This is a genomic window from Flavobacterium anhuiense, assembly GCF_900101855.1.
Taxonomy (GTDB): domain Bacteria; phylum Bacteroidota; class Bacteroidia; order Flavobacteriales; family Flavobacteriaceae; genus Flavobacterium; species Flavobacterium anhuiense.
The window spans coordinates 230685-288355 of record NZ_FMVC01000006.1 but is presented as its reverse complement, the minus strand read 5'-3'; the positions used below and the strand labels follow the sequence as shown (position 1 = coordinate 288355).

At 34.1% G+C, this 57671-nt stretch carries 42 protein-coding genes and 1 tRNA gene (2 of these 43 cut by a window edge); 27 read left to right on the top strand and 16 right to left on the bottom strand.

Translation table 11 applies throughout. The annotated features are described in order from the left end of the window. A protein-coding gene (locus BLP44_RS17265) for a SusC/RagA family TonB-linked outer membrane protein (RefSeq protein WP_091134745.1) crosses the window boundary here: on the bottom strand, positions 1–2039 show its 5' portion. It extends 988 nt beyond the left edge of the window; only the first 2039 of its 3027 coding nucleotides appear in the window; it begins with the start codon at positions 2037–2039; its stop codon lies off the left edge, out of view. A 308-nt stretch (positions 2040–2347) separates the two neighbouring features. Further along, positions 2348–6481 carry a hybrid sensor histidine kinase/response regulator transcription factor gene (locus BLP44_RS17260; protein WP_091134896.1) on the bottom strand — a complete coding sequence of 1378 codons (4134 nt, stop codon included), beginning with the start codon at positions 6479–6481 and terminating at the stop codon, positions 2348–2350. 512 nt (positions 6482–6993) lie between these two features. On the opposite strand from BLP44_RS17260, the gene BLP44_RS17255 reads away from it, so the two are divergent. The 4 genes from BLP44_RS17255 (at position 6994) to BLP44_RS17230 (ending at position 17232) form a co-directional block, all read left to right on the top strand. Further along, positions 6994–10170 (top strand): hypothetical protein, encoded by a 3177-nt coding sequence (locus tag BLP44_RS17255; RefSeq protein WP_091134739.1) that lies wholly within the window; start codon positions 6994–6996, stop codon positions 10168–10170. A gap of 85 nt (positions 10171–10255) precedes the next feature. Beyond that, a complete protein-coding gene (locus BLP44_RS17250; RefSeq protein WP_091134738.1) occupies positions 10256–15160 on the top strand; it encodes a DUF6443 domain-containing protein in 4905 nt (1634 codons plus the stop codon). 1 nt (position 15161) lies between these two features. Further along, complete coding sequence (locus tag BLP44_RS17245) at positions 15162–15764, top strand: hypothetical protein (protein ID WP_139159216.1); 603 nt, start codon at positions 15162–15164, stop codon at positions 15762–15764. A 637-nt stretch (positions 15765–16401) separates the two neighbouring features. Next, positions 16402–17232, top strand: coding sequence for an SIR2 family NAD-dependent protein deacylase (locus BLP44_RS17230; protein WP_091134733.1), 831 nt, complete (start codon positions 16402–16404; stop codon positions 17230–17232). A gap of 30 nt (positions 17233–17262) precedes the next feature. Here the strand turns inward: BLP44_RS17230 and BLP44_RS17225 are convergent, their stop codons facing one another. Continuing rightward, a complete protein-coding gene (locus BLP44_RS17225) occupies positions 17263–17868 on the bottom strand; it encodes a 5'-methylthioadenosine/S-adenosylhomocysteine nucleosidase family protein (protein ID WP_008464720.1) in 606 nt (201 codons plus the stop codon). Between the two features lie 168 nt (positions 17869–18036). On the opposite strand from BLP44_RS17225, the gene BLP44_RS17220 reads away from it, so the two are divergent. From BLP44_RS17220 to BLP44_RS17210, 3 genes are read left to right on the top strand one after another with little or no spacing between them, the layout of a single operon-like run. Then, a complete protein-coding gene (locus tag BLP44_RS17220) occupies positions 18037–18600 on the top strand; it encodes a DUF6642 family protein (protein WP_008464718.1) in 564 nt (187 codons plus the stop codon). Between the two features lies 1 nt (position 18601). Next, positions 18602–19543, top strand: a complete 942-nt coding sequence (locus BLP44_RS17215) for a helix-turn-helix domain-containing protein (protein WP_244511801.1) — start codon at positions 18602–18604, stop codon at positions 19541–19543. 49 nt (positions 19544–19592) lie between these two features. Next, positions 19593–19793: a hypothetical protein gene (locus BLP44_RS17210; protein ID WP_091134729.1), complete on the top strand. Its 201-nt coding sequence runs from the start codon at positions 19593–19595 to the stop codon at positions 19791–19793. Between the two features lie 131 nt (positions 19794–19924). Here the strand turns inward: BLP44_RS17210 and BLP44_RS17205 are convergent, their stop codons facing one another. The 4 genes from BLP44_RS17205 to BLP44_RS17190 form a co-directional block, all read right to left on the bottom strand. Beyond that, complete coding sequence (locus BLP44_RS17205) at positions 19925–21499, bottom strand: DUF4957 domain-containing protein (protein WP_091134728.1); 1575 nt, start codon at positions 21497–21499, stop codon at positions 19925–19927. Positions 21500–21529: 30 nt separating this feature from the next. After that, entirely contained in the window at positions 21530–23332 is a 1803-nt protein-coding gene (locus BLP44_RS17200) for a RagB/SusD family nutrient uptake outer membrane protein (RefSeq protein ID WP_091134727.1), read from the bottom strand. 18 nt (positions 23333–23350) lie between these two features. Further along, on the bottom strand, positions 23351–26593 hold the full coding sequence (locus BLP44_RS17195) for a SusC/RagA family TonB-linked outer membrane protein (RefSeq protein WP_091134725.1): 3243 nt from the start codon (positions 26591–26593) through the stop codon (positions 23351–23353). 625 nt (positions 26594–27218) lie between these two features. Further along, positions 27219–28385 (bottom strand): MFS transporter, encoded by a 1167-nt coding sequence (locus tag BLP44_RS17190; RefSeq protein WP_066033664.1) that lies wholly within the window; start codon positions 28383–28385, stop codon positions 27219–27221. A 103-nt stretch (positions 28386–28488) separates the two neighbouring features. Here BLP44_RS17190 and BLP44_RS17185 point away from each other — a divergent pair, with 103 nt between their 5' ends. The 7 genes from BLP44_RS17185 to BLP44_RS23005 all read left to right on the top strand — a co-directional run bounded on the left by BLP44_RS17185 (position 28489) and on the right by BLP44_RS23005 (position 36693). Continuing rightward, complete coding sequence (locus tag BLP44_RS17185; RefSeq protein WP_091134722.1) at positions 28489–29322, top strand: AraC family transcriptional regulator; 834 nt, start codon at positions 28489–28491, stop codon at positions 29320–29322. A 70-nt stretch (positions 29323–29392) separates the two neighbouring features. Continuing rightward, a complete protein-coding gene (locus BLP44_RS17180; RefSeq protein WP_236940325.1) occupies positions 29393–29749 on the top strand; it encodes a hypothetical protein in 357 nt (118 codons plus the stop codon). Between the two features lie 95 nt (positions 29750–29844). Then, positions 29845–30372 carry a DUF3347 domain-containing protein gene (locus BLP44_RS17175; RefSeq protein ID WP_091134721.1) on the top strand — a complete coding sequence of 176 codons (528 nt, stop codon included), beginning with the start codon at positions 29845–29847 and terminating at the stop codon, positions 30370–30372. 2 nt (positions 30373–30374) lie between these two features. Continuing rightward, entirely contained in the window at positions 30375–30935 is a 561-nt protein-coding gene (locus BLP44_RS17170; RefSeq protein WP_066033661.1) for an AraC family transcriptional regulator, read from the top strand. A gap of 446 nt (positions 30936–31381) precedes the next feature. Continuing rightward, entirely contained in the window at positions 31382–33928 is a 2547-nt protein-coding gene (locus BLP44_RS17165; protein ID WP_091134720.1) for a heavy metal translocating P-type ATPase, read from the top strand. Between the two features lie 187 nt (positions 33929–34115). Further along, on the top strand, positions 34116–36359 hold the full coding sequence (locus BLP44_RS17160) for a multicopper oxidase family protein (protein ID WP_244511800.1): 2244 nt from the start codon (positions 34116–34118) through the stop codon (positions 36357–36359). Positions 36360–36531: 172 nt separating this feature from the next. Next, positions 36532–36693: a hypothetical protein gene (locus tag BLP44_RS23005; protein WP_160782830.1), complete on the top strand. Its 162-nt coding sequence runs from the start codon at positions 36532–36534 to the stop codon at positions 36691–36693. A 105-nt stretch (positions 36694–36798) separates the two neighbouring features. Here BLP44_RS23005 and BLP44_RS17155 read toward each other — a convergent pair whose 3' ends face one another. Beyond that, positions 36799–37251 (bottom strand): DUF4442 domain-containing protein, encoded by a 453-nt coding sequence (locus BLP44_RS17155; protein WP_008464693.1) that lies wholly within the window; start codon positions 37249–37251, stop codon positions 36799–36801. A 229-nt stretch (positions 37252–37480) separates the two neighbouring features. On the opposite strand from BLP44_RS17155, the gene BLP44_RS17150 reads away from it, so the two are divergent. The 5 genes from BLP44_RS17150 to BLP44_RS17130 all read left to right on the top strand — a co-directional run bounded on the left by BLP44_RS17150 (position 37481) and on the right by BLP44_RS17130 (position 41885). Then, positions 37481–37960 (top strand): DUF4870 domain-containing protein, encoded by a 480-nt coding sequence (locus BLP44_RS17150; RefSeq protein ID WP_119792881.1) that lies wholly within the window; start codon positions 37481–37483, stop codon positions 37958–37960. A gap of 158 nt (positions 37961–38118) precedes the next feature. Next, positions 38119–38451: a PadR family transcriptional regulator gene (locus BLP44_RS17145; RefSeq protein WP_008464689.1), complete on the top strand. Its 333-nt coding sequence runs from the start codon at positions 38119–38121 to the stop codon at positions 38449–38451. Between the two features lie 3 nt (positions 38452–38454). Beyond that, positions 38455–40203, top strand: coding sequence for a PspC domain-containing protein (locus BLP44_RS17140; protein WP_008464685.1), 1749 nt, complete (start codon positions 38455–38457; stop codon positions 40201–40203). A 3-nt stretch (positions 40204–40206) separates the two neighbouring features. After that, positions 40207–40941, top strand: a complete 735-nt coding sequence (locus BLP44_RS17135) for a head GIN domain-containing protein (protein ID WP_091134719.1) — start codon at positions 40207–40209, stop codon at positions 40939–40941. 83 nt (positions 40942–41024) lie between these two features. Continuing rightward, positions 41025–41885: a GIN domain-containing protein gene (locus tag BLP44_RS17130; protein WP_244511799.1), complete on the top strand. Its 861-nt coding sequence runs from the start codon at positions 41025–41027 to the stop codon at positions 41883–41885. Between the two features lie 106 nt (positions 41886–41991). Here BLP44_RS17130 and trxB read toward each other — a convergent pair whose 3' ends face one another. Beyond that, positions 41992–42939 carry a thioredoxin-disulfide reductase gene (gene trxB, locus BLP44_RS17125; protein ID WP_091134717.1) on the bottom strand — a complete coding sequence of 316 codons (948 nt, stop codon included), beginning with the start codon at positions 42937–42939 and terminating at the stop codon, positions 41992–41994. A gap of 254 nt (positions 42940–43193) precedes the next feature. Here trxB and BLP44_RS17115 point away from each other — a divergent pair. Further along, a tRNA-Pro gene (locus tag BLP44_RS17115) sits at positions 43194–43268 on the top strand. Between the two features lie 369 nt (positions 43269–43637). Here the strand turns inward: BLP44_RS17115 and BLP44_RS17110 are convergent. Then, a complete protein-coding gene (locus BLP44_RS17110; RefSeq protein WP_091134894.1) occupies positions 43638–45809 on the bottom strand; it encodes a pectate lyase family protein in 2172 nt (723 codons plus the stop codon). Positions 45810–46038: 229 nt separating this feature from the next. Between BLP44_RS17110 and BLP44_RS17105 the strand changes: the two genes are divergently transcribed. The 7 genes from BLP44_RS17105 to BLP44_RS17075 all read left to right on the top strand — a co-directional run bounded on the left by BLP44_RS17105 (position 46039) and on the right by BLP44_RS17075 (position 51957). Then, complete coding sequence (locus BLP44_RS17105; RefSeq protein ID WP_091134713.1) at positions 46039–46443, top strand: septal ring lytic transglycosylase RlpA family protein; 405 nt, start codon at positions 46039–46041, stop codon at positions 46441–46443. A gap of 220 nt (positions 46444–46663) precedes the next feature. Continuing rightward, positions 46664–47431, top strand: coding sequence for a ParA family protein (locus tag BLP44_RS17100; RefSeq protein WP_008464569.1), 768 nt, complete (start codon positions 46664–46666; stop codon positions 47429–47431). Positions 47432–47436: 5 nt separating this feature from the next. Further along, positions 47437–48339, top strand: coding sequence for a ParB/RepB/Spo0J family partition protein (locus BLP44_RS17095; RefSeq protein WP_008464568.1), 903 nt, complete (start codon positions 47437–47439; stop codon positions 48337–48339). Further along, positions 48339–48899, top strand: a complete 561-nt coding sequence (locus BLP44_RS17090) for a DUF5683 domain-containing protein (protein ID WP_052017591.1) — start codon at positions 48339–48341, stop codon at positions 48897–48899. Before BLP44_RS17095 ends, BLP44_RS17090 begins: the two co-directional genes overlap by 1 nt. A 39-nt stretch (positions 48900–48938) precedes the next feature. Continuing rightward, a complete protein-coding gene (gene dapB / locus BLP44_RS17085) occupies positions 48939–49640 on the top strand; it encodes a 4-hydroxy-tetrahydrodipicolinate reductase (protein WP_008464565.1) in 702 nt (233 codons plus the stop codon). A gap of 56 nt (positions 49641–49696) precedes the next feature. Continuing rightward, positions 49697–51250 (top strand): signal peptidase I, encoded by a 1554-nt coding sequence (gene lepB, locus BLP44_RS17080; RefSeq protein ID WP_008464563.1) that lies wholly within the window; start codon positions 49697–49699, stop codon positions 51248–51250. A 92-nt stretch (positions 51251–51342) separates the two neighbouring features. Then, on the top strand, positions 51343–51957 hold the full coding sequence (locus tag BLP44_RS17075; RefSeq protein WP_066033653.1) for a WbqC family protein: 615 nt from the start codon (positions 51343–51345) through the stop codon (positions 51955–51957). Positions 51958–52035: 78 nt separating this feature from the next. Here the strand turns inward: BLP44_RS17075 and BLP44_RS17070 are convergent, their stop codons facing one another. The 6 genes from BLP44_RS17070 to BLP44_RS17045 form a co-directional block, all read right to left on the bottom strand. Next, positions 52036–53082, bottom strand: a complete 1047-nt coding sequence (locus BLP44_RS17070; protein WP_035691148.1) for an endonuclease/exonuclease/phosphatase family protein — start codon at positions 53080–53082, stop codon at positions 52036–52038. 17 nt (positions 53083–53099) lie between these two features. Further along, positions 53100–53963, bottom strand: a complete 864-nt coding sequence (locus BLP44_RS17065) for a rhomboid family intramembrane serine protease (protein WP_008464557.1) — start codon at positions 53961–53963, stop codon at positions 53100–53102. 42 nt (positions 53964–54005) lie between these two features. Further along, positions 54006–54818, bottom strand: a complete 813-nt coding sequence (locus BLP44_RS17060) for a rhomboid family intramembrane serine protease (RefSeq protein WP_083219832.1) — start codon at positions 54816–54818, stop codon at positions 54006–54008. Beyond that, the gene (mutL, locus tag BLP44_RS17055; RefSeq protein ID WP_091134711.1) at positions 54815–56767 is read right to left on the bottom strand and encodes a DNA mismatch repair endonuclease MutL; all 1953 of its coding nucleotides are present in this window, start codon (positions 56765–56767) and stop codon (positions 54815–54817) included. Before mutL ends, BLP44_RS17060 begins: the two co-directional genes overlap by 4 nt. 166 nt (positions 56768–56933) lie before the next feature. Next, entirely contained in the window at positions 56934–57506 is a 573-nt protein-coding gene (gene ribH / locus BLP44_RS17050; protein WP_008464553.1) for a 6,7-dimethyl-8-ribityllumazine synthase, read from the bottom strand. Between the two features lie 81 nt (positions 57507–57587). Continuing rightward, a protein-coding gene (locus BLP44_RS17045; RefSeq protein ID WP_008464552.1) for a tetratricopeptide repeat protein crosses the window boundary here: on the bottom strand, positions 57588–57671 show its 3' end. 699 nt of this gene lie beyond the right edge of the window; only the last 84 of its 783 coding nucleotides appear in the window; its start codon lies off the right edge, out of view — the gene reads right to left on this strand; the stop codon is at positions 57588–57590.

Genomic DNA, 57671 nt, shown 5'->3' with positions numbered 1-57671 from the left:
AAATCTGGATTTGATAATTGCGAACCTGGGACATAACCCGAAACTTTTACACCATTGATAATGTAATCTCTCTGTGTCGCTGTTGCCATACTTTGATATGGGTTCTGAGGCTGATTACCCACTTTACCATAACTTGCTCTCAATTTTAAATTGCTGATTACAGGAACGTGTTCTTTCATAAATTCTTCATTCGAAACATTCCATGCCGCATTGACGGCCGGAAAGAATCCCCATTTATTATTGGCTCCAAATACTGAAGATCCATCAGCTCTTCCTGAAACTGTAAAATAGTATTTGCTGTCAAAATCATACTCTAATTTTCCGGCAAAAGAAATCAACGATCTTTCATTTCCTCCAATTTCAGGCGTATTTAAGAACGCACTTTCTAAACCATAAATCCCAAGAATATCACTCGGAATTCTGCTCGCAGAGTTTCTAAAATCATTGTATTCTGATGAGGTAAGTTCATAAACTCCCGTTACGTTAAAATGATTTTTTTCGGCTACATTTAAATTATAATGTAAAATATTACTCAATTGATACTCTACATTATCCTGAAAACGAATATAACCGCTTCCTTGCCCTGAGTTTGCAATTCCTGAAAGTGATTTTGAAGTATTGAAAGACATCGCTTTGTAATTCCACGATCTGCGGCTGGCATTCAATTTATAGGTAAAACCTTTTGCCAGATTAATATCCAAAAACACGTTCATGATGTCGTTACGGTTCAATTCATTAGTATTCGTTTCGTAAACATCAATCAGCGGATTTGGTGTTTCTTGAATTCCTCCCGGTAGGTAACGGAAAGAACCATCTGGATTATAAACTTGTCCTAACGGAGATGTATTAATTGCATTATTTAAAATATTGCCCACATTCGGACGGTTAGATTCAGAAAACTGAAGCGAAACATTCATTCCAACTTTCAGCCAATCTGTAATTCTTTGATCCACATTGACACGCATGGCAACTTTTTCGTAATCCGAATTTGGAACAACTCCAGAAGTATTAATATAGTTGATACTCGAAAAAATACTTGTTTTCTCTGTCCCTGACGAAATACTAACACTGTGGTTGTTTGTTACGCCAGTTCTTAAAACCAATTTTTCCCAATCGATATATTTCCCAGATTGAACAGATTCCAGTTCAAGCGGTGTGAAAACCTGATCGTCTGGACGATAAACCCCACCATTGCTTGTTCTGTAGGCTTCTCTTTTTAACTGCGCAAATTCTTCTCCGCTGTAAACATCAAAATTTCTGTTGATGGTTTGAATTCCAGAAAAACCATTGTACGAGATTTTTGCTTTTCCTGTTTTTCCTCTTTTAGTCGTAATTAAGATTACACCATTTGAAGCTCTTGCTCCGTAAATAGATTGTGCAGCAGCATCTTTTAAGATTTCCAAAGAAGCAATATCGTTGGCATTAATATCGTTAATGTTTCCGATTACGATTCCATCTGCAATAACGATCGGTTCGTTACTTCCGTTAATCGATTTTTTTCCTCTAATTTGGATTGAAGAAGAACTTCCCGGTCCGCCATCATTTAAACTTACTTGTACACCGGCTGCTTTTCCACGAAGCATTTCTCCAACATCAGAAGTTGCCACTTTAGTCATATCTCCCGGTTTTACTGAAGCCACAGAACTGATTACGTCACTTTTCTTTTTGGTGCCATAACCTACAACAATGATTTCGTCTAAAGCTTGAGAACTTGGTTTTAAAACTACTTTTAGGTTTTTCTTGTTTTCGGTTTCCACCGAAACCTCATCCATTCCGATGAAAGAGAATACAAGTGTACTTTTTGGGGCAGTACTAATCGTAAAATTACCGTCGAAATCGGTTTGGGTTCCTTTTGTGCTTCCTTTTACATGGACGTTTACACCTGGAAGAGGCAGTCCAGCATTATCGACTACTTTTCCAGAAATCGGACTTTCCTGTGCATTAATTGTGGTCGAAAAAATACACATAAACAGTACTAAAACTAGTTTTAGATATTTTCCTTCACGGCAAAACATCTTGACACGTTTGTTTTGTTTCATAAAATAATTGTTTGGTTAGTTAGATAGAAATCAGTCATGATTTATGTTGCAAATGTGACTAATAAATGATGGTTTTAGGGGAGGAAAACATTCGCATTTGGGGGCGTGAATGTGTTTATTTGTGTTTTAAGGGCTTTAAAAAGCATTATTCGTAATATAAACCTTAAAAAATTGTGAGGTGGTTATTTTTTTTCGAATATTTAACCGCAAAGCTCGCAAGGAATAAAAGCGCAAAGTCCGCAAAGTTTAATATTCAACTTTGCGGACTTTGCTTAAACCTTCACTCCCGATAGCTATCGGGATTGCCGTTAAACTTTACTCTGAGCTCCTTTATATTCACTTGGCGATAAATTATAAAACTTCTTAAACTCTTTGCTAAAGTGTTTTCGATCATTAAAACCAACCATATAAGCAACTTCAGAAACTGAATAACTGGTATTGGCCAATAAACTCGCTGCTTTCTTTAAACGCATATTTTTAATGAGACCAGCCACTGACTGATTTGTGAGCGACTGTACTTTTTTATACAATACCGTTCGGCTCATTCCTATTTCGTTTACCAGATCATTTACATCAAAATCGGTATTGTCAAGATTGGCTTCGATAATCTGAATCAGTTTTTTGAGGAACTGTCCTTCAGGAGTATTTAGATTTTCCTGTTCTGTATCTCCAGTAAATCCATCGCCATATTTCTGACGCATAATTTCTTTTGCAGATAATAAATTGGCAATCGTAAGTTTTAATTCTTCTATACTGAAAGGTTTCGAAATATAAGCATCAGCACCAGTCGAAAGCCCTTCGATTCTATTTAAAGTCGAAGATTTTGCCGTCAATAAAATAACCGGAATATGATTGGTATTTTGACTTGTTTTTAAAATCGTACACAATTCAAAACCATCCATTTCTGGCATCATCACATCGCTTACAATTAAATCTGGAATTTCCTTTTCCATGTATTCCAGCGCCTGGATTCCATTTGTAAATTTCAGCACTTTATAATCGGCATATAAAATGTCATACACAAAAGAGAGTACTTCTTCATTGTCTTCAATTACCAGAACGGTCTTTTTAAAAGTGTTTTCCGCATCATCCAAATATTCTGGTTCATAAAGATCAATTTCAGTTTTAACATCCGAAATCGGATTTGCATTTTCTTCGATTTTAACTGAATTTTCAACAATCTGCGATTTTTTAAAATGCTCTTTTCCTTTCTTCAATTTTATTGTAAATATGGTATTGAAATTAGAATCGGCTTCTGTCTGCACCTTTATTTCGCCATGATGCAGCTCTACAATGCTTTTGCTTAAAGCCAAACCAATTCCGCTTCCTAAATTGGCGCTTCCGCGTTCGTCCAACTGGAAAAAATTCTTGAAGATTTTCTTCTTTCTGTTTTCTGGAATCCCAATTCCATTGTCTTTGACTTTAATTTCGATAAAATCTTCACCTTCCTTTTGTTCTACCGCAAGAGTGATACGGCCATTTTTACTGGTAAATTTAAAAGCATTCGAAAGCAGATTGTAGATTACTTTCTCCATTTGGTTTTTGTCGAAATAAATCAAAGCCGTATTGATATTCAGCACAAACTTATAATCGATTTTTTTCTCGACTGCAATTCCGCGGAATGACTCGTAAATATCAAAACAAAATGAAACAATATCCTGTTGTTCGCAATAGATTTTCATGCTTCCTTTTTCAGCTTTTCTAAAATCCATTAATTCATTGACTAATTTTAACAATCGATCAGAATTGCTTTTAATGGTTTTCAGTTTATGCTCAAGATTTGAACCTTTTTCGGCACCGCTCAGAAGTTCTTCAACTGGTCCGCTAATTAATGTCAATGGCGTTCTAATTTCGTGAGAAACATTGGTAAAGAAATCCAATTTCATTTTATACAATTCTTCCTGTCTTTCTTTTTCAACTTGTTCCAAATAATAAGCTTGTTTTAATAATTCTCGATTTCTTAAAAAACGGAACAATAAAACCGAAGCACCAGCCAATAGTGCGATATAAAACAAATAGGCCCACCAAGTTTTCCACCAAGGCGGTAACATGATAATTTTTAAAGTTTTAATTGTCGGATTCCACTCTCCTCCTCCATTAGACGTTTTAATTTTCAGCAGATAAGTTCCCGAATTCAAATTAGTCAAGTTAATATAATGCTGTGAGCCTATCACATGCCATTCGTCTTTATTAAATGAACTTTCCAATTTATAAGCATATTCATTTTTTTCTGGCGAAATAAAATTCATCGCACTAAACTCTAATCCGATGTATCCTTGATCGTGCTTTAAAGTGATTTCTGAAGTTTCGCTTATCCTTTTTTCCAAAAAAACCTCTTTATTTCCAGGTTTAATTTCTTCATTATTAACAATTAGCTTGGTTAAAACAATTGGTGATTTATCTTTTGTTTTAATTAATTTGGAAGGATTAAAAATGATTAAACCATTTGAACATCCAAAAACCAGTTCTTTTTCATTTAGTTTTATGCTGCAATTGTTTGAGAATTGCTTTACTTTCAAACCATCATTCGAAGAAAAAGAAGTGATTTCAAAATCTTTAATATTAGGAACAGGTTTTACATTTTTGGTTTTGATTTTATAAAGCAAATTATTGTCACTAATCCAGATATTTCCTTCGGCATCTTCAGAAATACTTTTGATGGTTTCATCTGTAAAACCCATCGAACGGTTGATTTCGAAGAAACGGCCTTTCTTTTCGTCAAAAATATTTACGCCTCCACTTTCTGCACCAATCCAAAATCGGTTTTTAGAATCGGTAAACATGACCGTAAGACTATTATTTGACAAACCGCTTTTAGGACCTGCTTTGAAAACTCGGGTAATTTGTTTTAACTTTTTATCGAAATAATTTAAACCATATTGTGTGGCAATCCAAAGTCCGTCCTTTCTATTTGCAATATCTGTAATGAAATTATCAGTGAGCGAATTGGCAGAACCATCGGCCATATAAATTTCGACCGTTCCATCAGGCATTACTTTTTTCAATCCGTTGCCATTTGTTCCCACCCAGAGATCTCCGTTATCCATCAATAAAGACGTAATCGGACGTTCTCTTTCTTTGGAATCCTTTCGCGAAAGCGATATAAACTGAAATGTTTTAGTGTTTTTATTGAATTTGAATAACCCGTTGAAAGTTCCACAAAACAAATTTTGTTCGTTTTGATTCGCTAAAACCGTTATCATGTTCACGCTTTTGTCAAAATCATGAGCTTCAATTTGATAAGAAGCATTTTTATTATTTCTAAAATCAAGATAATTTAAGCCTCCGCCATTGGTGCCAGCCCAAACAGATCCGTCATTTTCTTTTATAACAGCATTAACAAAGGCTGTATTCAGTCCGAAATTTGGTTTTATGACTTCTCTAATATTTGTGAAATTGGTATTCGTTTTCTGGAAAAAATTAACTCCTCCTCCATTCGTACCTATCCAAATATCATTATGACGATCTTTTAGAAAACATTTGACATCATCATCAGAAAGACTGTAATTCTGTAACGGATTATGCCCATATTTTGTAAATTCATTTCTGTCTTTTTTGTAAACGCATAAACCATTTTTTGTGGCAAACCAGATCGTATTGTCATCAATAGAAACGATGTCATTTACCCAATTGGAAGACAAACTTTTTCTGTTATTTGCATTTAGAAGAAAATTGGTCACAGAATTTTTGCTGACCTCAAAACGAAAAACACCATTTGCTTCGGTAGCAAACCATAAATCGCCATTTTTTTCTTTAATAATTTTCCAGATTTTTGATTTTAGTAAAGCTTCATTTTCTGCTAAAACTTTTGGAAGCGTTTTTTTCGAACCGTTTTTAGGATCAAAACATTCCAAACCTTTGGATGTTCCAACTAAAACTCCGTAAGTTCGATCATAAAACAAAGACAAAACCCTACTTTTTCTGAATGGCGAATTATGATCGTTTGAGATTTCTTCCAACAGATATTTCTGTCTGTTCAGGCGTTTGATTCCGCCAAAAGTTCCGATCCAAATTCGGTTTTGATCGTCTTGAATTATGGATGAAATATAGTTTCTTCCGCCTTTTATTTTCTGAACGTCAACGCGCAAAAAGCTTTTTTCATTTTTATTAAAAAGATTCAATCCGTTATTGGTTCCAATCCAAAGCTGTCTTTCGTTATCTTCCAGAATTACATTTATATGATTGTTGCTGATGCTGTTCAGAATATCTTTATTGTAAACATATCGCAGAAAATCATATCCGTCATAACTGATTAAACCATTCGCCGTTCCAATCCAGATAAAACCTTTTTTGGTCTGATGAATACTCGAAATCATACTCTGCGAAAAACTGTTATCGTAGTTAATATGATCAAAGTACAAATCGGAACTTTGAGCAAATGAACTGATAACAGTCGCAAAAAATAGAATAAGACTTAAAATGCAGTTTTTGATGTTTTTCATAAACAAAATAGAATAAACGCCCGAGTAATTTAATTTCAATAAACCTATGAAAAAAATCAATCGAATGCACTGCAAAATACCGCTATTGCGAAAAATAAAGGAGGGAGTTTTTTCTTTTTAAGGGGTGTAGATGTACTTTTATGAAGATGAATCGGTTGAGTTAAATTTGAAGTGCTTTTTCTTAGCAAACAAAATTCAACAAAGCATTAAATAAAACAAAAGTAATTTTTACTACAAATTATTAAAAACTTGCAACAATTGTAAAAAACACACATATCAACTCTTGCAAAATAAATTTTAATCATTATTTTAGCTGAAATTTAACAGGAAAAAAGTTGTTTATACATTATGCTAAATTTTATCTTCTCATCCCTCATTTTAAAATGAACATTTTGTTTTTTGCTCTCTTTTTTATCAATTGTCTACTTAATACCTATTGTCTTTTTCTGATTTAAATTAATTCGTTTTTCATTTATATCAACACAAAACAAACTATCTCAATTACCGAAACTATGACCAAAGTTCTACTTTTTTTTATTGCCTTATTATCAGTCGAAAGCTTTTCTCAAAGCCAATTTGCCAATCCACAAAATTTGACAGAGGAACGAATAAAATCTCCTCAAGTCCATCTTTTAAAACAATTTGCAGATTATCCTGTTGACTTATCAAGAGGATTAGTTGATATTACCATTCCTATTTATGATATTCCTTTTGCAGATAAAAACTTACCACTAAAACTAATGTTTCATGCTTCAGGTTTGAGAGCTGACATTGCAGAAAATGGAATGCTTGGTTTAAAATGGGCTTTAAATGCAAGTGGTTTTATAAGTCGTGAAGTTCGAGGTTATCCTGATGAGAGGAGACCTCATAAACAAGGTATTGATCAATTCTTTTCACCAGATTGGATGACTCTTTATGGTGGTGGAGCTGACAAAGGTTATTTTAATAATAATCCTATTTTTCAAAACAACGACCTGTATCATATAGGAATGCCTGGAATATATGGTAAATATGAGGATACGGAATATGATATTTTTACCTTTTCCTTACCCAATGGAGAAAGCGGAAAATTCATTTTAAAAGATATAAATGGAGTAAAGACGGCATCTTTCATGCCTTATAAACCTTACAAAATAAATAATATAACTATTGAAGGTGGCTTTAACAACCTTCTAACTTTTACCAATTTTGAAATAATTGACGATCAAGGTTATACGTATACTTTTGGTAAGAGCGACAGTGGTAAAAAGTTTTACGAATATACTCCTGGTTACGAACATGTTAATTCCTGGCATTTAACTTCTATAATTTCACCAAATAAAAAAGATATTATAAAATTTGATTATAGATATACGAATGTATACACAAAAAGTCCTCTTACTCCAGTTATAATCAATGACTACTTAGATGATTATGTAAATTATTATAATAGAGCAGGTTGCCCTGGTGCTTTTCGTGACTCTCCTCTCTTTTCTGCCACTAAAAGGGCACTTTTTGAATCAGGAGATTATTTTGTACGAAATTACAACGAACCTGCTTATCCCAATGACGAGAGTTATTATATTACTACAATTAGCTACAATGATATGATTATTGATTTTTCTTACAAAAAAAATAGCGGAGATGTTAACGAATTAATACTAAATAAAATTCAAATTTCTAAAGCCAATAAAGTTTTAAGACAAGCTGAATTTGATGTAAAACCACTTAATGGTGTAAGTTTTTTAAATTCAATCAAATTTAAAGGTAGCAGTGATGAAATAATAGAGAAATATGACTTAAATTATTATTCATTAGAAAAATTTCCTGGAGTAGATAAATTATGTAACAGCGCCGATTATTGGGGTTATTATAATTCACAAGTTGAAAATGTAATATTAAAAGATGTTGTCAGTATTTATTGGCGCTATCCAACTTGTATTGGTGGAATGCAAACAGTATATCAAAATGAAATTGGAAGTGGAAACAATAGATACAGCAATGAAGATGATATGAAAATTGGAATGATTCAATCTATTAAATATCCTAGCGGAGGTACAACTATTTTTGACTATGAAGGTAATAAATATCAAGATTTTTATGCAATTAGAAAATGTGGGGGCCTAAGAATCAAAACCATAATTGATAAAGACAAAAATGGTATAGAGCTTAAAAAAAGACAGTTTACTTATGGACAAAATGAGAATGGCATTGGTATAATTCCTACTTATCTCCAACCAGATCCTAATGTAAAAAATTATTTTGAAGAAAGTGCAACAATGTACTACATTAGAGATACTAACGTATATTGGGATGGAGAAACAGGAACGCCATTTTTCCCACTTGATCAAGGACAAGGATACTATAGGACTAGATATATAACTGGTTTTTTTCCTGGTTCTTTTTATACCTTTTTAAACAATCTTGTAAACTATGACATGGTCACAGAGTATATAGGAGAAAGTCATAAAAACAAAGGCAAAATTGAAAATTATTACGTCCATAATATTCCTTTACGTTATGACTACGATATGGATACTCGTTACTTAAGATATCAAAAATATAAACCTGTTATTGATCCTTCTACTTTTTGGCACGGTAATTATCTCACAAAAAAAATTGAATACAGAAATGATAACACCTCATACTTTAAAGTTAAACAAACAGACTATTCATACGACTATACAATAGTAGATGAAATTTACGATCTTTCTATATACAAGTACAAAACTTTTATCGCATATGACGTAAGAACAGGAGAACAATCTGGTGAAACTGCAATTGAAGAACTACAAAGATTTAAGGAAAATCCTGGGTCCTTTTTTGGGCATAAACTTCAAAAATATACTATAGGTGCTGAATATTTATCTTCTATTAAAGAAGAATCATTTTTTGATAACGGCACAAGCATTGTTCAGACTACAAATAATGAGTATGATGAAAACAAACCATCATTTATCAAACAGTCTTCATCTTTGAATTCGAAAGGAGAAAACCTTGTGCAAAAATTTCTGTATCCTTTTAATATCAATACAGGAATTTACAGCCAAATGGTAAATGCAAATGTTTTATCACCTTTAGTTGAAAAAACATCATTAAAAAACAATAAAGTAATCAACAGCTCGGTACTTACCTACAAAAAAAGCGATGAAAATTTTGTTCCTGATCAAAATTATATAACTGAATTAAATAGACCAATACCTCCTTCACAGTTTTCTGCTTTTAATGGAGTAACAAAGGATTCTCATTATGGTACAAATCCTGAAATCACCTATGATCTTTATGATGATAAAGGAAATCCAATGCAAATTACTCCGAAAGGAAAAGCATCTGTATGTTACATCTGGGGATATGATAATAAAAAATATCCTATTGCCAAAATTGAAAACGCAAGCTTATTAAGCGGTCATAACAATATCATAACAGCTACCCAGCAGACTCTTATCAACAATGCTGTTGCTGCTTCATTTGGAGAGATCAATGCTTCAACTGAAAGCAATTTAATTCAAAAATTAAAACTTTTGAGAGCTGGTTTCCCAGATGCCATGGTCACGACCTACACCTACGATCCTTTTATCGGAGTTACAAGCATCACTGATCCCAAAGAATTTACGACATATTATGAGTATGATGCTTATGGAAGATTAAAACAGGTAAAGGATAATGATAAAAAAATCCTTTCTGCCAATAAATACCACTTCACCAACTAAAAATTATCACACAAATCCAGCATAATGTTGTTGACATGTCATGTCAGCAACTGCTTAATGCTATTGTAAAATTTAAACTTTTAATATGATACATAATAAAATAAAAAATACATTTGTTTTTGTGGTTTTGGTGATGATAATGATCCTTAACCCATCTCAAATTCAGGCACAGGTAACGGGTCAGTTGTATTTGGATGGCCCAACAACAGTTCATTACGGAGATGTTGTATCTTATTCCCTAAAAGATGCTATGGACAATAATGCTCCTTCAGCTTCATTGTATAATAATTTCAATTGGATGATTGTAAATAATGGTACAGTGCTAACTTATATAAATGAAAATTACCAAGCCGATGCAGAAGTTTATTGGGACGGTTCACCAAGTCAGGAAAAAGTATATGTTTTATACCAAAGGCAAGGAGAAAACTATCAATATTATGCTGAACTCAATGTTACAGTTCTTCCAACACCGGCAACACCTGATGCTCCAGTAATAATAAGTTCGGGCTGTAATCAGGTTGTGCTGCAAAGAAACGACCCTCCTGGAAATATAAGAACCGGCGGACAGGATATTACTTGGTATTGGCAAACTAGCCCAACGGGAACCAGTATGGCTAATTCTTCTTCTACCATAACTGTTACATCGGGTACTGAATATTATTTAAGAGCCAGACGTAACAATGGATATTGGAGTGATGAATCTAGCAGTGTCTCCTATTTTATTGGTGTTCCCGCTCCGGTAATACAAAGTGTTACGCAGCCAACTGTTACAACACCAACTGGAAGTGTAACTTTGACAGATCTTCCAGATTCTGGTACCTGGGTGATTAATCCTGGGAATATTTCTGGAACAGGATGGTCAACAACCATAATGGGATTAAATCCTGCTACTACCTACAATTTTACAGTTACAAATGCCTCTGGCTGTACCTCCAATGCTTCGGCAAATGTAGTTATCAATGCACAATCCTCAACACTAGATGCTCCTGTGCTGTCTGATATTATACAGCCAGATTGTAATACTAGTAAGGGACAATTCACCATAACCAACTATAATTCGTCTTATACTTATACCGTAACGCCATCGACAGATGTAAGTATATTAGGATCAAAAGTTTTAGCACCACAAGGTAACTATACCATAAAAGCCACTTCTGAATCTAACATTTCATCTCCTTTAACCTCTTTTACTATTAATGCGCAACCTGTTACTCCTACAGCACCCATTGTCGGTACTATAACACATCCTACTTTAAGTACTCCAACAGGAAATGTTACATTAACAGGTCTTCCAGGGGGTAGTTGGCGAATAAATCCTGGAGATCTTTATGGTTCCGGTCCTGTTGCCTACGTAACAGGTCTTAAAGCCGGTATTGTACATAATTTTACTGTAACAAATTACTCAGGATGTATTTCCCCAGCCTCTGCCGATGTTTTTATTAATTTACAGCCTTTTAATTGTGATGGCATAAGTACTGAAGAGAGTTATGTTCATACCACTACTCCTATAATAGAAAGCACAGATATTGATGCGCTTACCAACAGTCAAAAACTGGAATCTATAACCTATTATGATGGTATCGGAAGACCCAAACAAAAAATTGAAGTAAGAGCGGGTGCTGTTAATAATTATGACATTATAACACACGTGGGGTATGATGATTATGGCAGACAAGACAAAGAATACCTACCTTATACAGACGGAAACAACTGTGGTGCCTTTAGAACGGCAGATATTGATCTTGCTACTAAAACCTATTACGCCAATCACTATCCAGCAGACATCAATGCGACCGCCTCAAATCCTTACTCTCAAAAAGATTTAGAGCCTTCGCCACTTAACCGAGTTCTAAAGCAGTCGGCACCAGGCTATGACTGGCGCTTAGGCGGAGGTAATGAAATAAAAATGGATTATAAAACAAATGCTACTGACGAAGTACAGCTTTTTACAGTAGATTTTGTTCTTGAATATGGTATATATGTACCCAAATTAAAGAATTCAGGATATTACACCGAAAAAATGCTTTACAAAAATGTTGTTTTTGATGAAAATTCTAAATTAAACACTGTAACCAATTCTCTGGAAGAAACAGATGGTGCTACAGTGGAGTTCAAAACCAAAGACGGACAGGTTGTGCTAAAAAGAACCTACGGAATGGTAGGTGACGAAACAAGTAACAAAAAACACGATACCTATTATGTTTATGATGATTTTGGAAACCTCAGCTTTGTGCTTCCTCCCAAAGCCTTAGATCTTCTTGGTTCAACCAATATTAGAACTAGTATTGATACTGCTGCAGTGATTAATCCAGGCAGTGCCCCGCTTCATTTAAAAGCATCCAATTCTATTCGATTAACAGATGGATTTCATGCCAAAGCTGGTAGTACCTTTTCTGCAGTTATTGATAATGGCAATCAAAGTGTTTTAGATAATTTATGTTATCAATACCACTATGACCCAAGAAACAGATTAATTGAAAAGAAACTGCCAGGAAAAGACTGGGAATATATTGTTTACAACAAACAAGACAAACCTATTTTAACGCAAGATGCTAATTTAAGAGCCCAAAACAAATGGCTGTTTACCAAATATGACATTTTTGGCAGAGTTGTTTATACAGGCGAATATATAAATGCGGTAAAAACAACCCGTGCTTTAATGCAGTCTTTTGCGGATCAAAACAATACTTTTTTTGAGCAAAAACAAACACTCAATACTATTAATGGTACAAGTGTTTACTATAGTAATAATGCCTTCCCGAATGTAAATGATGCCACTATTAATTTATTTACAATAAGTTATTATGACGATTATAATTCCGACGCGTTACCGGCAGATATTTCTTCTATGGGTGCCCTCACTAATGCAAAAGGATTGCCAACAGGATCAAAAACCCGCATTTTAACTACAGACAGCTGGATTACAAACTGGACTTATTACAATGCTAAGAGCAAGCCTTTTTATACTTATACTAAAAATGAGTTTTTAAATACAGTCGCTACTGTACAAAGTGAATTTGACTTTCCAGGTAATATAACACAAACAACTTCAACACATGTTAGAAATAGTGTAACCACCATTATTGTTGACAAATTTGAATATGATAAAGCAGGCAGATTAACGAAACAAACACAAGCTATAAATGGTGCGACAGATCCGGAAATTATTGTGGATAATACTTACGATGAATTAGGTCAATTAGTAAGTAAAGGTGTTGGAAACAAAGCTTCACAAAACAGATTGCAAAACGTTAAATACAAGTACAATATTAGAGGATGGCTTAAAAACATTAATGACATCAATGCTATTGGAAGTGATTTGTTTGCTTTTCAAATTAACTATAATGATAGTACCGATCCGAATAAAAAACTATTTAACGGAAACATTAGCCAGACTTTTTGGAAAACAAAAAATGATGATACCAGCATTAAATACTATACCTATACTTACGATAAGCTGAACAGACTTAAAAATGCGGATGACAATTTAAATAAATTTAACGAAAGCCTTACTTATGACCTGAACGGTAATATTCTGAAATTAAAGAGAAATGGAGAATTGGTTGGTGGTGTACCAGATATTAATATTCCATCCCATTTTGGTGTAATGGATGATCTTACCTACAGCTACGACAATGGCAATAAACTCCAGATTGTTTCAGATTTAGGGAGTAAAACTCAAGGTTTTAAAGATGATTATACCGGTTTAGGAGATGATACATCTGTAGATTATACTTATGATGCCAATGGAAATATGAAAACCGATACCAATAAAGGAATCACAGCTGTTAGTTACAACCATTTGAATCTGCCAGACGAAGTAACAATTCAGGGGCAAAGCATCAAATATTATTATGATGCAACAGGATCAAAACAGCAAAAAATTGTAAATACCACCACAACCGATTATGCTGGTGGATTTATTTATGAAAACAACCAGTTACAATTTTTCTCACAGCCAGAAGGATATGTATCAAATAACTTAGGAACTTTTGATTATATTTACCAATACAAAGATCATTTAGACAACGTTCGTTTAAGCTATGATAAAAATCTGGTTGTTCAGGAAGAAAACAACTATTATCCATTTGGTTTAAAACATAAAGGATATAATTATGTCAATAATATAACTAAGGGGAATAGCACAGCACAAAAGTATAAGTACAATGGAAAGGAGCTTCAAGACGAGCTGGGGCTTAACTTTTATGATTATCATGCAAGAAATTATGACCCAGCAATTGGTCGCTGGATGAACATGGATCCGCATAGTGAAAGTTATTATTCATTATCTCCTTATAGTTCTTTTGTTAACAATCCGATTTCATATGTAGATCCAACAGGAGAAGATATTTTATTCTGGCAGATGAATGAAGAAACTGGAAAATATGAAAAAGTTGCGTTTAATAAACTTGATAAAGATGTTCAAAAGGGCATTGAAGCATTTGGAAAAACTAAAATGGGATATAGCTTTTTATCAAATTTCGCAAAAAAAGGGGATAAAATAGGTAGCTTAAGCTTTGATAAGGATGGGAAGTATTCCAAGCATAATATGTATTTCACGGAAGTTGAAGGTGAAACAGGGTATTATGGGAAAACAACTGATCCATCTTTTTCAGGAGGGCGAATCTCTTTTCAAATGAAATTAAATAAGGATACTTTTGGTGATTTAGCTAACGATGCGGAAACAGTAGGTCATGAGGTATTCCTGCATTTAAATCAATATTTAGAGAATTTAATAAATGCCTACAAAAGAGGTGGAAACGGTGACGCATTGTTGACTTATTTGGAATATGCTGATTCAAATCCTTCGGGTTATAAAGATCATCTCTCTATGAAAGATGATAAAGAAGGAAGAGCTAAAAAATTCTTTGAGTTTGTATCCCAATTAAAAACTGTTCTTAATCCTGTTCAAGTGCAAAAAATGGTAAACAAAGATATTAATGCGTCGTATGCTAAAGGTCAAGAAACTAATCCTAAAAAAAAGAAGTAAAATGAATAAAATAATATTGTGGTTTTATTTAATAATTATACCCATTTCTTTTTTCTCTTGTAGTAAAATAGAAAATCAAATAGTAGTAAAGAAAATATATTATAAAATTAGTTCTCAAAAAGATTCTGTAATTGGATTTTCGCTCAGGGAATATGAGTTTAAGAATGATTCGATTACAGAAAAATATGTATCGACTAATTTAGAAGGGAAAAAACTCATTGCTTTTAAACAAGTTTTTTATAAGAAAGGATCAGATCTTTTTATTTTTTCAAATGTGCAAGATGACAATGAAAAGTACTTATATTTTAGGAAGACAAAGAAAGATACATGCTTTTTTGTGGATAGAAAACTTGACAATTTTTTTATTTGTACAAAAGGGGTAATAAACTTTGAACAGTATAAAAATGTCTATAAATTATACTATGATGAAAAAGGATCCGAACCGAAAAAGGAGAGTTTATTACTTAACAAAGATTATACGATATTAGCTAGATTTGAAGACTCTTTTAATTATAGAAAAGAAATTATTACGAATGAAAATGAAGTCGACGCAGCTGTAAAATCGAGATTTGATTTGTTAACAAAAAAGATAGCATGGTGGTAAATATTTAGATTACTAATAAAAGTCATTTAAAATAATCAAGGGAGTATTTTGCACCCTTGATTATTTTATATTCCTTTGTAAAGCCTCTTTTTCTTTTTTTGTTTAAATTGTTTTGAAACATAGTCATTTACTTTCTCTCCACGTAGTAGAATGTCTGCCAGATTTTCCTTCACACACTCTTTTGATTCGAAATTTTGAAAGTTTTCTGAAGCAGTTGAAATGGACTTTTGATATTTCCTTTCAAGTGCAAGAATGTTTAATGCACAGCTATCCTGAATTCCTTTTGCACTGAACCCTGCTCCACAAAGAGTTCCTTATGAAAAGCTGCGCAAAATGTCTCTGACTTTGCGCAATTTTTTTTGCATTATGTCTAACAGAAAACGTCTCAAAAGTCTCCGACTTTTTCCTAATCCCATCTTGAAATTCTTTTTTACTAAGAAGTTTTGTTTTAAAGTCAGAGACTTTGAGATGTATACGCTTTTTAAAATATTTGTTTGAGTGGCGCAAAGTCAGAGACATTTGCGCAGCGTGGGGAATCATTTTTAAAAGTCCGTTTTTTATTGAATTAAAATTAGAAAGCTGAGGTATCTATTTTTAATTTATATTTAATCAAAAAAACTGTTTTTTAAAACTAAACATGCAACAATTAGAAGATATCATAAAATACGTTTCAACTAAAAACAAAAGAAACCTCTTTACCTTTTTGACAGGAGCCGGACTTTCTTCAGAAAGCGGTATTCCAACTTATAGAGGTGTTGACGGTATTTGGGTTAAAGGAACACAATTTCATAAACCAGAAGAATTTGGAACTTTTAAATATTTCAAAGAACATCCGGAAGAAGTCTGGCAATATTCGTTGTTTAGAAAAAAAATGTTTCAAAATGCCAAACCAAATGAAAGTCATTACGAATTGGTTGAAATTGAAAATATCCTGAAAGACCGATTTCATCTTATTACCCAAAACATTGATAATTTACACCGACAAAGCGGAACTGAAAGAATTTTCGAAATCCATGGCAACAATAGAGAAATTAAATGTTCGAACGGCTGTAAAGAAATCGTAAATCTACCCGAAGAAATAAAAGGAAAAGAAATCGATGAAGATCTGACGGAAAGAGAAATAGAACTTTTAAAATGCCAAAGTTGCGGAAGCTGGATGAGACCTAATATTTTATGGTTTGATGAATATTATGATGAGAAAACAAATAAAAAATTCAGTTCTTTAAAAATTGCTAAAAATTCTGGAATACTATTTATTCTGGGAACTTCGGGCGCAACAAATCTCCCGATTGCAATTGCAGAAACCACTTTAAAATATGGAGGAACTATCGTTGATATTAATATAGAAGACAATCAGTTTACCGCTTTGATAAAGGATAAAAAGAATAAAATCATTATTCGAAAAACATCGACTGAAGCTTTAAAAATGATTAAAGAAATAATTAGAAACACTTATTTAACTTTATAGAATATTCGAAAAATCTAAAAGCCACTTCAATTAAGAAATGGCTTCTGATTCTTTTATCAATCCTAAAATTTTACCGTAAGCAATTGCTGCTTTATGAACCTGAACTGTCCAATCTTCTGCTGCATTATCATCGGCTCCGTCAGAAATATATTTTAAGCTTAAAAACGGAATATTTTCTTTCATGGCAATCATGGCTAGAGCATACGCTTCCATATCAACCACATTGTACGCGTCTGAACAATGTCCCATTTCAAAATTATCTCCCGTTCCGCAGATTCCTTCTTGAAGATTGTCCATTAACAAACCATATTCTAAAACTGGAGGTAAACCAGAAAGAGGCGTTTCGTATAATGCAAAACCTAAACCGCGAACGTCCATATCTCTTTGAACAAATTTGGTACAGCAGATTACGTCGCCCTTTTGAAAACAGCTGCTTCCTGCCGAACCTAGATTTATAATTACAGAGGGCTTTTTCTTTAGAATGGCTTTTGTCAGCTCATAAGCTGCGTTTACTTTTCCGATTCCAGTAATTAAAACATTGTGTCCTTTAAAAACTTCTGCTGCTTCAGATTCGAGCGCAAAACAGAATAATATATCTTCAACAGCAAATGATGCTGTTTGGTTAATTTGTATCATGCGTAAATTATTTTCGGTTTACAAAAATACGCTTAAAAGTTTACGTAGCTCTAACCTATATTAAAATCCAAAAAAGACGTTAAAGTCTGTTTTCTCTATTGTATTTTATGATATAAAAAATACATTTGCTAAAACCACTAAAAAAGTTTAAATCCAAAGTATAACTGCATGGATAATGAAAAATTTATTTTCTGCCTAGAAGGCGTTCGAGATATAGACGATCATAGCCCAACCCATGTGGTAAAATGTCTGGAAGAACTGGCAATTGACCAGGGCATTTCTAGCATTCATAAAACTTGCGATACGATTGAAGGTTTAGAAGAAAGTTTGAATATTTTGCTATATGAAGATCACAATTTCAAAGATTATGAGATTATTTATTTGGCAATGCCTGGTCAGGAAAACAACATATGCCTTCACGATTATTATTACAGCATAGAAGAAATCGCTGAATTGTTTGAAGGAAAAATGAAAGGGAAAATCATTCATTTTGCCAATCTTAAAGTTTTAGATTTAAACGAAGAAGAAGCACAATATTTCTTAGATATTACTGGCGCTAGAGCTATTTCTGGGTATGGTTCTACTTATAATAAAATTGCCAGTTGCAGTACTATTGACAAAGCATTTTTTAGTCTGTATCAAGAAAACGACAATTTGTTTGAGGTTGTTGAGGATCTTTATACCAAACATTACAATTTATGCAAACTGCTTGATTTTAGATTATATTATTAAAATGAAAAAAAAGCAGGCTGAAAAAATCAAAACGTACAATCCAAAAGGCTTTCGGGAGAAATTTCTGGGAGAAGACAATCCTATTCATTTGCTTTTCAAGTCAAATTCGGATCATTTTTTCTGTCTTGAAATCGAAGAAATGATGCAGATGCAGCATCCTGTTCCGCCTTCTAAACATTCCTGCCATACTTTAATTTTTATTTCTTCGGGACAGCACAAGATGAAATTGGGATATCAGGAATATATCACAACTGATAACGAAATGATTATGGTGCCTGCTGGACAGATTTTTTCACTAGACAATATCAATAATATTCATAAAGGTTACATCTGTCAGTTTCATCCTGATATTTTGATTCGGAAATATGGCAGCCGTGAATTGTTGAATGATTTTGATTTTTTGAAGATTTCTGGAAATCCGAAAATCAAACTGGCTCTCGAAGATATTGCTCCCATTACAAACATATTGGAGCGATTGAAAAAGGAATATTCAGAGACCACGATTACAGATTTAAATATAGTACAATCGTATCTGATTACGCTATTTTATGAAATGAATAAAAATGCTGTAAAAACTGTGAAAAATATTTCAGCTGCGGAAGCCATTACAACAAAATTCAAAGAACTAATTCATGATCATATAAAAACCCAACATCAGGTAAATTACTATTCTTCTCTATTGAATGTCACTCCAAACCATTTGAATAAATGTGTCAAGACCATTACAGGAAAATCTGCCGTTAAATGGATTGACGAAAACATATTGCTCGAAGCAAAATATTTACTCTTTCAAACCACTCTCTCAGTAGGGGAAATCGCAACACAGGTAGGATTTGAAGACCAATCTTACTTTAGCCGTTTTTTCAAAAAGACAGAAGGAATTTCTCCTATTCGATATCGAAAATTGATTGATAAGTCCCAATTATTGATTAAAGAATCCTAACAAATATGTAGACGTTTTTCAGAAATTTGCTTCCTCAAAAATGCAAACTATGATTTATGTTTTTAAAACCTCCGTTGATACCCAAGCCAAATTTGAATCGGCTTCTGTACTCTTAAATGAATTATTGCCTAATTCTCTGTGGAATTTTGATCTCGAAGATTGCGATAATATTCTGAGAGTTGACAGCGAATTGAATGTTGCAACATTACTGCAAGACAATCCAGTTTTCGATTGTATCGAATTAGAATAAAACCTTATACGCTTTATATGAAATTAGAATTATTAATTATTCGAATCAAATGATTAAAAATTGTACATAAAAAAGCGGGATTACAAACTTAATTGTATCCCGCTTTTTCTATTTAATCAACCACGATTTTTTTATTTTATCCAACGTGGATCTCCTACTTTTCTATCAATTAATGTTTGATTCTTAAGAGTAAAATCACCTGTTGTCGCACTTGTAAATTGAGGATCTAATACAGTTGCAGAAGTATCTGATCTATTGTTACTTGCTGCAACCTGTAAATTAGGTGAATTGAAATTATTATTGTTTGAGAACGTAGGAGCAGCAGTTGCCGTATTGTTAGTATAAGACGCTGATCCAACCGTAAATAGTGTATTACGCACTATTGATGCATTTGCATTAAAACGGACATACAAAATTCTGCTCGTTGCTGGCAATGTAGGCGCATAGATCGTACATGCATCAATTAACACATTACTTGTTAACCCTGTTCCTGTCAATCCAGTAGCTGCGTCTAAACGTATAAAGTCACGCGATGAACAGTTGTCAAATGTACTTTTTGTTAAAGAAACACTTGCCACATAAGTCGTTCTAAAGTCAATAAAATCAGCCCCAGAAGCGGTGTTAACATTTTTAATAATACTATTATCAACAGTGAACGATTTTAATTTTGCTGATGCATTTCCATACATTAATTGAGATGGGAAATCATGAACATTACAACCACTTATTAAAACATCTCCTAAGTTTGTTGTAGCTGCTGTACCAATTGTAATTGCACCGCCAGTTGTTCCTGCTCCACTTAAATCGATATCAACTAAAGAGAAATTAACTACTTCACTTGTATTATTAGGGTTGTTGGCAAGAGTGAAATTAAATTTAAGTTTTGGTTTATCACCAGGTCTCAAACCTCTCAATGTTAATGTTTTATTTACTGCTATTGTTCCAGTTTGAGCTGTATAATCACCGGGCATGAAAACCAAAACAGATCCAGAAGGTGCACTAGCAATTTTTTGAAGTACATCATCTTCTGGTTTAACCAATATCCCCGTTCCAATATCAATTCCTGTAGTAAAAGTTACTACCCCTCTTTTCTTCGTTCCGTTTAATAAAGTTGCGGTATAAGCAGTTTCACCTGTAAGACCAGTAATAGTTGCAACTCCAGCTGTTTTTTCTGCTGCCGTAATTGTGTGTGTAATATTCCCTGGCTGAACGGAAATTTGTGTTACTGCACTATTAGGAGTCCATCTTAATGTAACCTGAGTTGCTTCAATATCTGCATCCTGGACTGGAAAGAAAATTTGTTCTGTCAATGTTGTAGCTGTCGTAACATACCATTTAGAATCTTCTAATCCTTTACCACTAACTGCTTTTACTCTAATATAGTAAACAGTTTCTCCTTCTAATGCTACTTGCACAGGAAGTTGAGAAGCGGCAACATTCATTGTTTTATAAATAGTTTTGAACTCAGGATCATCTGCGCTAAATTCCACTACATAATGATCTGGATTTTCTTCTGCCTTAACTGTCCAGTTTAATTCAACCGTAGTTGAGTTTCTAATTTTTGCTGTCAGTCCAATTGGAGAAAATTCTCTTGTATTTTCGATACCGTCTAACAACGCTTCATTATAACTTTCACAGCTTGAAACCGCAATTGAAAAAAGTAATACAGTTATTAAACCTTTAAATATATCTAATGTTTTCATCATAATAATTTATTATTAATTTTTTGAAAGATTTTAATAACCGTAATCATTTTTTAACTGACCATTACTTCCATCAATAAACACTTGCCAAATTGGCCAGAATTGTCTATTATCAGGGTTCACTCCTACTTTATAAAGTGAGGCTATCTTGGCATCTGCAGCTGTTCCTGTCCAAGTCCATGGCGTAGATGAATAAGCTACTCCCGGATTTGTGGTTTCTCCTCTATTAAGACCGTAAATATCTAAACTCACATTATCCGCTTGATATTTATAATACAAAGTAGCCGGCACATCTGCGTATTGTCCTGTACGAGCCGATAATTCTGCCATTTTTTGTTTTGCTTTGTCTAAGTTTGCCTTAAGCAAATTCCAACGAATAAGTGCTTGTTTACGCTCCATCTCTCCTGTAAACTCATATTTATTTTCTTCAACAAGCGCATTAAACATTGCTTCTTTACTCGTTAAGGCATTTACATAATTTTCAACTTTTACAGCTTGGTCTGCCGAAGAAAATGCTCTCCTGCGAACTTCCTTCAAATAAGGCATTGCTGCACTTGGCCCTTCTAATTCATTTGCTGTTTCAGCCGCAATAAGAAGTACTTCGGCAAAACGCATGTACATTTTATTCACTCCATCATCATTCGTAGATGTTACATAACGTTTCATCCATTCGTAACGATATTTACCAAAATACCATGTATCTAAAGTTCCTAATTCTTGTTTAGCAATACCATTAACTGCAGCACCGTATTTATAAGGGACACAAGTCACATTTCTACGAGCGTCGGCTTGATCGTAATCGTAAAAAACAAATGGCAACGGACCTGCTACACCTCCACGGTTAGCGCCATTAGCTTGAAATTGGTCAACCGCAGCCGTGTGTTTTACAGCAAAAGTGAATAACATTCTACCACGTCCATCAGAAAAAGGAAGTTCCCAAAGAGATTCTCCTCCTGCAGCAGTATTCTCTTCATTGTATTTTCTCCACAATCCCTCAAAAGTAGATTCTAAACGAGCAGAACCACTTTGGATTACCTCACGAGATTCTTTTAAAGCTAATGCATACATATTAGCAACTGAAAGTTCTGGATCATTACTTCTTCTTACTCCATCAGGATATTGCTGGTAACCGCTTGCAGCCAAAGCCAAACGCGCTCTAAATGCTTTTACAAAAGCCTTATTTACATGTTCTACTGTACTTGTGTAAGCTGTTTCATTAGGCCAAGCCACTAATGTCGATGCTTCTCCTAAATCTGCAATTAGTTGTTTGTAAATAATGTCTCTATTGGTTTTAGCCAAATATAAAGTGGCGCTTGTAATAGGCTCAAAACGAGCTGGAACATCTCCCCATGACTTAAGTAAATCAGCATAGTAAATAGCTCTTAACGTTAAAGCTTCACCTAATAGCTGTCCCATTTCTGTACCTGGTGCAGGATTTCCATATTGGCGTATACCTTGAATACAAACATTTGCTCGTTCAATACCTGAATACATCATGGCATAAGCGTTATTAGTGGTATTCATCTCAGTATTACTTGGCTTAGCATCATACACACACAAATCTGCCTTATCCCCTGCTGTTTGCGAAGTATTATACCATTCTACATCTGTATTTAATCCATAATAAGGTAAAAATCTTCCTCTATAAGAGTTAGTCTCCGCAAATGGCACTTTTATTCCGTCAATAGCTCCTTTTGCAAGTCCCGCTGTAGAGAAAATTACAGAAGCATCTAATGTTGATTGTGCAGGCGCATCTAAATAGTCATCTTCAAATTGCTGGCAAGAACTAAATAGACCTGAAATAATCAATCCCGCTATTAATATTTTATGTTTCATTTTGTGTAGTCTTTTAAATTAGAAATTAAGATTCAATCCAAAAATCATTTGTCTGCTTCTTGGATATGGACTCGAATCAACTCCAGGAGTTAATGGAGTTTTTCTTTTGGTTGAAACTTCTGGATCAGAACCAGAATAGTTAGTCCAAACAAAAACATTGCTTGCTGTCAAATAAAATCTCAATTTAGAAATTGAAAGTTTAGATGTAAACATTTCAGGCATTGTGTATCCTAATGTTAGAGTATTTAATCTTAAAAACGACGCATCTTCCACTGCCCAATCTGTAAAAATAGCAGATCTCATATAAGGCGACCACATTGTTGTATTAGCATTAAGATCTGCCAATGCAGTAGGATCTGTTACCAATTGGCCAGTTGCTGGATCTAGATTTGTCCATCTTTTTCCATCTGCCATTGTAGAGTTTAAGTTTTTATACTTTCCTGAAGCAGTAGCTGTTGAAAATTCAATTTTATCGGCATTATAAACATCATTGCCAATACTCCAGTTAAAAGCCGCCATTAAATCAAATCCATAAGCATTTCCGTTAATTACAAAACCACCGTAGCTTTTAGGATTAACATTTCCGATAACTGTTTTATCATTTATATCTACTTTTCCATCTCCATTAACATCTTTCAATTTCATATCTCCTGGTTTAAGAGAACTTCCGTCTCCTACCAAAGAAGTAGACGTGTTAACTACTCCGCTTTTTAAAACATATTTCCCTCCAACATAATCAAAGTCTGAAACCTCATATCTTCCATCATTTTTATAACCATACATACTACCTAATGAACCACCAACTGCTATAAGGTAATCGTCTCCAATTTGTGAAGAAGCCCATCCTGTTGCCTGTCCAAAATCATTCATAGTACCTAATGAATTAATACGGTTTTTGTTTATTCCCATATTGAATGAAAAATTCAATCCGTATTTAGCTTTTTCAATAGCCACAACATTTAAAGTAGCTTCAAAACCTGTATTTTGAGTTTCTCCCATATTACGATATTGGAAATCGTATCCAGATCCTGCAACAGGGAAATTAATTAATAAGTCACTTGTAATATTTTTATAGATATCAAAATTACCACTTAAGCGATTTTTGAAAAATGCGAAATCCAAACCAAAGTTTTGAGTTACTGTTGTCTCCCATTTCAAATCAGGATTAGGCATTGTTTTTGAAGGAGCCCAAACACTAGTAACGCCATTAATCCATGATGTTGCTGTAGATTGAAAAATTTGAATCTGCTGACCAACAGGAATATTGTTATTTCCTGCCTCACCATAACTTGCTCTTAATTTTAGAAGACTTAACCAGCTTTGGTTTTTCATCCAGCTTTCTTCTGAGATTTTCCATCCGGCTGCAAAAGCTGGAAAATATCCCCAACGATTTTGCGATAAAAATTTACTTGATCCATCGGCACGAAATGTAGCAGAAAGTATGTAACGATTTTTGTAGTCATAATTTGCACGTCCAAAAAATGATAATAATTTATCATCTGGACTATAGTAATTATCTACTGATTGCGGAGATCCTTGCGTTGTTAATTTTTTTGCCTGATCAAAATCAAAAAACGTTGGATATCCATGTATTGTGCTAGTTACAGTATTCGAATTGTATTCGATGCTTTCTTGCCCAACAAGAACATTCAAATGATGATCTTCTCCCATTACTTTCTTGAAATCATAAGTCAGCGTATTAGCATTTCTGAAACGTCTATCTTTAGTATCTGACATAATCATTGCAGGCATATTCTGCATAGTAGCTAGCGGCGCATTAGCCACATAATAAGTAGTTAGCCCATAAAAACGATAGTCCTGATTATTAAAATTATCCAAACCTAAATCTACGTTCAACTTTAAATTATCTACAATCTGCCATCCAAAACTTCCTAGCATATTAAAGTTTTTACGAAGCTGCTGACGATCATTATCCGAAACAGACGTAAAAGGATTTATTAGCATATCTGACCCATCTCCATTTACATCTTCAGATGTTAAACCTGCTACTGGAAGTGGTGCATACCCAACAATAGTTCGCATACGAGAATCTGATGAAGACTTCTCGTTTTGTTCATTTACACCACCACCGTCAATCTCTGTATCTGAATAACGCATAGTAAAACCAACATCTATCTTATCATTTAATTTACTTTTTAAAGCTAATGACAGGTTATTTCTTTTATAGTTTGAGCCTATCATAATTGCTTTTTCATCGTAATGAGCATAATTAAAATTGTAGTTCAACTTTTCTGTACCTCCTCTAATTCCTAAATCACGGCTTTGAACCTCACCTGTACGCCCAAAAATCTGTTTTTGCCAATCATCTCCCTTTAAGCCATTGTACATGTCATGATCTTCCCAATTTCCAAAATACTTAGTGTATGAATCTGGGTTAGAAGGCACTTTTGTTCCCGTTTGAGAAAGTAAAGCATATTCGTACTGCCATTTCGTATAATCTTCAGGCGACAAAACATCAATTTCTTTTGCCATCGTTTTCATGCCATAGAACATATTAAAGTTCACTGCCATTTTTCCGTCTTTACCCTTTTTTGTTGTAATAAGAATTACCCCATTTGCACCACGTGATCCGTAGATAGCAGTTGAAGCAGCATCTTTTAAAACAGTCATCGTATCGATATCAGATGAAGAAATATCATTCATGTTATTAACTGGAAAACCATCCACAATAATTAATGGCGAAGCATCTTGTGTAAGTGAACCACCGCCACGAACTCTAATTCTAATATCTGCATCTGGAGAACCTTCGGCAGCAGTTACTTGCACACCCGCAATTCTACCAGTTAAAGCTTCGGCAACATTTGCTACCGGCACTTTTTTCAAGTCTGCTCCTGAGATAGTAGAAACTGCACCAGTCAAATCAGATTTCTTAGAAGTTCCATATCCAATTACAACAACTTCATTTAAGTTATTAGCATCTTCAATCAATGTTGCATTTACCTTAGTTTTTCCTTCTGTAGAAACATTAATGCTTTGAAACCCTATAAAAGAAAAGATTAATACGGCTTTCGGATTGGTCAGTTTTATTTTGTAATGCCCGTCAAAATCGGTAGAAGTTCCGTTCTTAGTTCCTTTTTCTAAGACGTTTACCCCAGGAAGAGAAAGTCCCGCGGCATCCTTCACGGTTCCCTCTATCGTTGTGCCTTGCGCGTGTACTTGACTACCGATCAATAAGCACAGTAAGAAAACAAGTTTAAAGCAAAAATTTGCTCCTTTGTTTAATAGTTCTTTAAAGTTCATGGTTGATTGTTTAAGTTATTAATGTTTTTCTTTTTGGTTAAGTGGTTTTTTGTGGTTACTTTCAATTCATTTTTTACTTAATATTTGTGGTTTTTTATTTAACAGCAATTTATTTATCTCTTCACTAAAGCTTTATTCTAACTTCCTTTTTCATCATCTAACTTAATCGATTGCGAACATTGTCAAAAAAAGTTGTAATCGATTACACAAACATAAATATTTTTTTTAAACGAAAAATAAAATTTCCCAAAAAAATCCTAAAATAAATTATATAATAAAATTTTTATCGCTTTTTTATATGACATATATAATTTATGTCACTTTAAAATATTAAAAATATTATTATCAATCGTTCATTTGATTCTATTATTACAAAAAAAACAATCGATTACATGAATATTAATTACGAAATTATCAGGTGTTATTTTTACACTTAAAAAGTTAAAATCAAGCTAAAAAAGATGGGAAACTTCAGCAATATTTTAAAATTTACAATGATTTTACTTATAAATGAAACCAGCAGAACAAACCAAAAAGTAATTTTGACTATAAGTTTACGTCTTTACAAGCACAAAAAAAGCCCTTAAACAAAAGTTAAGGGCTTAAAATTTTATAATTTCTAGATTTATATCGGCTGAACTTGAACCTGTTTTTGATGTAATCTCATCAATATGAATGTAATAATCATTCCGATAATCGACATCACTACTCCAATAAGATTAGGAGAAGAATAGCTAAATCCTGCAGCTAAGGGCAGTCCGCCTAGAAAAGCACCTAGAGCATTCCCAATATTGAAACTTCCTTGAAGAGAAGCTGAAGCAATCATCTCTGCTCCTTTTGCAGTACGAATCATCAGCATTTGAATTGGAGCAATTACAGAGAACGAAATAGCACCTGTCAAGAAAGTCAGAAATAAGGACATGTATTGATTGAATGAGAAAAAGTAAACTAAAACTAGATCGGTGGACATAACAAGCAATAAAGCCAAAGTTGTAGGAGCTGGCGAAAAACGATCTGCCAACTTACCTCCTACAAAATTTCCAACCACCATTCCTAATCCAGCAAGAATTAAGATGGATGAAACATCTTCTGGCGAAAACTTAGATACATTAATTAATAATGGTGCGATGTAGCTGATCCAAGCAAACAGACCTCCAAAACCAATAGCCGTAATTCCTATTATCAGCCAAGCTTCTGTTCTTTTAAAGAACTGCAACTGCGTTTTCATGTTTACGCTTTCTCCTTTTTCTAGATTTGGCATCCAAAAATAAATAGCCAACAAAGTCAACAGTCCCACAAGAGCAATTAAAACAAAAGTATAACGCCAAATAAAATGATGTCCAATATAAGTCCCAATCGGCACACCTATTAAGTTAGCAATAGTTAAGCCCGCAAACATAATCGAGATGGCTTGTGCTTCTTTTCCTTTATCTGCTAAACGGCTTGCAACTACGGCTCCTACTCCAAAGAATGCGCCATGCGGCAAACCAGAAAGAAATCGAGAAGCAAATAAAACATTATAATTGGGAGCAATGATTGATAAAGCATTAAAAACAGCCAACATTAGGGCTAAAATTAAAAGCATTTTTTTAGGCGCATAATTTCTTCCCGCGATTACTAATAAAGGTGCTCCAATAACAACTCCAAGTGCATATGCCGAAATTAAATATCCAGCAACCGGAATTGAAACTTTCATATCTGAAGCAATATCTGGGAGTAATCCCATCATTACAAATTCTGTAATTCCAATAGTTAACCCTCCTAAAGAGAGTGCAATAAGACTTTTTTTCATTTTGATTTAATGTAGAAAGGAATAGATTTCTACGAGGCAAAATTAACACCGTTAAGCGAATTAAAAATTGTATATTTGTGATATAAAATTGTATAATTAAGTTATGCCGAAATTAAATCAGTTCAAAACGCTTGTCCTTGACGAATTTGAAGAAGAAAAATTTCACCTTCCTCCACATACACATACGTATTACGAAATCATATACATTAAGAAAGGAAGCGGGATTCATCACCTAAATAATAATCTTCTGCCTTACAAAGCGGGCGACTTATTTGTGATTTCGCCAGACGATGAACATTATTTTGACATAAAGAAAAGCACTCGATTCATCTTTATCAAATTCACTGACAATTATTTCAATTCTAAACAGAATTTAACTTGCGATGAATTCTTATTGAATACTCCCGAAAGTTTCATGCGCGATAAAATCTTAAAAGAAACGGTTTTGAAGTTTGATGAACCTTGCAGAACAATTTTAAAAAATACTGTCGAAAATATTGTAACCTATGATAAGTATATCGATGTTACTTCTTCTCCGATTGTATTTTATCAGATTCTTTCGATTTTTGGTTTAATCAAAGAAACCATCCGCTGCATGAACCTTCAGATGAAATCGGTTCATTTTGATAGTGAGCAAATAGCCAATTACATTCATCAGAATATTTATCAGCCCAAATTGGTTCAAGTAAAAGTTATTGCAGAACATTTTAATATTGCGCAAACCTATTTTAGCGCTTATTTTAAAAGAACTTTCAGCATCAGTTATCGCGAATACATTCATAATTTAAGATTGACCTTAATCGAAAAAAGATTTCACAACAATCAATTGCCGATTAAACAAATAGCATACGAATTTGGTTTTACTGATGAAAGCCATTTGACGAATTATTTTAAGAAACGTAAAAACATGAAGCCAACCGATTTCAAAAAACTCTAGTTAGCAAAATCTTAAAAAGTTATTTCCTCGAACATTTTTAGCTAAATTTGTGCTACTAAAAACAATTTCTTTGAAAAAGAAAATCCACATAATAATGCTTTTTATAACTCTTAGCTTCTTTTTGAACCCGAGTTATACTTTTGCATGCCATACTGGACACTCTAAAGAAATTACCGCTAAAGAAGAAAACAGCTGTTCAAAAAAGTGCTGTGAAAAGAAAACTTCGAAACAAGAAAAACATAATTGTGATGGAAAATGCCGTCATTCTGGCTGTAATACCTCAACATTAAACATCTTTTTAACTTCAAATGATTTTGATTTGCAAAACGATGTTTTCAATTTTTCTTTAAAAAATACTATTTCATCTTATAGTAATTCTACTATTTCTTCTGGATTTACTTCTATTTGGCTGAAGCCGAAAATATAATTATTGCATTTGTGACAGCCCATATTGGGTCTTTTTGAAATCAAATTTTTTAATTAATTTTAAAGGAAATAATCCTTTACCAAATATAATATACAATGAAAAAATCAATTATAGCTTTAGCAACAGCACTTACAATAGTATTTAACGCAAATACAATTCAGGCAAAAACCAATACTACTGAATTAACAGCAATCGAAATGGCAGATTCTCAATTACAATCTGTTTACGACGCTTATTTTACTGTAAAAGATGCGCTTATTAAAAGTGACAGCAAATTGACTTCGGCGAAAGCTGCAACTTTACTGACAGCGATTACTGCAGTGAAAATGGACAAACTAAAAAGCAACGAACATACGGTTTGGATGAAAGTGGTAAAAAAATTAACTGCCGACGCCAAAAGTATTTCGTCTACAACAGATCTTAAAAAACAGCGTGAGACTTTCAAATCATTATCTAAAAGCACTTACGATTTAATAAAAGTTTCTAATCCAGAACAACCAATTTACAAACAATACTGCCCAATGGCAGATGCTGATTGGTTAAGCAAAGAAAAAGCAGTTAAGAATCCATACTACGGTTCTTCTATGTTGACTTGCGGAAATGTGGTAGAAACGATCAAATAAATATGAAGCTTTACATCAAAAATATGGTGTGCAGCCGATGCAAAATGGTAGTGAAGTCTGAGTTCGAAAAGCTCGGACTTCAAACTACTGCTGTAGAATTAGGAGAAGTTGAACTGAATGAGGAAATCAGCGATTCTCAAAAAGAAATTCTATTAGAAAATCTTCAAGCTTTAGGTTTTGATTTAATCGATGATAAAAAGACAAAAACGGTCGAAAGAATAAAAAACCTGATTGTCGATTTGGTTCATCATAAAAACAATGATCTCAAAATCAACCTATCAGAATATCTGGCAGAAAACCTCAATCAAGATTATAATTCGCTAAGCAATTTATTCTCTGAAATTGAAAATACTACAATAGAAAAGTATTTCATAAGCCAGAAAATCGAGAAAGTAAAAGAATTATTGATTTACAATGAGCTTTCGTTAAGCGAAATTGCTGATATTTTAAATTACAGTAATGTGGCGCATTTAAGTAATCAATTCAAAAAAATTACAGGCTTTACTCCCACTTCTTTCAAGCAGTCAAAAGATAAAATGCGTATTCAGATCGAGAATATTTAATCTCGACACAAAAAATTTTTCTCTCGCAGATTCCGCAGATTTGATTTAATAATCTAAAAAAATATCTGCTCAATCTGCGGAATCTGCGAGAGAATTTTATTGCAAAAAATAAACATAACCAATGGTTTCAACCATTGGAACGCAACGATTGGCATCTAATAATTAACACACATTGAATTTATCACAACACGTTTCCCAAGGTTGAAACCTTGGACTATGTTTAAATACAGCTCGCAGAATTATTCACACAAAGCTTTGCGAACTTTTAAAAATCTGAACTAAATAAAAACTTAGCTCTCTATAGCTATCGGGATTGCGTAAATTCTTTGCGTCCTTTGCGTTAAAAAACAACATTTAGTAAATCTTACAAATCATTCCCAAAATTCTACAAACCGAACTCGCAGATACTTCGGAAATTTGCATTGTAATACTTAAAAACCAATACAATGACTCATCAATATATAATTTCAGGAATGTCGTGTGACGGATGTCGCAAAAAAGTAGAAAAAACTTTGAACGAAGTAGAAGGTGTTCATGCAGAAGTTAATTTGAATCCGCCAACAGCAACTATTACAATGGACAAACACGTCCCGACAGAAAAATTTCAGGAAGTTTTAGCTGCTGCTGGAAATTATACTATTGAAATGGATTCTCCTAAAAACCATGGAGAAGTAGCTGTTAAATCTTGCTGTTCTAGCCATAAAAAAGAACATCACGGTCACAATCACGATCATCACAAAACAGCAACTAAAAAAGTGCATCAGCATAGTGCAAATGGCGTCTACTACTGCCCAATGCATTGTGAAGGAGATAAAACATACAACAAACCCGGAGATTGCCCAGTTTGCGGAATGGACTTAGTACCGCAAGTTGCCATAACTGCAACACAATTTACTTGTCCGATGCATCCAGAAGTTGTTTCAAACGAACCAGGCGATTGTCCAATTTGCGGAATGGATTTGGTTCCGATGCAAGCTTCTGAAAGCGAAGAAAACAAAACTTATACTGATTTATTGAAAAAAATGAAAATTGCGATTTTGTTTACGCTTCCCATTTTCATTATCTCCATGTCAGAAATGATTCCGAATAATCCTCTTTACAATATAATGTCAATTGAAAAATGGAACTGGGTTCAGCTTTTGTTTTCAATTCCTGTTTTGTTTTACGCTGGATGGATGTTTTTCGTTCGTGCCTACAAATCAATTGTGACTTGGAATTTAAACATGTTTACTTTAATCGGAATCGGAACCAGTGTTGCTTTTCTATTTAGTATTGTCGGAATGTTTTTTCCTGATATTTTTCCATCCGAATTCAAATCACATCACGGAACCATTCATTTGTATTTTGAAGCGGCAACGGTAATTATCACCTTAGTTTTATTAGGACAATTATTGGAAGCCAAAGCACACGGACAAACCAATGGTGCCATAAAAGAATTATTAAAACTAGCCCCGACAGAAGCAACTTTGGTTGAAAACGGAGTAGATAAAGTAATCTCCATCCACAACATCAAAAAAGGCGATTTACTTCGTGTAAAACCCGGAGAAAAAATTCCTGTTGATGGAAAAATAACAACTGGCGAAAGTAATATAGACGAATCGATGATTACGGGAGAACCAATTCCGGTAGATAAAAAAACAGGCGATGCAGTAATTTCTGGAACTATAAACGGAACAAAATCGTTTGTGATGATTGCCGAAAAAGTAGGATCAGAAACCATGCTTTCGCAGATTATTCAAATGGTAAATGACGCTAGCAGATCTCGCGCTCCAATTCAGAAATTAGCCGATCGCGTTTCTAAATATTTTGTACCAACAGTTGTCATTATTTCGATTGCAACTTTTTTTATTTGGGCAAAATTTGGTCCAGAACCTGCTTACGTGTATGGGTTAATTAATGCTATTGCCGTTTTAATTATTGCTTGTCCTTGCGCACTTGGACTGGCAACTCCGATGTCGGTAATGGTTGGAGTTGGAAAAGGCGCTCAAAACGGAATCTTGATTAAAAATGCCGAAGCGTTGGAAAACATGAATAAAATTGATGTTTTGATTACTGATAAAACTGGGACAATTACTGAAGGGAAACCATCAGTCGAAAAAATCTATGCCATCAATAATGACGAAGATTTTCTTCTTGAAAATATTGCTTCTTTAAATCAACATAGCGAACATCCTTTGGCGCAAGCCGTAGTCAATTTCGCGAAAGCAAAAAATAGTTCATTAAAAGAAGTTCACGGTTTTGAAACTATTGCAGGAAAAGGTGTTTTAGGAACCATAGAAAACATAAGTGTCGCTTTAGGAAACAAAAAATTAATGGATGAAATTGGTGCTTCTGTTTCTAATGATTTAGAACAAAAAGTAATTTATGAACAAAATTTAGGAAAAACTATTTCGTACATCGCTATCGAAAAAAGCGTTTTAGGTTTCGTTGCCATTACAGATGCTATTAAAGAAAACAGTGCAAAAGCCATTAAAGAATTAATTGCTCAAGGCGTTGAGGTTATCATGATGACAGGTGATAATCATAATACTGCAAAAGCCGTTGCCGAACATTTGCATTTGAGTTCTTTCAAAGCCGATTGTCTTCCGGAAGATAAACTGAAAGAAATTGAACGTCTGCAATCTCAAGGAAAAATCGTTGCCATGGCTGGAGACGGAATCAATGATGCGCCTGCTTTGGCTCAATCCAATATCGGGATTGCAATGGGAACAGGAACTGATGTTGCCATCGAAAGTGCCAAAATTACTCTGGTAAAAGGCGATCTTAACGGAATTGTAAAAGCCAAAAACCTCAGCCATGCTGTAATGTCAAATATCAAACAGAATTTATTTTTTGCTTTTATCTATAATACTTTGGGTGTGCCAATTGCGGCTGGAATTTTATATCCAGTGTTCGGAATTTTGCTTTCGCCAATGTTGGCCGCGGTTGCAATGAGTTTGAGTTCTGTATCTGTAATCGTAAATGCTTTGCGATTGAGAAATTTAAAATTGTAAGTTGGGCGAAATATTTCAACACATAGAAACATAGCTTTGCCTTGTGCGTAAAGGCGTTTCACTTGCATCAATACACATAGCTATGTGTGGAAACTAGTTTCTTTTATTCTCTTTTTTTTAGACAAAAAAATCTATGTTTCTATGTGTTAAAATTCAATTATGTACAATTGATTTAAAATTATAATCCATGATTAAAATTAAATATATACTGATCTTTTTTTTAATTGCTTTTCAGCTAAAAGCACAAAAAGTCGTGCGTTACGATTTGCATGTTCGCGATACGATTGTCAATTTTTCGGGTAAAGAAAAACGTGCAATTGCGGTAAATGGACAAATTCCGATGCCGACTTTGACTTTCACCGAAGGCGATATTGCAGAAATTTATGTGCATAACGAATTAAAAAAGGAAACCACTTCCATGCACTGGCACGGATTATTTCTTCCCAATAAAGAAGACGGAGTTCCGTATCTTACGCAAATGCCTATTGAACCTGGAACAACTCACAAATATACTTTTCCAATTATTCAAAACGGAACCTATTGGTATCACAGTCATTCGGGTTTGCAGGAACAAATTGGTTTATACGGACTTTTTATCATCAATAAGAAAAAAGACGATCCGACGATTCGAAAAGGAATTGACGATTTACCGACTATTCCAGTTATTTTAAGCGAATGGTCAGATTTAAAACCTGAGAATATTCAGCGAATGCTGCACAATGCCAACGATTGGTTTGCGATTAAAAAAGGAACTACACAAAGTTATTTTGAAGCTTTAAAACAAAAACATTTTTCGACCAAAGTGACGAACGAATGGAAACGAATGAATGCGATGGACGTCAGCGATGTTTATTATGAAAAGTTTTTAATTAACGGAAAAAATGAACAGCAGTTTTCAGATCTTAAACCAGGTTCAAAAGTTCGATTGCGAATTGCCAATGGAGGCGCTTCCAGTTATTTCTGGCTGACTTATGGTGGAGGAAAAATCACCGTTGTAGCCAGCGACGGAAATGACGTAGAACCTGTAGAAGTAGATCGTTTGATTATTGCGGTTTCTGAAACTTATGATGTTGTAGTTACAATTCCCGAAAACAATAAATCTTTTGCCTTTTTGGCTACAGCCGAAGATAGAACTGGATCTGCAACTTTGTTTTTAGGAAATGGAGAAAAACAGCCAGTTCATCATCTTTCAAAATTAAAATATTTTGAAGGGATGAAAATGATGAACGATATGATGAAAATGAACGGCGAAATGAACGATATGGGCATGAATATGTCTCTGAACAAAATGGATATGAATGCCGTAATGTATCCAGAAATTTCGGGTGAAGATGAAAATGCAAAACCTGCGATGGATCATTCGAATCATAATATGGGCGACATGAAAATGGAAAACGACAGCACTGAAACTTCCGAAATCGTGACTTTGAATTATGGCATGCTGAAATCGCCATTTAAAACCAATCTTCCGAAAGATGCTCCTGTAAAAGAATTGCGTTTCACTTTATCTGGAAATATGAATCGTTATGTTTGGAGTTTAGACAATAAAGTAGTTTCTGAAACCGATAAAATTTTAATTAAAAAAGGAGAAAACGTTCGCATTGTTTTATATAATGGCTCAATGATGCGCCACCCAATGCATTTACACGGACATGATTTTCGAATTATCAATGAACATGGGGATTATTCTCCGCTGAAAAATGTGATTGACATTATGCCAATGGAAACCGATACGATCGAATTTCAAGCAAATGCAGATGGAGACTGGTTTTTTCACTGTCATATTTTATATCACATGATGGCTGGAATGGGACGTATTTTTAGTTATGAAAATTCAGCTCCAAATCCATTGATTCATCATCCAGAAATGGCTTTTAAAATGCTAAAAATGGATGACCGTATGTTTCATTTTATGGCAGAAAACGATTTTGCAACCAACGGAAATGATGGAGAAGCGATGTTCAGCAACACGCGCTGGAGCATCGGAACCGAATGGAGATTGGGCTATAATGACAAACATGGTTATGAGACTGAAACGCATATTGGACGATATATCGGAAAAAATCAATGGTTAATGCCTTTTATTGGTTTTGATTGGAGATACCGAAAAATGGGAATGGACGAGCAAGAACAAAATCTTTTTGGACAGAAAAACACCAAAGACAATCGTTCGGTTTTTAGTGCGGGTCTTGAGTATACTTTACCAATGCTCATAAAAGCACAAGTTGAGGTTTATACCGATGGGAATGTTAGAGTTCAGTTTGAGCGAAAGGACATTCCGCTTTCACAACGCCTTCGAATGAACTTGATGTGGAATACTGATAAAGAATACATGGCAGGATTGAAATACATTGTTGGCAGAAACTTCGGAATCACAACTCATTATGACAGCGATATGGGAATTGGTTTTGGAGTGAATCTGAATTATTGATCAATTTGAATTATAAAAATTATTTAAGTTCATTAGTCATTACTAGATTTCTTCTAAACACGGAATTCACTTTTACCAAAACATTAACAATCAAACTATTCTTACGAATACAAAATCCGTTTATATTTGATTCACCAATTATAATCTCTAACACAAAAAACATTTAATGAAAATGACAAAAGTAATCACGATAGCAACAGCTGCTTTATTTTCGATCGGCGTAATGGCTCAGGAAACAAAACCGGTAACAAAAGATAAAGAGAAAAAAGAATCTTGCTGTAAAAAAACATCAACTGATAAAAAAGATAAAAAATCTTGTTGCGTTAAAAAATAATTGAAACTGGATTTCAAAGAAAAGACCTCGCTAAAAACGAGGTCTTTTTATATATTGCTACGAAACTTTGTCAAAGTTTTGAACTTTGACAAAGCTCTCTAAATACTATTTCAAACGAACGCTCCATTCAAAATCCATTTCAGAAACTTGAACTCCTTCTTCATTGGTTCCGATAGACTTCATCCAGAACGTCTGCCCTTCTCCTGTTTCAATAGTTTTTTGAATCGCTTCGGCGATTAAATGCCCATCATTACAAACGAAAGTGATTCTACCAGTCGCTTTTTTAGTAAAATTCCCTTTGTTGTTGGCAACCAACATCGAAATTTTTCGACCGCTTTCTTGAATTTGAGAAATTACCAAAGCCCCGGTTGTCAACTCTGCTGCCATAGCCTGAACTGCAAAATACATGGAGTTAAACGGATTCTGATTGATCCATCTGTGTTTAACAGAAACAATACAACTGTCTTTATCTATAGCTTTTACACGTACCCCGCAAAAGTATGCTGATGGTAATTTGAACAATACAAATTTATTGAGTTTAGAAACTGAAACTGCCATGTGATATTTTTTTTAGTAAAAATACAAAAAAACTATGCATGCACAATAAATTAAGTAAACTTTCGAAAAAGACCAATAAAACAAGGCATTCGGAATGATTTCCAGTAAATTATAGGTATCTTACAAATTTGAAATTTGTTAAATTTTTGTTAATAATTAGTACTATGCAAAACAAGATACTGTTTTTTAGACATATATTTGCATAAGAAATTACTATATACTTTTAATCATGGAAACAACAACACCACTCATCATGGAAAAAACATCAGAAAAGAATACAGCAGCATTTACTCATTTGAGTACTTTAAGCCAATATATCATTCCGTTTGGGAACTATATTTTTCCGCTAATCATTTGGACAAACTATAAAGACAAATCTGAATTTGCAGATCATCACGGAAAACAGGCGTTAAACTTTCAATTAAGCATTTTGCTTTATTCTTTGATCTTAGCGCTTATTGCGATACCGATTTTCGTTACTGTTTTCTTGCAGAATCTTCCATTAGAAGCCGTTTTTAATGACGATGATTTTGTAATCAGAAACTTTAACATTCAGGCAAACATTGGAATTTTAAGTGTCGGCATAACAGCTGTTATACTTTTCGGGTTATTAAAGTTTGTTGAGTTCTTTTTAGTAATCTATGCTTCTATAAAAGCTTCAAACGGAGAATTATACAAGTATCCGATCACGATTCCTTTTATAAAGTGATACAAAAAATTAAAAGTTATAGTCGAAACATCAATCAAATCATATAAGTTTCGAAATCAATCATCATCAATCAAATCATCATCAATCAAATCATCATCAATCAAATCATCATCAATCAAAAAACGAATTGTTCAATCAAAAAAAAACAAAATGAAATTATGAACATTGAAAACACAAAAGCACAGATGCGCAAAGGTGTTCTTGAGTTTTGCATCTTATCAGTTCTAAAAGAAAAAGACGCATATACATCTGAAATATTAGACACTTTAAAAAACGCAAAATTACTAGTTGTAGAAGGAACCGTTTACCCGTTGTTAACTAGATTGAAAAATGACGGTTTACTAAATTATCGCTGGGAAGAATCGACCTCTGGGCCACCGCGAAAATATTATGGATTAACCGAGATAGGACAAACATTTTTAAACGAACTTAGCGGCACTTGGACAGAATTATCCGACGCCGTAAATCTAATCACCAATCAAAATCAATAAGTCATGAACAAAACAGTAAATATTAACTTAGGCGGGATGTTTTTTCACATCGATGAAGATGCATACTTAAAATTGACACGCTACTTTGACGCTATAAAACGATCACTTAACAACTCATCTGGTCAGGATGAAATCATTAAAGATATCGAAATGCGTGTTTCTGAATTATTGACAGAAAAACAAAAAAGCGAAAAACATGTTGTTGGACTGAAAGATGTTGATGAAGTGATTGCGGTAATGGGACAACCAGAAGATTATCGAATTGAAGACGAAGAAAATCCAAATCAGTCTTATAATAATTATGGCCCTAGAAAACACAAAAAATTATATCGCGATAAAGAAAAAGGTATGATCGGAGGTGTAGCTACAGGTTTAGGACATTACTTTGGAATTGACGCTGTTTGGATTAAAATCATATTCTTAATCTTCGTTTTCGCAGGTTTTGGAACAGGGATCTTAGCTTACTTTGTTCTTTGGATTGTAACTCCAGAAGCAGTTACAACTTCAGAAAAATTGGAAATGACTGGAGAACCTGTAACAATTTCGAACATCGAAAAAAAAGTTCGAGAAGAAATTGATTCACTTTCCGAGAAATTCAAAAATGCAGATTATGACAAAATGGGAAACCAAGTAAAGTCGGGAGCTGAGAGAATAAGTAGTTCATTTGGAGACTTTATCATGACCATTTTTAAGATTTTTGCTAAATTCTTAGGAGTAATTCTAATTATATCAGGGATTTCAACCTTAATCATGCTATTGATTGGCGTTTTTACTTTAGGGACTAATATTTTTATCGATTTCCCTTGGCAGAATTTTATCGAAGCTGGAAACTTTACAGAATACCCTCTTTGGTCATTCGGATTATTAATGTTCTTTGCTGTTGGAATTCCGTTTTTCTTCTTAACACTATTAGGATTTAAATTGTTATCTCCAAACTTAAAATCAATAGGAAACATTACAAAATATACGCTTTTAGCGCTTTGGATTATCTCTATCGCAATTCTTACTAGTATCGGAATCAAACAGGCAACTGAAATTTCATACGATAATAAAGTAGTAGAGAAAAAAGTTCTGGCAATTAAACCAACTGATACTTTATATATCAAGTTTAAGTACAATGATTATTATACAAAAAGTTTGAACCACTATAGAGAGTTTGAATTTGTACAAGATTCTGCAAACAACGAATTGATTTATTCTAATGATGTGCGTTTACACGTATTACACACAGACGAATCGACTCCATTTATTCAGATCGAAAAAAGCGCGAGAGGAAACTCTTTTACAAACGCGAAAAAAAGAGCAGAAAAAATTAATTATAAGTTCCAAATTAGCGGAAATCAATTACTTTTGGATAACTATTTTCTGACAGATGTAAAAAATAAATTCAGAGGACAAGAAGTTGACATTTATCTGTATGTACCAGAAGGCCAATTAATCAAACCTGATTCTTCTGTAAGAGATTATTATAATTCTGACGACAATTTCTTTGAATTAAATTATAACGGAGATTACAATTACAAAGTTATCGGAACTAAAGTAAAATGTTTAAACTGCCCTGCTGATGAGGACAATGACAACAATTACGAAAGTGATTATGAAAACGATCAAAATGATTCTGATACAAATACCACTAACGACACTATAAAAGAAGTTTCGGTTAAAATTAATGGAAAAGAAGTTTTAAACGGAAAAAAAACTAAAGGAAAACTAACTACTGATAAAAACGGAGTGATAATCAAAATTAACTAAACCATGATAAAAATAATCATTCATATTACGAAATTTATAATTGCAACTGTTACTGCTTTATTGTTTGCTTCATGTAATTTTAACATGAATGCAATTGAAGGAAGCGGGAATGTTACCACAGAAAAAAGAACTGTTCAAGGAGAGTTTAAAAATATCTCTGTAAGCAATGCCATCGATGTGGTTATTGTACAGTCTGATGCTCCCGAAATTACAGTTGAAGCTGATGACAATCTTCAAAAAGAAATTGTTACGAAAGTAGAAAACGGAACACTTATTATTGAGTGCAAGTACAATTCTTTCCGCAACATTACATCAAAAAAAGTAACCGTAAAAATGCCAGTTGTTCATAAAATAGAAGCCTCAAGTGCTTCAACAGTTGAAACTGATGGACTTGTTCAAGGTGAAGATATTACTTTAGAAGCTTCGAGCGCAGCATCAATGGATGTTAAAATCGAATCGGACAGAATCGCAGTGGATGCAGGAAGCGGAAGCTCTGTAGATATCGAAGGTAAAGCATTAAGCCTTACCACTTCAGTTTCTAGTGGTGGAAGTATTGATGCCGAAAAATTAATGGCCAATGATGTTCACGCAGATGCTTCTAGCGGAGGAACCGTTTCTGTACGTCCAATCTTAAGTCTAAAAGCAGATGCTTCTAGCGGAGGAAATATTAACTACAGCGGTAATCCAAAAACAGTTGAAAAATCTGCAAGCTCCGGAGGAAACGTAAACAAAAGCTAAAAAAACAACTGTTAAATATAAACGAAATCATTCACCAAAAGTGGATGATTTTTTTATATTTGTCAAAATCAAATCTAGAATTAATGAAAAAAAGTACCGCCCTACTCCTATTATTACTTGTTACAACTCTGACTTTCGCTCAAAAAAGAGAAAAAATTAAAGGTTCTAAAATTGTAACGACCTCAATAAAAGAAGTTGGAAGTTTTGATGCCCTTGAAGTCGATGATAATATAGAAGTTTATTTAGAACAAGGAGAAAAAAACGAAATTAAAATTGAAGCCGATGATAACCTGCACGATATTATCGGAATGGATTTAAGAGAAAAAACACTTCGCTTATACACCAATAAAGAATCTACTATTTTCAAGAAACTATCTGTCAAGGTTACTTATACTAAATCATTGAATAAAGTAATCACAAAAAATGAGGCAATAGTTTACGCTATTCAAGAACTGCAATTGGATGACATCACAATGAATTGTCTTGATTTTTCCAAATTGTATTTGAATGTAAACTCAAAAAAATTCACTTTAATCGCTGATGATAAATCCAGAACAGAATTAAACTTAAAAGCTGAAGACGGAAGTTTACAATTGAGCAAATATGCTGGAGTTAAAACGTTGGTTTCTGCAATAAAATTCAAATGCGATTTGTATCAAAAAGCAACCGCTGCAATTGAAGGTATTGCAGAAAAAGCTACTATTCGATTAGACAACAATTCAGTTTTTACAGGAACAAAATTTACTTTGAAAGATGCAAATGTTACAGCTGAAGGTTCTGCCGTTGCTACCATTTTAGCAGAAAACACTGTCGCAATTGCAGCTGGAGACAAGTCTGAAATTTCATTATATGGCGATCCAAAAATAGACCTTACACGCTTTAGCGAAGAAGCTAAGCTGATAAAAAAACCAGGTGCAACAAAGCCAAAAGCAACTACATTGTAACTTTGAAAACTTTTTAGGGTTTGATATAAAATAAAAGTCCCAATCATAAAGATTGGGACTTTTATTTTATAGTCTGTAAACTGTGACTGAGACCGTAAACTAAAAATTACTCTTTTGAAGCCAAATATCTTTCAGCGTCCAATGCAGCCATACATCCTGTACCTGCGGCAGTAATTGCCTGACGGTATACATGATCTGCAGCATCTCCCGCTACAAAAACACCTTCAACATTTGTTTTTGAAGTTCCTGGTGTATTTACTATATATCCTGTTTCGTCAAGAGTAATATAATCTTTAAAAATATCTGTGTTTGGTTTGTGACCAATTGCTACAAAGAAACCAGTTGCAGAAATTTCGATGGTTTCTCCAGTTGTTTTGTTTAAAGCTTTAATGGCATGAACTACATTGTTATCTCCTAAAACTTCAACAGTATCGTGATTCATTAAAATCTCGATGTTTTCAGTTTTACGAACACGCTCTTCCATAATTTTAGAAGCTCTGAATTTATCGCTTCGTACTAACATGGTTACTTTTTTACAAAGTTTAGATAAGTAATGTGCTTCTTCACAAGCAGAATCTCCTGCTCCAACAATAACAACATCTTGGTTTCTGTAGAAGAATCCGTCGCAAACAGCACAAGCAGAAACTCCTCCACCCATATTCAAATAGTGTTGTTCTGATGGCAATCCTAAATATTTAGCCGAAGCACCTGTTGAAATAATTACAGTTTCACAGTGCAATTCGATTGTGTCGTTAATCCAAACTTTATGAATATCTCCAGAAAAATCAACTTTTGTAGCCCAACCGTCACGAATATCTGCACCAAAGCGTTTTGCTTGTTCTTGTAGCTGAATCATCATTTCTGGTCCTGTAACTCCATCCACATAACCTGGAAAGTTTTCAACCTCATTAGTTGTAGTCAATTGACCGCCAGGTTGCATTCCTTGATATAGTACCGGATTCATATTAGCTCTGGCAGCATAAATTGCCGCAGTATAACCTGCAGGACCAGAACCTATAATAAGGCATTTAATTTTTTCGATTGTATTTGACATAGTAATAGTTTTTTTGAGTTGCAAATGTAAACTTTATTATAAAAAATATGGCCGAAAATAAATCTGAAATAGCTATGTCCAAATAAGTTTTATTTATTTTCATTTTTTCCTTTTGTAAACGAAATTTATTTATATCTTTGCATCCGCTTTCGGGCACTACAACAAAAATTACATCTTCGGGGTGTAGCGTAGCCCGGTTATCGTGTCCCGCTCTAGGCGGGAAGACCACAGTAACGATCAATGAGCAAATGCTACGGGGTGTAGCGTAGCCCGGTTATCGCGCCTGCTTTGGGAGCAGGAGGCCGCAGGTTCGAATCCTGCCACCCCGACAAAAGTCTTTTCATTTATTTGGAAAGACTTTTTTTTTGCAATAAACTCAAAATAAAAATATTGGCAAGCGGTTATCGCGTCCGATTCTGATCGGAAAAGCCACAGGTTCTCCCGAAAGCTTTCGGGACTACCACCCCAACAAGAGTCGAACAGAAATGTTCGGTTTTTTTATTTTTCATGCATTGTGTTCCAATGGTTGAAACCATTGGCTATATCCTCAAACAAAGCCGAAACGAAATAAACAGCCACGAATTCACGAATTTTCTTTTAAATACTTTATCTAATTATTATTCGAATTAATTCGAATAAATAATCGCAAAGATTTGAAAAAATAATTCGTGAATTCGTGGCAAAAAAATCTTTCTTTTTTATTTCTCCATACTTATATAAGAAGGATATGATTCTTTATTAGGCAACGTAAATTCCTCATCAAAAGGTTGTGTGCCTTCACCATTATTATAAGATCCTACACGTTTTACACCAGTTGCTGTACTTCCGCCTGTACCATTTATAACGTTTTGAATATTTCCCGAACCTGCAAAACGAGTAATGCACATTTTCTCCAATTTCACATTTGGACTATTCGGAATTTCAAAACCATTTTTCTTATTTACATTTCCATCCGTTCCTGTAAAAACAGCATACGAACCCATCCCGATTGTGTGATGTTCTTTTACCGAATTTGCTACTTTAAAAGCTGCATAACCATCAACCCTTCCTCCTTGACTGCTCCAACTCGCTTGATTTGGCGCATCATAAGGAGGTTCGTTCTGAAAGAAAAATGTTTTGCCACGTTCTCCCAGCCATAACACTTCATATTCCTGATAATGCTCAACAAATAATGCATAAAGCGTAACATCATTTCCTGCCACAATAAGTCCGTTTTTACATCTGTCTCTTTTCCAACGCGCGTCGCCACCTTTCTGCGATCCATGATCGGCACGCCACAACCAGAAATGGTCTCCAACAACATTATTACTATTTATCTGCATAGAAGCCTGAATCTGAATATTTTTTGATTGAACTCCGCCTACTCGACACGTAATATCGCTGAGCAAAATAGGATCCGCGCTATGATCTGCATTCGCTCCTTCATTGCCAATTCTAACTTGATACGTCGTACTATTAAATGAATCCATTAAAAGGCCAGCAATGATAATTCCGTCTTTATCATCAGCATAAATACATCCCCAAGTATTTTTTTCTGTTGGCTCTAGCGTCACAGAAGCAATACCAGCCCCCAGAAGTATAGCGTCTTTTCTATTTACCTGAATAGGAGCGTTCAAAGCATAATGTCCAGGAGTAAAAAATATGTTTTTGCCAGCTTTCAATGCTGCATTAATCTCTACATCAGTATCTCCTTCTTTCGCCACGTACCAGCTCGCAATCAAATCTTGAATTTCGCCTTTTCCCATATCTGTTGCCGACCAAGAAACTCCCACCCGATCTTTTTGCCATGCAGGAACAAAAACTTTATATTCGCCATCATCTCCAATAAAAAGAAAAGGTTTTTCTCTAATAATTGGCGTTGTCGCAATTGGAGAATTAGCTTCATTTGCTTGCGGAGGATTTACACACCCCTGCCAAACCATATTGTATGAACCACCCATAACTCCAGAACCCGATGGAAAAACTGTATTTCTAGTATACCATTGCTGTTGTCCGCCCCAATTTGGTCTCGAAGTTGTATAATGTGCATCGGCAATGAAGCCGCCACTGCCCCAAAAGTTAGTATTTCCAATATCTGAAATATATTTTGAAGTGCTTTCAATTAATAATCTTCGTGCGCTTGTTGACTGAGAAACAGTCCACGAAAAATCACGCATTACTTCCACATTTTCTACAGAACGCCAAAATGTACAAGTCGCATTTGCTCCGCCAGAAAGATGTGGTCTTGTGAAAATAGCTCCTAACTTAACATCCGACGGCACTTTACCCAAACCTCCAATATGAGAATAAAATCCTAACTCTATAGAATTAGCCTCAGCAGATGACGCAGAACCCGATCCTCCAACATCATAAGTCTGCCCATTCACATTTGGCTTAAAATAATAGGCTTGACGTTTTGTTGTCCATTCGCCATTTGCACCGCCTAAACCGATACTGCTAAATTGCGAATTAATTTCATTTCGCGCCGTCTCTGACTTTTCATGTTTTCTGTCGTAGAAATATATATTGTCTCCAAAAATCTGATTTTCGAGCGAAATGATAATCGTGATATCATTTCGGCTTACTTTATAATAGTTCTCATATTTGCTAGTAGTAGGCTTATTATCGATAAATGACAATTTAGAAGTTGATCCTACCGACACAAAATCAGATGCTAAACGACTGCCTCCTCTTGTAATTGTATAATTTCCAGAAGAACCAAAAGCCGACCATGATAATGTGATACTATGTTTCTTTTTGTTGTAAACAATTTTACGCTCTATATTTTTATTTCCTTCTAGTTTTTCATTAGTCGAATTGGGCGAAACGAAACTGCATAAAAGCATCATAAACGTAAATACTGTCAATAATGAGATTACTTTTTTACTCATAAGAATATTCATTTTGTGGTTTGATAGATTGTAATACTTATAGTTTTAAGAAAGCCCAAAATAGCAATAATCTCGAACCTTTACGTCCGTTTCTGAGCTCAATTTTCTTATCAAAAACACTACAAAACTTAAAAATTTGTCTTTTTCTAACACAAATAAAAACTTATCGAACATATCTGTTTTTCTCTAATAGTCTTTTTTTGTCAATAAAATAGAAAGAGAAAATAATATGAGAGAGATTATACTATTTATTACCTTATTCTTTTCTGCCGTTGCAATCGCACAACAAAAAAACATCACTCCTATCGATTCATGCGCTTCAGTTAGAGAAAGCGTCTTATACAAACAGAATGCCCACGCCTCTTATTATCACGATAAATTTAACGGACGAAAAACAGCAAGTGGCAGAAGATTCAACAACAATGATTTTACTGCCGCACACAAAAAATTTCCTTTTGGCACCATGTTAAAAGTAACGAATGAAGTAAATAATAAATTTGTTATTGTAGAAATTACAGATCGCGGACCTTTTGTAAAAGGACGAGAAATTGATCTTAGCAAAAGAGCTTTTATGAATATTGCTACTAACAAAAAAAGCGGTTTGGTTTTTGTCACTATCGAAATTTTAAAATAGTTCCTTGAACCTAATCAAAATTTAGGTGCCCATCATTTTGCAGCAAGAATATCACCTAAATTATTCAAAAAACTTATTAATAATTTTATTCATAACTAAAATTATTTTCTATCAAACTCCCATAAAACCCCGATTAATCACACTTTCGCAAATGTTAACAAAATAGATTTTCAGAAACCATAAATAATTGTATTTTTACGGTTCAAAATTCAGAAAATAAATGGGCAAAATCATTGCTATTGCTAATCAAAAAGGAGGCGTTGGAAAGACTACTACATCAGTAAATCTTGCTGCCTCATTAGGTGTTTTAGAGAAAAAAGTATTGTTGATCGACGCTGATCCACAGGCTAATGCTACATCTGGTCTTGGAATTGACGTAGAAACAGTTGAAACTGGAACTTACCAAATACTTGAGCATACTGTAACACCAAAAGAAGCCGTTTTAAAATGTACAGCTCCAAACGTTGACGTGATCCCTGCTCACATTGACCTTGTTGCTATCGAAATTGAATTGGTTGACAAAGAAAACCGAGAGTATATGCTTAAAAAAGCATTGGAAGAAGCAAAAGAAGAATATGATTATATCATTATCGACTGCGCGCCTTCTCTAGGCTTGTTAACCTTGAATGCTTTAACAGCAGCAGATTCTGTAGTTATTCCTATTCAATGTGAATATTTTGCACTTGAAGGATTAGGAAAATTATTGAACACTATTAAGAGTATTCAAAAAATACACAACCCAGATTTGGACATTGAAGGTCTATTGCTAACCATGTACGATTCAAGATTACGTTTATCTAATCAGGTTGTAGAAGAAGTTCAAAAACACTTTAATGATATGGTTTTTGATACTGTAATTCAGCGAAATGTAAAATTAAGTGAGGCTCCGAGCTTTGGAGAAAGCATCATCAACTATGATGCTACAAGCAAAGGTGCCGTAAACTATATTCATTTAGCACAAGAAATTATAAAGAAAAACAGTAAATAGTTTTTATGACAAAAGTAATTAAAAAACAAGCCTTAGGAAGAGGATTATCTGCCTTATTAAAAGATCCGGAAAACGACATTAAATCAGTAGAAGACAAAAATGCTGATAAAGTTGTTGGAAATATCATTGAACTTGAAATAAGTGCAATTGAAATAAATCCGTTTCAGCCTAGAAGCAATTTTAATGAAGAATCGTTACGCGAATTAGCCACTTCTATTAAAGAACTTGGCGTAATTCAACCTATTACTGTTCGTAAATTAGATTTTAATAAATACCAGTTAATCTCTGGAGAGCGTCGTCTTCGTGCGTCTAAATTAGTAGGACTTACTCATGTTCCTGCCTATATTCGTATTGCAAATGACAACGAATCATTGGTTATGGCTTTGGTTGAAAATATCCAACGACATGACTTAGACCCAATCGAGATTGCTTTATCATACCAGCGTTTGATTGACGAAATTCAATTAACTCAAGAACAAATGAGTGAAAGAGTGGGTAAAAAACGTTCGACAATTGCCAACTATTTACGTCTTTTAAAATTAGATCCGATTATCCAAACCGGTATTCGTGATGGTTTTATCAGCATGGGACATGGTAGAGCAATTATCAACATTGAAGATTTAGACGTTCAGACTGATATTTATCAAAAAATCGTTAGTCAAAATTTATCTGTTCGTGAGACAGAAGCTTTAGTTAAAAATTACCATGAAGGCCAACAGCCTAAAGCTGATGGAAAGCCTAAAGCTGATGCCGCTTTTATAGTTAGAGAAACGCAAAAAAACACTTTCAACGATTATTTTGGCTCAAAAGTTGATATAAAAGTCGCTGGTAACGGAAAAGGAAAAATTACAATTCCATTTAATTCTGAAGCTGACTTTAACAGAATTATAAAATTAATAAACGGATAGTGAATAAAATTGTCCCCATTGGTCTATTGTTCTTTCTAACAGGAACCGTTTCTCTTTTTGCCCAGGTAAAAAAAGACACGGTTTTGGTCGTAAAAGACACTACTGCATTACAAGAAATAGACCCGCTTACACCAGCAAAAGCAGCTTTTTATTCTGCTATTTTACCAGGTTTAGGCCAAGCATACAACAAAAAATATTGGAAAATTCCATTGGTCTACGGAGCAATCGGAACTAGTTTATATTTTTATATAGACAACAATAAAAAATACCACGATTATCGTGACGCCTACAAACGAAGATTAGAAGGCTACAACGATGATAAATATCAATTTTTGGATGACAGCCGTCTTGTTGATGGACAAAAATTCTACCAAAGAAACAGAGATCTCTCTGCATTGTTTGTTGTCGGATTCTATGTCTTAAACATTATCGATGCCAATGTTGATGCCGCGTTGATACAGTTTAACGTAAACGAAAGGCTTTCAATGCGTCCAGAAATTTATCCCGACGATGTAACATTTAAACCAAATGTCGGACTAACCTTTAATTATAAGTTTTAATAGATCATATTCTATTTAAAAAATCAAAAACAAATCATAATGAAAATTGCGCTTTTAGGATACGGAAAAATGGGTAAAGTAATTGAAAGAATTGCTTTAGAAAGAGGTCATGAAATAGTTTTAAAGAAAGACGAATTTAACACCTATGACGGACTTTCAACAGCCGATGTTGCCATTGATTTTAGCGTGCCATCAGCAGCAGTTAGTAATATCTCAGCATCCTTTAATGCTAATGTGCCTGTAGTATCAGGAACAACAGGATGGCTAGAGCATTATGATGAAATGATTGCGCTTTGCAACGAGAAAAAAGGAGGATTTATTTCTAGTTCAAATTTCAGTTTAGGAGTAAATATTTTCTTCGGGTTAAATGAATATTTAGCTAAAATCATGAATCAATTTGATTCTTATAAAGTTTCGATGGAAGAAATTCACCACATCCACAAACTTGACGCTCCAAGCGGAACAGCTATTTCTTTAGCACAAGGTGTTATCCAAAACAGCAATTACGCCAATTGGACTTTAGAAGAAGCAAAAGCAAATGAAATTCATATTGAAGCAAAAAGAATTGGAGAAGTGCCTGGAACACACACCGTAACTTACGATTCGCCAATAGACAGCATCGAGATTAAACACACCGCTCATAATCGTGAAGGTTTTGCATTAGGCGCTGTTATTGCGGCAGAATGGCTAGCAGGAAAACAGGGGATTTACTCTATGAAAGACGTACTTAACTTACAATAAATTGACCAAAATTCAAGTCAGAAAACCTTGAATTTGAAACTTAAAATACAATTATTATGACACTTTACTCTTGGTTCGTATTTTTTCTAGCTGTACAGATTATTCATTTCCTTGGTACTTGGAAACTGTATCAGGCAGCAGGAAGAAAAAGCTGGGAAGCTGCAATTCCGGTATACAATTCAATCGTTTTAATGAAGATTATCGGACGCCCAACATGGTGGACATTATTACTTTTTATTCCAATCATCAATCTGATTATGTTTCCAGTTGTATGGGTCGAAACGTTACGAACTTTTGGTAAAAAATCGACTTTAGACACAATCTTAGGACTGTTTACTTTAGGCTTTTACATCTATGTTGTCAATTATACTCAAAAATTAGAATATCATAAAGATCGCAAACTAACTCCTGACAACAAAGCAGCAGATACCGTTAGCTCTTTATTATTTGCCATTATTGTAGCAACATTAGTACACACTTATGTTGTACAGCCGTATACGATTCCAACATCGTCTTTAGAAAAATCTTTATTGATTGGCGATTTCTTATTTGTAAGCAAATTAAACTACGGTCCTAGAGTTCCCATGACAACGGTAGCCTTGCCAATGGTTCACGACTCAATTCCTTTAACCAAAAGCAAATCGTACTTAAGCTGGCCGCAATTACCATATTTTAGACTACCTGCTATCCAGAAAATAAACCGATGCGATATTGTCGTCTTTAACTGGCCCGTCGATACGGTTCATTATTTCTTCGAACCAAAAGGAAGACCTGGCGTTATTAAGCCAATTGACAAAAAATCAAATTACGTAAAAAGATGTGTTGGTATTCCTGGAGACAGTTTATCAATAAAAGACGGTTATGTTTTTATTAATGGAAAAAAATTAGTTTTACCAGAAAGAGCTAAACCACAATACTCATACGCTGTAGCATTAGACGGGAAAACACCTATTGATTTTGAAACCATTTTCAAAGAATTGGACATTACAGATCCTGCAGGCTTTAGAACAGAAAAAAGAGATACACTTTATTTAGGAGCCTTAACAGAAGCTGGAGCAGAAAGATTTAAAAACACTCCTGGCGTTACTGCCGTTATCCGAAAAGTTGATCATGGAGATGACAATGCTATTTTTCCTCATATCAACAAATGGAACCAAGATAACATGGGACCAATTTACATCCCTGAGGCAGGAAAAACGGTTGCTCTAACAAATGAATCTCTTCCTTTCTATAAAGAGATTATCACAAATTACGAAGGAAACACATTAGAATTGCAAGGTTCAAAATTCTTAATTAACGGAAAACCTGCGACAACGTACACTTTCAAACAGAACTACTACTGGATGATGGGAGACAACCGTCATAACTCTGAAGACAGTCGCTATTGGGGTTACGTACCTGAAAATCATATCGTAGGAAAACCAGTATTCATTTGGATGAGCTGGGATACCAACGGAAAAGGCATCAATAAAATTCGTTGGAACAGAGTATTTACAACTGTAGACGGCGAAGGTCAGCCTCATTCTTACTTTAAATATTTCTTAATACTTCTTGCTATCTACTTCGTTGGAGATTTTATCTGGAAAAAAAGAAGAGAGAATAAAGCATAATTAAAAAATAAGTTATTTTTGTGTCAGGTTTCAAGTTTCACGTTTTACGTCAACTTGAAACCTGAAACTTTTTAAACTTGAAACAAAACGAAATGAATTCCTTAATACTTCCAACTTATTTCCCATCTATCAGTCATTTTGCTGTAATCGCGCAATCAGACAGCATTACTTTTGAAATGGAAGATAATTTTCAGAAACAGACCAATAGAAATAGAACTTACATCTATAGTCCGAATGGAATTCAATTATTAAATATCCCTGTTAAGCATTCTAAAACTGCACATCAAAAAACAAAAGACATTTTAATCGAAAACGAATTTGATTGGCAGAAACAGCATTTTAAATCGCTTGAGGCCGCATATAGAAGCTCTCCTTTCTTTGAGTATTTCGAAGATGATATCGTTCCTATTTTCGAGAAAAAACATGAATTTTTAATGGATTTGAATTTCGAAGTGTTAGACGTTGTGACAAAATGTCTTCGAATGAAATTGGAATTTGGAAAAACTACAGAATACTTTCATGAAGTTACTGATTTTGCCGATTTCAGATATCTAGCAAATGGTAAAAAGGATGCTAATTCTTTTGAAAAATACACTCAGGTATTTGATGACAAACACGGTTTTATCAATAATTTAAGTGTTTTGGATTTGCTTTTTAACGAAGGTAAATTTGCAATGGATTATTTGAAAACCCAAAAGATCATATAAATTATGAATTATAAGTTATGAGTTATGAATTTTCGTATCACCTTAACTTTTGACTTTCGAACTTTCAACTAAAAAAAATCATTCCACAGAAAGTCTTGTCATAATCGGATAATGGTCTGAATTTTCGAAGTCAGAAAAGCTTTCAAATTGTTTTACTTTCATTTTACTATCTGTAAAAATATAATCAATTCTAGCAGGATAGTATTTGAACTTATAAGTAGCTCCAAAACCTTCTCCAGCTTCCTCAAAAGCATCTTTTAATTTCCCTTTTATATTTCGGTACACATAAGAAAATGGACTATTATTCATATCTCCGCAGATAATAATTGGGTAATTGCATTTTTTAATATGCTCTTTAAAAATTTCTGCCTGCTCTTGCTGTTGCGTAAATCCTTTACTTATTCTAGCATAAATGCGTTGTGATTTCTTCTGATTCACATTATCAATATCATCGGAAATTTCACTTACATCGGGAGAAATTTTAATAGATTGCAAATGCATATTGTAAACACGGATAATATCTTTTCCGCGCTTAATATCAGCATAAACTACATTATTATCTGACTTTGGAAAAATGATATTTCCTTCGTCAATAATTGGAAACTTAGAAAAAATAGCCTGCCCAGTCTTAATTTTTTTGCCGTCAATAAAAATATAGCGGTGCGGATAAACCTTTAAATCTAAATGTGCCGAATTTGAATATTCCTGAATACACAAAATATCAGGATCTTTCTCATCTATAAAAGCTTTAATGTTTGACGGAATATCATCTCGATCCAGCCATTTAAAAACATTAAAAAGACGAACGTTATAACTCATTACAGAAAAATCCTTTTCATCCTTCACATACTCTTTTCCAGAAAACTTATAAAATTTACTGATGAATGTAATTCCTGTCAGCAAAACCAAACCCGATAAAATAAGGCGTTTTTTAAACTGAATTCCCCAATAGATAAAGAACAATCCATTGGCCACAAAAAAAGCAGGCATAAACAAAGTAAGCACCGATAAAAGCGGAAAACTTTTAGGTGCTAAAAAAGGTAAAACATAGATGCTAAATGTAAGCACAGTCAGCACTATGTTCAAAAAGAACATTATTTTATTAAACCAAGAAAGGTTTTTCATATTTTTCTCCTACAAGTTTATTTTCCAGCTTTAAATAAAAACTCTTTTTCTTCCTTTGTCAGACAATCGTATCCTGACTGGCTAATTTTGTCTAAAATTTCATCAATCTGCTGTTGCGTTTTATCTTTCGTAACAATTCTTGATGTAGTTTTTTCTGTAGGTCTTTTGTAATTTTTATGAACTTTTGTAAATGGGGTCGTAGGAGATTTTCTAAAAAGATTTGCGAAGAAATCTAAAGTTTTAGAAACAACGATACTTAAATCAGTACCGTTTTGAAGCAATTTAATATAAGCAAATCCGAAGAAAGCACCAGCAAGATGCGAAATATGTCCGCCCATATTCCCTAAACGGAACTGCATTAAATCTAAAATTAAAATAACAGCCGTAATATGCCAAAGTTTCACATTTCCGAATAAAAACAAACGAACATTCATTAAAGGAGAATAGGTCGTTGCGGCCACCAAAATAGCCATAATTGCTGCAGAAGCACCAACAATAGAACCGCTGATATTAGAAAAATAAAAACTCAGTGCAAAAGCCACTCCTGCAAAAAGAGCGCTTAAAAGATACAATCCTAAATATTGCTTTTGAGTAAAATAAGTCAAAAACAAAGTGCTCGCAAAATTAAGCACCATCATATTGAACAACAGATGAAAAAATCCATCGTGAAAAAAAGCATAGGTTAAAAAAGTCCAAGGCTTAAACATAAAAACCTGAGGATCTGACGATAAAGCCAACCAACTTGGAAAAGCAAATTGACCTATTGAAAATTGATAGAAGAAGATAAGTGATACAATAAAACATGCTATATTCCAATACATAACACGCATAGCAATACCACCCAATCTATATTGTAATTTTAAATCGTCTAGAATATTCATAGAAACTCTTTTGTTTTAGAATTTGTACTTTAAAGTTAAAAATTAATTCCAACGGTTGTTATTAAACTGATTTTTTTTCCAGTACAACATCATTAAAAAACCAGCAATTGCACCGCCAACGTGAGCAAAATGCGCAATTCCAGTTCCTCCGCTTCCAAATAAAGAACTTCCTTTAAAACCTAAAAATAAGTCAATTGCTAAAATTCCAGGAACAAAATATTTTGCTTTGATAGGAACGGGAATAAAGATCAATGCCAACTGAGCATTTGGAAACATAAATGCAAAGGCAGTTAATAAACCGTAAATTGCTCCAGAAGCACCCAAAACTGGCGACTGAACTATACCGCTAGCCTGTGCCAAAGCATTAAATTGTTCTTGCGTGCAATGTGCTTTATTTAAAATTGTAGCGATTTCTCCTTGTACCATTCGGCCACTGGCATCGAATAAAGAAGAATAATTTGCATTCAAAATCAAGTGTAATTCTGATTTAGATAAATTCAATTCAGAAACAGAACTTAAAAGAGATTGCAGCTGAAGGTAGTTTACTCCAGTATGAAGCAATGCCGCACCTAATCCGCAAGAAATGTAGAAAAACAAAAACTTTTTTCCTCCCCAAAAATGCTCCAATGCAGACCCGAAGCTGTATAAGGCAAACATATTAAATAAAATATGCGCAAAATTTGGCCATGGTGCATGCATAAACATGTGCGTAATGATTTGCCAAGCTCTGAAACTTTCGCTTTCTGGATAGAACAATGACAAATACTCGTAAGAAACTGGCACTAATTGAGCACCAATAAAGAATATTATATTAATAATTAGCAGTTGTTTAACTACTGGCGTGATATTCATCATAAAGCAAACTTTTTATCTATATCTTCTACACGCATAGTGATGAAGGTAGGTTTTTGAAAAGGTGAAATATTTGGATCTTTACAAGCAAACAAACCATTTACCAAATTATCTTGTTCTTTTTCGGTCAAATAAGATCCTGTTTTAACCGCTAAACTTTTGGCCATCGATTTGGCAATTGTATCATTCTGACTGTAACTGTTTGCTGGAATTCCATCCTGCAAGTCGCTCAATAATTGTTCTATTACCTGAGAAACTTCGCTTTCTGTAATATTTACAGGAATTCCGGAAATTACAATGTGATCTGTCTTACTTTCATCAAAAACAAATCCGGTAGTTTCCAAAGAAGGTTTCAATTCTTCGATCAACTTCATTTCTGAAGCCGAATAAAACAAATCTAAAGGAAAAAGCAATTGTTGGCTCGCCGCCTGATTGACGGTCATGTTCAGCAAAAATTGTTCATACAAAATTCGCTGATGTGCACGCTGTTGGTCAACAATAATCATTCCTGATTTTATTGGAGATACAATATATTTTTTATGAATTTGATACGTTTTCTGCGTTGCCTGTTCCACTTCTTCATCATCAAACAAAGAAGAGGTTACTTCTTCATTTTCGAATGTAAAAGGCGAACTTTCTATACTTTCAGGATTTTCGACATCCAAACCAACATACAAACTTTCCCAGCTTGCCGTTGGCTCAACTCTTTTAGAATAACCTGAATACGATGACCCAGAATATGACGATCCTGACGATGATGATGATGATGATGATGATGATGAACTTGAACTATATCCAGAAGATCCTGAGGCAGCTTTACTATAATGCTGATTGGTTTTATCATCAGTAAAAGGATTAAAAGTGCCGTCAACCTGAATTGTCGGAATTTCTGCTTCTACATCTTTATAATGATATGGTGTATCTAAATTGGCATCTCGATCAAAATCTAAAACTGGAGCGACATTAAACTGTCCTAAACTGTGTTTGATGGACGCTCTTAAAATAGCATATAATGCTTGCTCGTCATCAAACTTAATTTCTGTTTTAGTCGGATGAATATTGATATCAATTGTGTTTGGCGGAACCTGTAGATACAAGAAATAACTTGGTTGAGAACCATCTTTCAGCAATCCGTCGTATGCAGACATAACCGCATGGTGTAGGTAACTGCTTTTTATAAATCGATCATTTACAAAAAAGAACTGTTCTCCTCTATTTTTCTTTGCAAACTCCGGTTTACAAACAAATCCTTGAATGCTTATAATATCAGTTTCTTCATTTACTGGAACCAACTTTTCATTTGTTTTACCAGACATGATACCCACAATTCTCTGGCGATATCCCGCTGCTGGAAGATTGTACATTTCGCTTCCGTTATGATAAAAGCTAAAATGAATATTTGGATGCGCCAGTGCCACACGCTGGAATTCATCCATGACGTGACGAAACTCAACTGTATCTGACTTTAAGAAATTACGGCGAGCAGGAATATTAAAAAACAAGTTTTTAACCGCAAACGAAGTTCCCTTTGGCAAAACGGCCACTTCCTGCGAAATAAATTTACTTCCTTCAATTATGATATGCGTTCCCAATTCGTCTTGATCTTGCTTGGTTTTCATTTCCATATGCGCAATCGCTGCAATAGAAGCCAAAGCTTCTCCACGGAAACCTTTTGTCCCAAGCGAAAACAAATCTTCTGCCTGACGGATTTTGGATGTTGCATGACGGGCAAAACACAAGCGTGCATCGGTAACGGTCATTCCGACTCCATTATCGATAACTTGCACCAGCGATTTACCGGCATCTTTTATAATTAATTTAATATCAGTTGCTTTGGCATCAACAGCATTTTCTAACAACTCTTTTACGACTGAAGCAGGTCTTTGAACCACTTCTCCAGCAGCAATTTGGTTAGCAACGTGATCAGGAAGCAATTGAATAATACTCGACATTAAGCAAAAATAGGTTTTAAAGTTAGATTAGGTTTTTACAAACCAAGAAGTACAAATTTAATGAATTTTGGTTGGCTTTTAGAATAAGAATAATCATAAAAAAAACAAAAAAACCTATACCGTTATTACACAGTATAGGTTTTAATATTTTTAAAACAAATGTGCTTTATTCGTTCTCAATTTTTTTCGGAGAATCTTCAATTTGAAGTGCTCCCGAAGTCAATAAAGGCTGATTGTAAGCATGAGCTATTGAAGCTTGCTGACGTATGTAAGCCATTTTTATGGCCGCGATTGCAGCTTCGGTTCCTTTGTTTCCGTGCACTCCTCCGCTTCTATCAATTGACTGTTGCATATTATTATCTGTTAAAACGCAGAAAATAACTGGAATATCAGTCTGAACATTCAAGTCTTTAATTCCTTGTGTAACACCTTCACAAACAAAATCAAAATGTTTTGTTTCTCCTTGAATTACGCATCCAATTACGATAACCGCATCAACATTTTGAGTCTGAAGCATTTTTTTTGCTCCGTAAATCAACTCAAAACTTCCTGGAACATTCCAACGGATAATTTGCTGAGCCGGAACATCGCAATCAACTAGAGCGTCAAAAGCACCATTATAAAGTCCTTCAGTTATAGTATCATTCCATTCAGAAACAACAATCCCAAACCGAAAGTCTTTCGCGTTTGGGATTGTGTTTTTATCGTATTCTGATAGATTTTTATTTTGAGTAGCCATCTTATATATTTTAGATTTTTTATTTTAGAATTTAGATTCTTAATTACAAATCTACAATCTAAAATCTAAAGTCTAAAATTTTTATTGCGCTAATCCGATCAAAGCATCAACAGATGCCGCTTCTGGAGTACTGTCGTAATTATCTTTAATGTCGTTGAAATATTT

Coding starts and splice junctions, on each gene's coding strand:
- BLP44_RS17250 (WP_091134738.1), top strand. CDS start 10,256: ATGATACATAATAAAATAAAAAATACATTTGTTTTTGTGGTTTTGGTG.
- BLP44_RS17150 (WP_119792881.1), top strand. CDS start 37,481: ATGGAAACAACAACACCACTCATCATGGAAAAAACATCAGAAAAGAAT.
- ribH (WP_008464553.1), bottom strand. CDS start 57,506: ATGGCTACTCAAAATAAAAATCTATCAGAATACGATAAAAACACAATC.
- BLP44_RS17255 (WP_091134739.1), top strand. CDS start 6,994: ATGACCAAAGTTCTACTTTTTTTTATTGCCTTATTATCAGTCGAAAGC.
- BLP44_RS17170 (WP_066033661.1), top strand. CDS start 30,375: ATGAAGCTTTACATCAAAAATATGGTGTGCAGCCGATGCAAAATGGTA.
- BLP44_RS17195 (WP_091134725.1), bottom strand. CDS start 26,593: ATGAACTTTAAAGAACTATTAAACAAAGGAGCAAATTTTTGCTTTAAA.
- BLP44_RS17100 (WP_008464569.1), top strand. CDS start 46,664: ATGGGCAAAATCATTGCTATTGCTAATCAAAAAGGAGGCGTTGGAAAG.
- BLP44_RS17130 (WP_244511799.1), top strand. CDS start 41,025: ATGAAAAAAAGTACCGCCCTACTCCTATTATTACTTGTTACAACTCTG.
- BLP44_RS17095 (WP_008464568.1), top strand. CDS start 47,437: ATGACAAAAGTAATTAAAAAACAAGCCTTAGGAAGAGGATTATCTGCC.
- BLP44_RS17065 (WP_008464557.1), bottom strand. CDS start 53,963: ATGAATATTCTAGACGATTTAAAATTACAATATAGATTGGGTGGTATT.
- BLP44_RS17060 (WP_083219832.1), bottom strand. CDS start 54,818: ATGATGAATATCACGCCAGTAGTTAAACAACTGCTAATTATTAATATA.
- BLP44_RS17070 (WP_035691148.1), bottom strand. CDS start 53,082: ATGAAAAACCTTTCTTGGTTTAATAAAATAATGTTCTTTTTGAACATA.
- BLP44_RS17165 (WP_091134720.1), top strand. CDS start 31,382: ATGACTCATCAATATATAATTTCAGGAATGTCGTGTGACGGATGTCGC.
- BLP44_RS17190 (WP_066033664.1), bottom strand. CDS start 28,385: ATGAAAAAAAGTCTTATTGCACTCTCTTTAGGAGGGTTAACTATTGGA.
- BLP44_RS17200 (WP_091134727.1), bottom strand. CDS start 23,332: ATGAAACATAAAATATTAATAGCGGGATTGATTATTTCAGGTCTATTT.
- BLP44_RS17110 (WP_091134894.1), bottom strand. CDS start 45,809: ATGAGTAAAAAAGTAATCTCATTATTGACAGTATTTACGTTTATGATG.
- BLP44_RS17160 (WP_244511800.1), top strand. CDS start 34,116: ATGATTAAAATTAAATATATACTGATCTTTTTTTTAATTGCTTTTCAG.
- BLP44_RS17230 (WP_091134733.1), top strand. CDS start 16,402: ATGCAACAATTAGAAGATATCATAAAATACGTTTCAACTAAAAACAAA.
- BLP44_RS17140 (WP_008464685.1), top strand. CDS start 38,455: ATGAACAAAACAGTAAATATTAACTTAGGCGGGATGTTTTTTCACATC.
- BLP44_RS17135 (WP_091134719.1), top strand. CDS start 40,207: ATGATAAAAATAATCATTCATATTACGAAATTTATAATTGCAACTGTT.
- BLP44_RS17220 (WP_008464718.1), top strand. CDS start 18,037: ATGGATAATGAAAAATTTATTTTCTGCCTAGAAGGCGTTCGAGATATA.
- mutL (WP_091134711.1), bottom strand. CDS start 56,767: ATGTCGAGTATTATTCAATTGCTTCCTGATCACGTTGCTAACCAAATT.
- BLP44_RS17145 (WP_008464689.1), top strand. CDS start 38,119: ATGAACATTGAAAACACAAAAGCACAGATGCGCAAAGGTGTTCTTGAG.
- BLP44_RS17185 (WP_091134722.1), top strand. CDS start 28,489: ATGCCGAAATTAAATCAGTTCAAAACGCTTGTCCTTGACGAATTTGAA.
- BLP44_RS17210 (WP_091134729.1), top strand. CDS start 19,593: ATGATTTATGTTTTTAAAACCTCCGTTGATACCCAAGCCAAATTTGAA.
- dapB (WP_008464565.1), top strand. CDS start 48,939: ATGAAAATTGCGCTTTTAGGATACGGAAAAATGGGTAAAGTAATTGAA.
- BLP44_RS17260 (WP_091134896.1), bottom strand. CDS start 6,481: ATGAAAAACATCAAAAACTGCATTTTAAGTCTTATTCTATTTTTTGCG.
- BLP44_RS17225 (WP_008464720.1), bottom strand. CDS start 17,868: ATGATACAAATTAACCAAACAGCATCATTTGCTGTTGAAGATATATTA.
- trxB (WP_091134717.1), bottom strand. CDS start 42,939: ATGTCAAATACAATCGAAAAAATTAAATGCCTTATTATAGGTTCTGGT.
- lepB (WP_008464563.1), top strand. CDS start 49,697: ATGACACTTTACTCTTGGTTCGTATTTTTTCTAGCTGTACAGATTATT.
- BLP44_RS17075 (WP_066033653.1), top strand. CDS start 51,343: ATGAATTCCTTAATACTTCCAACTTATTTCCCATCTATCAGTCATTTT.
- BLP44_RS17205 (WP_091134728.1), bottom strand. CDS start 21,499: ATGATGAAAACATTAGATATATTTAAAGGTTTAATAACTGTATTACTT.
- BLP44_RS23005 (WP_160782830.1), top strand. CDS start 36,532: ATGACAAAAGTAATCACGATAGCAACAGCTGCTTTATTTTCGATCGGC.
- BLP44_RS17105 (WP_091134713.1), top strand. CDS start 46,039: ATGAGAGAGATTATACTATTTATTACCTTATTCTTTTCTGCCGTTGCA.
- BLP44_RS17215 (WP_244511801.1), top strand. CDS start 18,602: ATGAAAAAAAAGCAGGCTGAAAAAATCAAAACGTACAATCCAAAAGGC.
- BLP44_RS17245 (WP_139159216.1), top strand. CDS start 15,162: ATGAATAAAATAATATTGTGGTTTTATTTAATAATTATACCCATTTCT.
- BLP44_RS17155 (WP_008464693.1), bottom strand. CDS start 37,251: ATGGCAGTTTCAGTTTCTAAACTCAATAAATTTGTATTGTTCAAATTA.
- BLP44_RS17175 (WP_091134721.1), top strand. CDS start 29,845: ATGAAAAAATCAATTATAGCTTTAGCAACAGCACTTACAATAGTATTT.